General features: G+C 63.2%; 52 protein-coding genes and 1 pseudogene (1 of these 53 running past the window's edge). 41 read left to right on the top strand and 12 right to left on the bottom strand.

The annotated features are described in order from the left end of the window. The 13 genes from hisD to tatC form a co-directional block, all read left to right on the top strand. Positions 1-301, top strand: the 3' end of a protein-coding gene (hisD, locus tag IGS61_RS24730) for a histidinol dehydrogenase (RefSeq protein WP_230542022.1). Its footprint begins 1,025 nt before the window's first position; 301 of the gene's 1,326 nt are visible here — the last part of the coding sequence; its start codon lies beyond the left edge, outside the window; its stop codon occupies positions 299-301. Beyond that, a complete protein-coding gene (locus tag IGS61_RS24725; protein WP_442908100.1) occupies positions 298-1,266 on the top strand; it encodes a DNA-methyltransferase in 969 nt (322 codons plus the stop codon). The genes hisD and IGS61_RS24725 overlap by 4 nt, the downstream gene beginning before the upstream one ends. Positions 1,267-1,299: 33 nt before the next feature. Continuing rightward, complete coding sequence (gene hisC / locus IGS61_RS24720; protein ID WP_230542021.1) at positions 1,300-2,394, top strand: histidinol-phosphate transaminase; 1,095 nt, start codon at positions 1,300-1,302, stop codon at positions 2,392-2,394. A gap of 19 nt (positions 2,395-2,413) precedes the next feature. After that, positions 2,414-3,004: an imidazoleglycerol-phosphate dehydratase HisB gene (hisB, locus tag IGS61_RS24715; protein WP_010402123.1), complete on the top strand. Its 591-nt coding sequence runs from the start codon at positions 2,414-2,416 to the stop codon at positions 3,002-3,004. Between the two features lie 38 nt (positions 3,005-3,042). Further along, the gene (gene hisH, locus IGS61_RS24710; RefSeq protein WP_230542020.1) at positions 3,043-3,681 is read left to right on the top strand and encodes an imidazole glycerol phosphate synthase subunit HisH; all 639 of its coding nucleotides are present in this window, start codon (positions 3,043-3,045) and stop codon (positions 3,679-3,681) included. 55 nt (positions 3,682-3,736) lie between these two features. Next, positions 3,737-4,510 carry a 1-(5-phosphoribosyl)-5-[(5-phosphoribosylamino)methylideneamino]imidazole-4-carboxamide isomerase gene (gene hisA, locus IGS61_RS24705; protein ID WP_230542019.1) on the top strand — a complete coding sequence of 258 codons (774 nt, stop codon included), beginning with the start codon at positions 3,737-3,739 and terminating at the stop codon, positions 4,508-4,510. Positions 4,511-4,570: 60 nt separating this feature from the next. Next, positions 4,571-5,332: an imidazole glycerol phosphate synthase subunit HisF gene (gene hisF / locus IGS61_RS24700; RefSeq protein WP_070290307.1), complete on the top strand. Its 762-nt coding sequence runs from the start codon at positions 4,571-4,573 to the stop codon at positions 5,330-5,332. 26 nt (positions 5,333-5,358) lie between these two features. After that, positions 5,359-5,796, top strand: a complete 438-nt coding sequence (gene hisI, locus IGS61_RS24695) for a phosphoribosyl-AMP cyclohydrolase (RefSeq protein WP_166448584.1) — start codon at positions 5,359-5,361, stop codon at positions 5,794-5,796. After that, the gene (locus IGS61_RS24690; RefSeq protein ID WP_230542018.1) at positions 5,793-6,164 is read left to right on the top strand and encodes a phosphoribosyl-ATP diphosphatase; all 372 of its coding nucleotides are present in this window, start codon (positions 5,793-5,795) and stop codon (positions 6,162-6,164) included. Before hisI ends, IGS61_RS24690 begins: the two co-directional genes overlap by 4 nt. A 15-nt stretch (positions 6,165-6,179) precedes the next feature. Beyond that, the gene (locus IGS61_RS24685) at positions 6,180-6,551 is read left to right on the top strand and encodes a histidine triad nucleotide-binding protein (protein ID WP_230542017.1); all 372 of its coding nucleotides are present in this window, start codon (positions 6,180-6,182) and stop codon (positions 6,549-6,551) included. 80 nt (positions 6,552-6,631) lie between these two features. Further along, positions 6,632-6,868: a Sec-independent protein translocase subunit TatA gene (gene tatA, locus IGS61_RS24680; RefSeq protein ID WP_230542016.1), complete on the top strand. Its 237-nt coding sequence runs from the start codon at positions 6,632-6,634 to the stop codon at positions 6,866-6,868. A gap of 48 nt (positions 6,869-6,916) precedes the next feature. After that, positions 6,917-7,450: a Sec-independent protein translocase protein TatB gene (gene tatB, locus IGS61_RS24675; protein ID WP_230542015.1), complete on the top strand. Its 534-nt coding sequence runs from the start codon at positions 6,917-6,919 to the stop codon at positions 7,448-7,450. Next, positions 7,447-8,205 (top strand): twin-arginine translocase subunit TatC, encoded by a 759-nt coding sequence (gene tatC, locus IGS61_RS24670; protein WP_230542014.1) that lies wholly within the window; start codon positions 7,447-7,449, stop codon positions 8,203-8,205. Before tatB ends, tatC begins: the two co-directional genes overlap by 4 nt. Positions 8,206-8,288: 83 nt before the next feature. Here tatC and IGS61_RS24665 read toward each other — a convergent pair whose 3' ends face one another. The 5 genes from IGS61_RS24665 to IGS61_RS24645 all read right to left on the bottom strand — a co-directional run bounded on the left by IGS61_RS24665 (position 8,289) and on the right by IGS61_RS24645 (position 17,565). Beyond that, positions 8,289-8,690 (bottom strand): hypothetical protein, encoded by a 402-nt coding sequence (locus tag IGS61_RS24665; protein ID WP_230542013.1) that lies wholly within the window; start codon positions 8,688-8,690, stop codon positions 8,289-8,291. A gap of 171 nt (positions 8,691-8,861) precedes the next feature. Next, entirely contained in the window at positions 8,862-10,721 is a 1,860-nt protein-coding gene (locus IGS61_RS24660; protein WP_230542059.1) for a DUF885 domain-containing protein, read from the bottom strand. Positions 10,722-10,888: 167 nt separating this feature from the next. Further along, positions 10,889-11,377 (bottom strand): hypothetical protein, encoded by a 489-nt coding sequence (locus IGS61_RS24655; RefSeq protein WP_230542012.1) that lies wholly within the window; start codon positions 11,375-11,377, stop codon positions 10,889-10,891. Positions 11,378-11,443: 66 nt separating this feature from the next. Next, the gene (locus tag IGS61_RS24650) at positions 11,444-15,625 is read right to left on the bottom strand and encodes a DEAD/DEAH box helicase (protein ID WP_230542011.1); all 4,182 of its coding nucleotides are present in this window, start codon (positions 15,623-15,625) and stop codon (positions 11,444-11,446) included. Further along, positions 15,622-17,565, bottom strand: a complete 1,944-nt coding sequence (locus IGS61_RS24645; protein WP_230542010.1) for a dipeptidyl-peptidase 5 — start codon at positions 17,563-17,565, stop codon at positions 15,622-15,624. Before IGS61_RS24645 ends, IGS61_RS24650 begins: the two co-directional genes overlap by 4 nt. Before the next feature lie 201 nt (positions 17,566-17,766). Between IGS61_RS24645 and hemE the strand changes: the two genes are divergently transcribed. From hemE to IGS61_RS24630, 3 genes are all read left to right on the top strand, one after another. Next, positions 17,767-18,852 carry a uroporphyrinogen decarboxylase gene (gene hemE / locus IGS61_RS24640; RefSeq protein WP_072457493.1) on the top strand — a complete coding sequence of 362 codons (1,086 nt, stop codon included), beginning with the start codon at positions 17,767-17,769 and terminating at the stop codon, positions 18,850-18,852. Between the two features lie 372 nt (positions 18,853-19,224). Beyond that, positions 19,225-19,506, top strand: coding sequence for a hypothetical protein (locus IGS61_RS24635; protein ID WP_230542009.1), 282 nt, complete (start codon positions 19,225-19,227; stop codon positions 19,504-19,506). A gap of 188 nt (positions 19,507-19,694) precedes the next feature. Further along, positions 19,695-21,749 (top strand): primosomal protein N', encoded by a 2,055-nt coding sequence (locus IGS61_RS24630; RefSeq protein WP_230542008.1) that lies wholly within the window; start codon positions 19,695-19,697, stop codon positions 21,747-21,749. Here the strand turns inward: IGS61_RS24630 and IGS61_RS24625 are convergent. Then, the gene (locus tag IGS61_RS24625) at positions 21,746-22,636 is read right to left on the bottom strand and encodes an ArgP/LysG family DNA-binding transcriptional regulator (protein ID WP_230542007.1); all 891 of its coding nucleotides are present in this window, start codon (positions 22,634-22,636) and stop codon (positions 21,746-21,748) included. The genes IGS61_RS24630 and IGS61_RS24625 overlap by 4 nt on opposite strands. A 129-nt stretch (positions 22,637-22,765) precedes the next feature. On the opposite strand from IGS61_RS24625, the gene IGS61_RS24620 reads away from it, so the two are divergent. Beyond that, positions 22,766-24,214, top strand: a complete 1,449-nt coding sequence (locus IGS61_RS24620) for a dihydrolipoyl dehydrogenase (RefSeq protein WP_230542006.1) — start codon at positions 22,766-22,768, stop codon at positions 24,212-24,214. 164 nt (positions 24,215-24,378) lie between these two features. After that, complete coding sequence (locus tag IGS61_RS24615) at positions 24,379-25,500, top strand: HD-GYP domain-containing protein (RefSeq protein ID WP_230542005.1); 1,122 nt, start codon at positions 24,379-24,381, stop codon at positions 25,498-25,500. Between the two features lie 9 nt (positions 25,501-25,509). Here IGS61_RS24615 and IGS61_RS24610 read toward each other — a convergent pair whose 3' ends face one another. Beyond that, positions 25,510-25,995: an SRPBCC family protein gene (locus tag IGS61_RS24610; RefSeq protein WP_230542004.1), complete on the bottom strand. Its 486-nt coding sequence runs from the start codon at positions 25,993-25,995 to the stop codon at positions 25,510-25,512. Positions 25,996-26,204: 209 nt separating this feature from the next. Between IGS61_RS24610 and IGS61_RS24605 the strand changes: the two genes are divergently transcribed. Continuing rightward, positions 26,205-28,265, top strand: a complete 2,061-nt coding sequence (locus IGS61_RS24605; protein WP_086137636.1) for a UvrD-helicase domain-containing protein — start codon at positions 26,205-26,207, stop codon at positions 28,263-28,265. Positions 28,266-28,272: 7 nt separating this feature from the next. On the opposite strand, the gene IGS61_RS24600 is transcribed toward IGS61_RS24605, so the two are convergent. Both IGS61_RS24600 and IGS61_RS24595 read right to left on the bottom strand, forming a co-directional pair. Next, a complete protein-coding gene (locus IGS61_RS24600; RefSeq protein WP_219312054.1) occupies positions 28,273-28,629 on the bottom strand; it encodes an addiction module antidote protein in 357 nt (118 codons plus the stop codon). Next, complete coding sequence (locus IGS61_RS24595) at positions 28,626-29,006, bottom strand: type II toxin-antitoxin system RelE/ParE family toxin (protein ID WP_230542003.1); 381 nt, start codon at positions 29,004-29,006, stop codon at positions 28,626-28,628. Before IGS61_RS24595 ends, IGS61_RS24600 begins: the two co-directional genes overlap by 4 nt. A gap of 159 nt (positions 29,007-29,165) precedes the next feature. Here IGS61_RS24595 and IGS61_RS24590 point away from each other — a divergent pair, with 159 nt between their 5' ends. From IGS61_RS24590 to ahpF, 22 genes and pseudogenes are all read left to right on the top strand, one after another. After that, on the top strand, positions 29,166-29,384 hold the full coding sequence (locus IGS61_RS24590) for a SlyX family protein (protein WP_070290273.1): 219 nt from the start codon (positions 29,166-29,168) through the stop codon (positions 29,382-29,384). A gap of 120 nt (positions 29,385-29,504) precedes the next feature. Then, complete coding sequence (locus IGS61_RS24585; protein WP_230542002.1) at positions 29,505-31,640, top strand: M3 family metallopeptidase; 2,136 nt, start codon at positions 29,505-29,507, stop codon at positions 31,638-31,640. A gap of 226 nt (positions 31,641-31,866) precedes the next feature. Continuing rightward, complete coding sequence (locus tag IGS61_RS24580; RefSeq protein WP_230542001.1) at positions 31,867-34,020, top strand: M3 family metallopeptidase; 2,154 nt, start codon at positions 31,867-31,869, stop codon at positions 34,018-34,020. Positions 34,021-34,138: 118 nt separating this feature from the next. Then, complete coding sequence (locus IGS61_RS24575) at positions 34,139-34,351, top strand: VF530 family DNA-binding protein (protein ID WP_070219603.1); 213 nt, start codon at positions 34,139-34,141, stop codon at positions 34,349-34,351. Positions 34,352-34,362: 11 nt separating this feature from the next. Further along, on the top strand, positions 34,363-34,641 hold the full coding sequence (locus IGS61_RS24570) for a DUF4404 family protein (RefSeq protein ID WP_070219601.1): 279 nt from the start codon (positions 34,363-34,365) through the stop codon (positions 34,639-34,641). A 226-nt stretch (positions 34,642-34,867) separates the two neighbouring features. Beyond that, positions 34,868-37,129 carry a YgiQ family radical SAM protein gene (locus IGS61_RS24565; protein ID WP_442908101.1) on the top strand — a complete coding sequence of 754 codons (2,262 nt, stop codon included), beginning with the start codon at positions 34,868-34,870 and terminating at the stop codon, positions 37,127-37,129. A gap of 280 nt (positions 37,130-37,409) precedes the next feature. Continuing rightward, positions 37,410-37,517 (top strand): annotated as a pseudogene (locus tag IGS61_RS28030) (zinc-ribbon domain-containing protein); the annotation flags it as partial. A 156-nt stretch (positions 37,518-37,673) separates the two neighbouring features. Next, positions 37,674-38,396, top strand: a complete 723-nt coding sequence (locus IGS61_RS24555; protein ID WP_230542062.1) for a hypothetical protein — start codon at positions 37,674-37,676, stop codon at positions 38,394-38,396. 47 nt (positions 38,397-38,443) lie between these two features. Continuing rightward, complete coding sequence (locus IGS61_RS24550) at positions 38,444-39,166, top strand: hypothetical protein (RefSeq protein ID WP_268994046.1); 723 nt, start codon at positions 38,444-38,446, stop codon at positions 39,164-39,166. A gap of 67 nt (positions 39,167-39,233) precedes the next feature. Next, positions 39,234-40,346, top strand: coding sequence for a zinc ribbon domain-containing protein (locus tag IGS61_RS24545; RefSeq protein ID WP_230541998.1), 1,113 nt, complete (start codon positions 39,234-39,236; stop codon positions 40,344-40,346). Between the two features lie 8 nt (positions 40,347-40,354). Then, positions 40,355-41,443, top strand: coding sequence for a zinc ribbon domain-containing protein (locus IGS61_RS24540; protein WP_230541997.1), 1,089 nt, complete (start codon positions 40,355-40,357; stop codon positions 41,441-41,443). Positions 41,444-41,603: 160 nt separating this feature from the next. Further along, the gene (locus IGS61_RS24535; protein WP_230541996.1) at positions 41,604-42,473 is read left to right on the top strand and encodes an EamA family transporter; all 870 of its coding nucleotides are present in this window, start codon (positions 41,604-41,606) and stop codon (positions 42,471-42,473) included. 208 nt (positions 42,474-42,681) lie between these two features. Then, positions 42,682-43,641: a sugar ABC transporter substrate-binding protein gene (locus IGS61_RS24530; RefSeq protein WP_442908099.1), complete on the top strand. Its 960-nt coding sequence runs from the start codon at positions 42,682-42,684 to the stop codon at positions 43,639-43,641. An 86-nt stretch (positions 43,642-43,727) separates the two neighbouring features. After that, positions 43,728-45,281: a sugar ABC transporter ATP-binding protein gene (locus tag IGS61_RS24525; RefSeq protein WP_230541995.1), complete on the top strand. Its 1,554-nt coding sequence runs from the start codon at positions 43,728-43,730 to the stop codon at positions 45,279-45,281. Between the two features lie 18 nt (positions 45,282-45,299). Continuing rightward, entirely contained in the window at positions 45,300-46,271 is a 972-nt protein-coding gene (locus IGS61_RS24520; protein WP_070312235.1) for an ABC transporter permease, read from the top strand. 9 nt (positions 46,272-46,280) lie between these two features. Beyond that, positions 46,281-47,339 (top strand): LacI family DNA-binding transcriptional regulator, encoded by a 1,059-nt coding sequence (locus IGS61_RS24515; RefSeq protein WP_230541994.1) that lies wholly within the window; start codon positions 46,281-46,283, stop codon positions 47,337-47,339. Continuing rightward, positions 47,336-48,244, top strand: coding sequence for a ribokinase (gene rbsK, locus IGS61_RS24510; RefSeq protein WP_230541993.1), 909 nt, complete (start codon positions 47,336-47,338; stop codon positions 48,242-48,244). The genes IGS61_RS24515 and rbsK overlap by 4 nt, the downstream gene beginning before the upstream one ends. 4 nt (positions 48,245-48,248) lie before the next feature. Further along, positions 48,249-48,641 (top strand): D-ribose pyranase, encoded by a 393-nt coding sequence (rbsD, locus tag IGS61_RS24505; protein WP_034753900.1) that lies wholly within the window; start codon positions 48,249-48,251, stop codon positions 48,639-48,641. Between the two features lie 134 nt (positions 48,642-48,775). Beyond that, entirely contained in the window at positions 48,776-51,619 is a 2,844-nt protein-coding gene (locus IGS61_RS24500) for an EAL domain-containing protein (RefSeq protein WP_230541992.1), read from the top strand. Between the two features lie 178 nt (positions 51,620-51,797). Next, entirely contained in the window at positions 51,798-52,190 is a 393-nt protein-coding gene (locus tag IGS61_RS24495) for a DUF3597 domain-containing protein (RefSeq protein ID WP_099666109.1), read from the top strand. Between the two features lie 188 nt (positions 52,191-52,378). Next, on the top strand, positions 52,379-52,942 hold the full coding sequence (gene ahpC, locus IGS61_RS24490; protein ID WP_071326099.1) for an alkyl hydroperoxide reductase subunit C: 564 nt from the start codon (positions 52,379-52,381) through the stop codon (positions 52,940-52,942). A gap of 98 nt (positions 52,943-53,040) precedes the next feature. Continuing rightward, positions 53,041-54,636 (top strand): alkyl hydroperoxide reductase subunit F, encoded by a 1,596-nt coding sequence (gene ahpF / locus IGS61_RS24485; protein WP_230541991.1) that lies wholly within the window; start codon positions 53,041-53,043, stop codon positions 54,634-54,636. Between the two features lie 72 nt (positions 54,637-54,708). Here ahpF and IGS61_RS24480 read toward each other — a convergent pair whose 3' ends face one another. From IGS61_RS24480 to IGS61_RS24470, 3 genes are all read right to left on the bottom strand, one after another. Next, entirely contained in the window at positions 54,709-55,056 is a 348-nt protein-coding gene (locus tag IGS61_RS24480; RefSeq protein ID WP_230541990.1) for a CzcE family metal-binding protein, read from the bottom strand. Between the two features lie 135 nt (positions 55,057-55,191). Beyond that, entirely contained in the window at positions 55,192-55,818 is a 627-nt protein-coding gene (locus IGS61_RS24475) for an ABC transporter ATP-binding protein (RefSeq protein WP_230541989.1), read from the bottom strand. Continuing rightward, complete coding sequence (locus tag IGS61_RS24470) at positions 55,809-56,912, bottom strand: hypothetical protein (protein ID WP_230542056.1); 1,104 nt, start codon at positions 56,910-56,912, stop codon at positions 55,809-55,811. The genes IGS61_RS24475 and IGS61_RS24470 overlap by 10 nt, the downstream gene beginning before the upstream one ends. Between the last annotated feature and the right edge of the window lie 129 nt (positions 56,913-57,041).

Genomic DNA, 57,041 nt, shown 5'->3' with positions numbered 1-57,041 from the left:
GGACAACCCGCAGCAGTGGGCCGAGCAGATCCGCCACGCGGGCGCCATGTTCCTGGGCCGTTTTTCGTCCGAATCGCTGGGCGACTATTGCTGCGGTCCCAATCACGTGCTGCCGACCTCGCGCACGGCGCGCTTTTCGTCGCCGCTGGGCGTGTACGACTTCCAGAAGCGCTCGTCCATCATCCACGTCAGCGAAGCGGGCGCGCAAACCCTGGGCCGTGTCGCCGCCACCCTGGCGTATGGCGAAGGCTTGCAGGCGCACGCGCGCAGCGCCGAACTGCGTCTGAAGCCGCAGCCATGACGACGATGGCGGACCAGCCGGACTGGGTCAACCGGGTCTATTGCGAAGATGCGCTGGCAGGCCTGGCGCGCATTCCCGATGGCTCCGTGGACCTGATCCTGACGGACCCGCCGTACAACCTGGGCAAGGATTACGGCAATGCCTCGGACCAGCAGTCGGTGGCCGACTACCTGCGCTGGACCGAGCAGTGGATCGATGCGGCGCTGCCCAAGCTGAAAGCCAACGGCAGCCTGTATATCTTCCTCACCTGGCGCTATTCGCCGGAGATCTTCGTCATGCTGAAACAGCGCATGGCGATGATGAATGAAATCATCTGGGATCGCCGCGTGCCGTCCATGGGCGGCAGCGTGCGCAGCTTTTCATCGGTGCACGACACCATCGGCTTCTTCGTCAAGCGCAAGGATTACTACTTCGACCTTGACGCGGTGCGCATCGCCTACGACGCGGCCACCAAGAAAGCCCGTTCGCGCTCGATCTTCATCGGCGCGAAATGGCTGGAAGTGGGCTACAACCCGAAAGACTTGTGGAGCGTGTCGCGCCTGCACAAGGAACACCCGGAACGGGCCGACCACCCGACGCAAAAGCCGCTGGAAATCATCGAGCGCATGCTCAAGGCCTCGTGCCCGCCCGGCGGCGTGGTGCTCGACCTGTTCATGGGCAGCGGCACCACGGCCCTGGCGGCCAAGCGCTGCGGGCGCGATTTCGTCGGCTTCGAACTGAACCCCGACTACTGCGCCATCATCGAACAGCGATTGGCGGCATTGGCCCAGGAGCTGGCCGCGCCGGCCGCGCCGCAGCCTGAGAAAAAGGCGCCGGCCAAGCGCCGTGCCGCAGCGACAGGCGCCGCGGCGAAACCCGCCAAGGCGGTGAAAAAGCCGGCGGCGGTCAAAAAACCGGCTGCCGTGAAAAAAGCACCGTCCCGCAAGGCGCGCAGCGCCAGCGTGCCGGAAGACGTCGTCGTTTAGTCTCCCTTTAATTCCATCAGGAGTGTTTGCAGCATGTCTTTCCTCGATCAGTTAATCAGCAACACCGTGCGCGCCGATGTGCGCGCCGTCAAAAGCTACCAGGTCGCCGATGCCAGCGGTTACATCAAGCTCGATGCGATGGAAAACCCGTATCCGCTGCCGCAGCAGCTGCGCGAGGAACTGGGCGCGCGCCTGGCCGGCGTGGCGCTGAACCGCTATCCGCCGTCGTACGCCAGCCTGCAACAAGCCATTTGCGCCAATCTGGGCGTGCCCGCCGGCTTCGACGTCATGCTGGGTAACGGCTCCGATGAGCTCATTTCCATCCTGGCCATGGCGTGCGCGCGCCAGGAGCCGGGCCAGCGCGCCGTGCTGCTGGCGCCCGTGCCCGCCTTCGTCATGTATGCCCGTTCGGCGCAGTTTGCCGGCATGGATTTCGTCGGCGTGCCGTTGAACCCGGACTTCAGCCTGGACATGCCGGCCATGCTGGCGGCCATCGAAGCGCACCGCCCGGCGCTGGTCTTCCTCGCGTACCCGAACAACCCGACGGGCAACCTGTTTGCCACTGCCGACATCGAACGCATCCTCGCCGCCCTCGGCGACACGGGCATCGCTGTCGTCGACGAAGCGTATGAGCCGTTCGCGCAGCACAGTTTCATGGGCCGCCTGCCCGAATTCGAGAACCTGGTGGTGATGCGCACCGTGTCGAAGCTGGGCCTGGCCGGCATCCGCCTCGGCTACATGTCGGCCGCGCCGGCCCTGCTGGCGCAATTCGAGAAAGTGCGCCCGCCGTATAACGTGAATGTGCTGACGCAGGCGGCGGCCGAATTCGCGCTCGAGCACCTCGACGTGCTCAACGCGCAGGCGGACTTGCTCAACAGCGCGCGCGATGCGCTGGCTCGACGCCTGGCAGAGCTGCCCGGCGTGACCGTGTTCCCTTCGAAGGCAAATTTTCTTCTGATTCGTGTGGCAGATTCCGACGATGTTTGCGCAAAACTGCTTGCCCGCAGGGTTTTAATTAAAAATATGAGTAAAATGCATGCTGCGCTGGCCAATTGCCTGCGCATCAGCGTCAGCACCCCGGAAGAAAATTCCCTTTTTTACGATGCCTTCAAGGCATCCCTCGTTTAGCTAATCGCCAGAGCCTCCCATGAACCGCACCGCAGAAATCACGCGCAACACCAATGAGACGCAAGTTCGCGTCGCCCTCAACCTGGACGGCACGGGCCAGCAAAAGCTCAATACCGGCGTGCCCTTCCTCGACCATATGCTGGACCAGATCGCCCGCCACGGCTTGATCGACCTCGATATCGAAGCGACGGGCGACGTGCATATCGACAACCACCATACGGTGGAAGACGTGGGCATCACCCTGGGCATGGCCGTGGCCAAGGCCATCGGCGACAAGAAGGGCATCCGCCGCTACGGCCATGCGTACGTGCCGCTGGACGAGGCGCTGTCGCGCGTGGTGCTCGATTTCTCGGGCCGCCCTGGCATCGAATACCACATCCCGTTTACGCGCGCCATGATCGCCGGCTTCGACGTCGACCTGACCCTGGAATTTTTCCGCGGCTTCGTCAACCATGCGGGCGTGACATTGCATATCGACAACCTGCGCGGCACGAATGCCCACCACCAATGCGAAACCGTGTTCAAGGCCTTTGGCCGCGCGCTGCGCATGGCTGCCGAGCTCGACGAGCGCGCGGCCGGCATCATTCCATCGACCAAGGGCAGCCTGTGAGCGCCGCTCTCGCTATATTGTAGATTCCGGGATCAAACATGAATAAAATTGTGGTGGTGGATTACGGCATGGGCAATTTGCGCTCGGTGGCGCAGGCGCTGCGTGCCGTGGCGCCGGAAGCCGACGTGCGCATTTCCGGTGTCGCTGCCGACATCGACAGCGCCGACCGCATCGTCTTGCCGGGCCAGGGCGCCATGCCCGACTGCATGCGCAGCCTGCGCGAATCGGGCGTATTGGAGGCGCTGCTGCGCGCCGCCGACAGCAAGCCCGTGCTGGGCGTGTGCATCGGCGAGCAAATGCTGTTCGACGGCAGCGAAGAGGGCGATGCGGCCGGTTTGGGCTTGCTTCCAGGCAAAGTCGTGCGCTTCCAGCTCGACGGCCAGGTGCAGGAAGACGGCTCGCGCTTCAAGGTGCCGCAAATGGGCTGGAACCAAGTGCGGCAAACGGCGTCCCATGTCATGTGGGATGGCATTGCCGACAACGCCTATTTTTACTTTGTGCACAGCTATTTTGCTCAACCTCAAGAAGCGGCGCACACGGTGGGCGAGACTATCTATGGCGCGCCGTTCGCTTGCGCCGTCGCCCGTGATAATATTTTCGCGACACAGTTTCACCCTGAAAAAAGTGCTGCCGCTGGCTTGCAGCTGTACAAGAACTTCGTTCACTGGCAACCTTAACGTTGGCTCTCCGGCTTTTTTTCCGCCTCTCACTCACTTTTAAATCACACTGACCATGCTGCTTATTCCCGCCATCGACCTGAAAGACGGTCACTGCGTACGCCTGAAACAAGGCGATATGGAACTTGCCACCGTATTTTCCGAAGACCCGGCCGAGATGGCCCGCCATTGGCTGATGCAAGGCGCGCGCCGGCTGCACCTGGTCGACCTGAACGGCGCCTTTGCCGGCAAGCCGAAGAACGAGGGCGCCGTGAAAGCCATCCTGAAGGCGGTGCAGGATTTCGCCGTGGAAAACGACATCGAGGAAATCCCCGTGCAGCTGGGCGGCGGCATCCGCGACCTCGACACCATCGAGCGCTACCTCGACGCCGGCATCACCTACATCATCATCGGCACGGCGGCCGTGAAAAGCCCCGGCTTCCTGCACGACGCCTGCGGCGCCTTCCCGGGCCACATCATCGTCGGCCTCGATGCCAAGGATGGCAAAGTGGCAACGGATGGCTGGAGCAAGATGTCGGGCCACGAAGTGATCGACCTGGCGAAAAAATTCGAAGCCTACGGCGTCGAGTCGATCATCTACACGGACATCGGCCGCGACGGCATGATGGGCGGCATCAATATCGACGCCACCGTCAAGCTGGCGCAAGCCGTCAAGATCCCCGTCATCGCCTCGGGCGGCCTGCACAATATCGGCGACGTGGAAGCGCTGTGCGCGGTCCAGGCCGAAGGCATCGAAGGCGTGATCTGCGGCCGTTCCATCTATGAAGGCACGATCGACCTGGCGCAGGCGCAGGAACGCGCCGACGAACTGACCGACGCCGCCGTTTAAGCCTGCCCGGCCAGGGCGCGCCTGTGCGTGTCCTGGCCTGGCGACAATCTGGAACCCATCATGCTTGCAAAACGTATCATCCCCTGCCTCGACGTGACGAATGGCCGCGTCGTCAAAGGCGTCAATTTCACGGAATTGCGCGACGCGGGCGACCCCGTGGAAATTGCCCGCCGTTATGACGAGCAGGGCGCCGACGAAATCACTTTCCTCGATATTACCGCCTCGAGCGACAACCGCGGCTTGATCTTCGACATCATCGAAGCCGTGGCATCGCAAGTATTCATTCCGCTGACCGTGGGCGGCGGCGTGCGCGTGGTGGAAGATGTGCGCCGCCTGCTCAACGCGGGCGCCGACAAGGTCAGCATCAACACGTCGGCCGTGACGAACCCGCAGCTGGTGTTTGAGGCATCGCAAAAGCACGGCTCGCAATGCATCGTCGTCGCCATCGACGCCAAGCAGGTGTCGCCCGGCAAGTGGGAAGTGTTTACCCATGGCGGACGCACGGCCACGGGCCTGGACGCATTCGAGTGGGCGCGTAAAATGGAAAGCCTGGGCGCCGGAGAAATCTTGCTCACCAGCATGGACCGCGACGGCACCAAGGTGGGCTTCGACCTGGGCCTGACGCGCGGCGTGTCCGATGCCGTCAGCATCCCCGTCATCGCCTCGGGCGGCGTGGGCGGCTTGCAAGACCTGGTCGATGGCATCAAGGTGGGGCGCGCGGATGCCGTGCTGGCCGCCAGCATCTTCCACTATGGCCAGCACACGGTGCAGGAAGCCAAGCAGTTCATGGCGCAGCAGGGCATTCCCATGCGCCTGGCGTAAAGTACATACAAGCAGGATAGAAGAACATGCAAAACGGAACCATCGTAGCAAGCAATGCCAAGTGGCTGAAAAAGGTCAAATGGGACGAGCACGGCCTGGTGCCCGTGATCGCGCAGGAAGCGGGCAGCAATGACGTGCTGATGTTCGCCTGGATGAACCGCGACGCGCTGGCGCGCACGGTGGAGCTGGGCGAAGCCGTGTACTGGAGCCGTTCGCGCAAGAAACTGTGGCACAAGGGCGAAGAGTCGGGCCACACGCAAAAGGTGCTGGAAATCCGCCTCGATTGCGACGAAGACGTGGTCTTGCTGAAAATCGAGCAAGCCGGCGGCATCGCCTGCCATACGGGCCGCCACTCGTGCTTCTTCCAGAAGTTCGAAGGCGACGAAAAAACAGGCGAATGGCAAGTCACCGACCCCGTCCTGAAAGACCCTGAGGCGATTTACGCGGAAAGCAAGAGCAAATGAGCGAAACGTTAAAACGCCTGGCCGCCGTGATTGAATCGCGCAAGCTGTCCAATGGCGGCGACCCCGCCACCTCGTATGTCGCGCGCCTGTTTGCCAAGGGCGATGATGCGATTCTGAAAAAAATCGGCGAGGAAGCGACGGAAACCGTGATGGCCGCCAAGGATGCGCGCCGCGACAACGACCCGTCGAAAGTGCTGTACGAGTGCGCCGACCTGTGGTTTCACAGCCTGGTGATGCTGGCGCAGTTCGACCTGACGCCGCAGCAGGTGCTCGACGAGCTGGCGCGCCGCGAAGGCTTGTCCGGCCTGGAAGAAAAGGCGGCGCGCAAGGATGAATTGCGCGACGCTGGCGAAACAGACAAACACTGACCTACTGGAGCGTGCGTGGATAACTGTATTTTTTGCAAGATTGCTGCGAAACAAATTCCTTCTTCCATCGTGTATGAAGACGACGACTTGCTGGCCTTCAAGGACATCAACCCGGCCGCCCCCGTGCACCTGCTGCTGATCCCGAAGCGCCACGTGGCCAGCCTGTCCGACTGCGACGATAGCCATACGGAAATACTGGGCAAGCTGCTGCGCCTGGCGCCGAAACTCGCTGCCGAGTTCGGCTGCGCCGTCAGCTATGACGCCGATGGGGTGCCGTCCGGCGGCTTCAAGACCATGATCAACAGCGGCCCGAACGGCGGGCAAGAGGTGTATCACCTGCACATGCATGTGTACGGCGGTCCCCGTCCCTGGCGCGGCCAGCACTGATTTCGCCGTGCGCCGGGTTCGCGTGTATACTACCGGCATTGGTTGACGCTATTCGGGCACCGTCCCGCAAGGAGAATGTGATGGGTTCATTGAGTATTTGGCACTGGGTGATCGTTCTGGTTATCGTGATGCTGGTCTTCGGCACCAAGAAACTGGGCAATATCGGCGGTGATATCGGCAAGGCCGTCAAAGGCTTCAAGGATGGCGTCAAGGGCGACGATGACGCTCCGGCAGCCAGCACCCCTCCTGCTGCGCCATCGCAAGTGGCCGACAAAAGCACCATCGACGTCGAAACGAAAGAGAAAAGCAAGTCCTGATAGCGTGGCGGGGCCCTTGCCTCGTCCGGTAACAGCCCTTGTCCGCTTATGATCGATCTCGGTCTCTCTAAAATCGCCATCATCGGCGTGGTTGCGTTGATAGTCATCGGCCCTGAAAAGTTGCCGAGAGTGGCGCGCATGGCCGGCACCCTGTACGGCCGCGCGCAACGCTATCTGAATCAGGTGAAATCCGAAGTTTCGCGCGAAATCGAAATGGAAGAGCTGAAAAACCTGCAGAAGGAAGTGCAGGAGGCAGGCCATTCCGTCAAGCAAAGCGTGGAGAAATCCATGCATGGCGTGGAAAACTCGATCTCCGGCAACCTGGCCGAGGTGGAAAACGCCTGGCGCGGTGATTCCAGTGCATATGATGGGCATCACGATGCCCATGAAGCCATGCTGCGCGCCACCAACGATGACCTGGCCCGCAAGGCGCGCGAATTTCGCCGCAAGAAGCTGGTGCGCAATTCCGCCGTTCCTGGCTGGTACAAGCAGCGCCATGGCGGCAAGCAGCACGTGCAGTCGGCGGCCGCCCGCGTGGCGCGTTTCCGTCCGCGCGCCAGTTCCTCCTCCTTTTACTCATGAGTAGCAAATCCCCCGTGGAAGAAACCTTTATCTCGCATCTGGTCGAGCTGCGCAACCGCCTGGTCAAGGCCTCGATCGGCATTGCCGTGGTGTGCGCGTTGCTGTTCTGGTGGCCTGGCCCGGATAAAGTCTACGACATCATCGCCCAGCCGATGCTCAGTTCGCTGACCGGCAAAGATTCCAAAATGATTGCCACCGGCGTCATTTCGCCGTTCCTGATACCGATGAAGGTGACCCTGCTGGTGGCCTTTGTCATCTCCTTGCCCTGGGTGCTGTACCAGCTGTGGGCGTTTATCGCACCAGGCCTGTACGCGCATGAAAAACGCCTGATCGCGCCACTGGTGATTTCCTCATCATTATTGTTCATGAGTGGAGTTGCCTTCTGTTATTTCTTTGTCTTTGGCAGGGTATTTCACTTCATCAACCAGTTCTCGCCCGACAGCATCACCCTCATGCCCGATATCGAAAATTATCTCGAATTCGTCATGTCGATGTGCCTGGCCTTTGGCGCCACCTTCGAAGTGCCGGTGGTGGTGGTGATCCTCGTGCGCATGGGACTGGTTTCCATCGCGAAACTCAAGGAAGTGCGTCCCTACATCATCGTCGGCGCCTTCGTGATTGCCGCCATCGTCACGCCGCCGGACGTCGTCAGCCAGTTCTCGCTGGCCATCCCGATGTGCCTGCTGTTCGAGCTGGGCTTGCTGGTGGCGCCCATCTTCGTCAAGGCCACGCAGGCGCCGGAAGAAGCGTCCTAGACGTAAGCAAGACGCACAGGCAAAAGCCGCTGAGCTCCCCCGGGAGCAGCGGCTTTTTTGTTGCTAGGAAAGTTAGTGTGCGCTTACTGCAGCATCAGTTTACTGAGGATGCCCAGGTTGAGCAGGATCAAAGTGCTCATCATCCAGTACACGTGTTTCATGTCTGCGCCATGGCGCAAGTCCAGGCGTTCCAGGCGGGCGTCGAATTTGTGCTCCAGGGCGTCTATTTTGGTGTCGAGCCTGAGTTCCAGCGCATCGATCTTCAACTCCAGGGCGCCCAGCTTGGTATCGACCTGTTGCGACACCAGCTTGATTTCCCCCAGTACATTGCGCTCCAGCGCCGCCAGTTCGCCATGCACGACGACGGCCGAGCCCAGCACTTCGCCCAGCGCCATCGCATGGGCCTCCGCCTGCTGTGTGGGCACGCCGGCCGAGGCGAGGCGTTTGGCGTAATCGAGGGTGTCGAACTGGATGGGCATATGCATGGACGCTCCTATATCCAGCCTAGCAGGAAAATCGGCAATTGCCAGTGAGGAGTGCGGTGGCGCCTGCCTTCCCATGAGCTTAATGGATCGGCAAGCCGGTGGTTTGCGGCAGCGCAAACGCATGCAAAAAGGGCGCCGCGGCGCCCTTTGCAAGCTGACGGTGAACGTCGCTTAATTCATCAGTTCCTTGATGACTTTCACGGGTGCGCTGCCGTAGCTGAGGAATTGCTCGTGGAAATCCTTCAGCACGAATTTGTTGCCCAGCGCCTGCTTGCGCTGTTCGCGCAAGTCCATGATTTCGCTGTAGCCGCTGAAATAGCTGGTCAGCTGAACCGAGCTCAACTGCACGCGGCGCCATTTTTCCGTGGCTTCGCGCTTGGTCTGGAAAGCCTGGCGCGTCAGCAGGTCGAGCGCTTGCGCTTCCGTCATGCCCAGCACGTGCACGCTGTAGTCGAGGATGGTATTGGTGACGCTGCGCAAGTTCCACTTCGAATACATCAGCCACATTTCCGGCGCGTTGTTGCCATAACCCGATTCGAGCATCATGCGCTCGCCGTACACGGCCCAGCCTTCGATCATGGCGCCGTTGCCGAAGATGGACTTGACCAGCGACGGCGACTTGTTGGCGTACACGAGCTGCGTGTAGTGGCCGGGGATGGCTTCGTGGATGTTCAGGATCTGCAAGATCCAGTGGTTGTACTCGCGCAAGCTGCTTTCCGCCTGTTCCGGCGTTTCGCCGTCGAGCGGCGTCACGTTGTAATACGTGCGGTCCTGCGGGCGGTAGGGGCCGGGCGCCTCGATGCTGGCGCCGGCCACGCCGCGCTGGTAGGCGGGCGTTTCACGCACGACCAGGGGCTTTTTCGGGTCCATGGTCAGCAGGTTGTGGCTGGTCACCCATTCCTGCAATTCCGGGATCTGGCGGCGGATTTCCGGCACGAAATTGGCGGGCGCCACGTGGTTGCTCGACAGCTTGTCGATCACCATGCCGATCTTCGCCGTGCGGTCCGCCGGCTTGGCCGTGTTGCCCATGGTTTTGCTCCACAGCTCGTCGGACAGGCTGTCCATGTGCTCAAGCAGCTTTTCGCGCGCGGCCAGGGCTTTCTGGTACATCTGCTCGGCGCTGACGCTGGCCTGGATATCGTAGGCGAATTTCTGTTCATATAAATCCTTGCCGATGCGGAAGGAGCGCGCATTGCCGTTCTGCGCCAGCGCGGCATCCTGCTCCGTCAGCCAGGCCGCATAGCCTTGCACGGCCGTGCGGGCGGCGGCGATGCGGGCGTTGTACAGCTGCTTTTCCACTGGTGTCAGGATGGAGCCCTGTGCCGTCTTGTTCAGGTCATCGAGCACGCTGAGCACGCCGGCGCTCTGGGCGATGGCCAGCTGCGTGTGTTCGCGCGTGGGGTTGACGATGCTGGCGCGGGCGGCCGCGTAGTATTGCGGCACGCTGGCGATGCGCTTGAGCAAGGTGCGCAGGCGCTGCGGCTGCGAGGCGTACTCCGTGTTCAGGATGAAATCGATGGAGCCGGCCACGTTGTACTGGGCGGGGTTCCATTCGAATTCGCGGAAGGTGGTCAGATACCAGCGGTCCGATTGCAGCTTGTTCGTCAGCAAGGCCAGGTCGGTGCGTTGCTTGTCCGACATTTTGCTGGCATTCAGCTTGCCGAACTTGCCAAGCCATTCCTCGATGAAGGCCAGCTGTTTCTGGCGGCTGGCCGCGTCGGGAATGCTCAGGTTGGCGGCGCCATCATACTTGCCGACGGAAATCGCGCTTTCCGGGTCCAGGCGCCACAGGGCCGTGAGGAACTGGCCGCTGAGGTTATTCATGGAGCGGTCGCTGCTGTTCTCGCTGGCGACGGCGGCGACCGTGGCTGCCGTGGCCGCCGTGACGACGGCCGCCTTTTTTGCGACGGTTTTTTTCTTGCTGCTGCTGGTGCCGGCCTTGCCGCTTTTTTGCGGTTTCTTGGCGGCGCTGGCCGGCGTCAGGGTAAATGCCATCATCAATGCGGCGAGCGCAATTTTGTTTCTTGTCAGCATAGTTAATCTCTTGAATATCTGGCTGTTTGTTAAAATCACTAAATAATAAACTGATAATGTAAGTAACAAACAACTATTGAAAGGTTGGCCTTGCTTGCCTGGGCGGCCCAAAGATTAGCATTAATTGCCGCGCTTGCGCAGTTTTTTGCCGCCCGTCCGCCGGGCTAGACGACGATGGCGCTGCCGTGCAGCTGTTCCTGGTGGCGCGTATTGATGGCCGCCACGGCATCCTTGCCGCGCGCCATGCCGGTGGCGTGGATTTCCGTTTCCTGCGTGTAGCGCTGGCTGACGCGCACCGTGTAGGACTGGAACAGCCAGCTCCAGAAGTTCGTTTCATAGACGGCTTCATCCATGTCGCGCCATTTCACGCCCGTCAGTTTCTTTTTCCACGGCAAGATGCCGGATGCCAGCCACACGCCTGCCTCGTCGCAATATAGCTGGTAGCTGCGGATGGTCAGCAGGCGGTAGCCGACGATCAGGGCCGAGCCGAGCAGCACCACGAAGGCGGCCCGCGTGTTGTACTTGAAGGCCAGCGGCAGGGCGGCAAAGAACAGCAGCACGGCGATGAGGAAGGTGCTGACGTAAGCCGTCCAGGATTTGCCGCACAAAAAGGTGGCGCGCTGGCCTGCGCTGGTGGCGATGAAGTCGGTCATGAGCAAGGAGGGCGAAGAAACAGGAATAATCGCATGGAACGGGGCTAGCTGTTCATTTTTTCAAACTCATCGCTTCAACCCCTCTTGCAGCATGTCCAGCATGTCGCCCGCCGACATGCGCGCCGCCGCGTCGCTGCCTTCCAGCAGACTGTCGGCCAGGTCGCGCTTGTGCTGGTGCAATTCGACGATGCCTTCCTCGATCGTGTGCTTCGCCACCAGCCGGTAAATGGTGACGGGGCGCAGTTGCCCCATGCGGTGGGCGCGGTCCGAGGCCTGGTCTTCCACGGCCGGATTCCACCATGGGTCCATGTGGATCACGTAATCGGCCGCCGTCAGGTTGATGCCCATGCCGCCCGCCTTCAGGCTGATCAGGAAAACATCGCCCTCTCCCGCCTGGAAGGCATCCACGCGGCGCTTGCGCTCCTGCATGGGCGTGCTGCCATCGAGATATTGATAGGCCACGCCATGCTGTTCCAGGTGCTTGCGGATGAGGGTCAAATGGTCGACGAACTGGCTGAAGACGAGCACCTTGTGGCGGTTTTCCAGCAAGCCCGACAGCAGTTCGGCGAAGGCCGCCAGCTTGCTGCTGGCCAAGCCCAGCTCGGGCGCCACCAACTGCGGATTGCAGCAGGCGCGGCGCAGTTTCATGATTTCTGCCAGGATCTGGATGGCTTTCTTTGACGCCGGCCCTTCCACCATGGCCAGCTTTTCCAGCGCTTCGCGGCGCAGGGATTCGTACAGCGCCGTTTCCTGCGGCGACAGTTCCACCTCCAGCACGATTTCCGTGCGCGACGGTAATTCCGACAGCACTTGCGTCTTCGTCCGGCGCAAGATGAATGGCGCGATCAGGCGGCGCAGGCGCAAGCGCGCGCCGGCCGCCGCCCGCTTGTCCTGATCTTTCTCAATGGGGCCGGCAAAGCGCAAATTAAACTGGTCGAGGGTACCCAGCAAACCCGGGTTGATGAAGCGGAACAGATTCCACAATTCGCCCAGATGGTTTTCCAGCGGCGTACCGCTGGCCACCATGCGGAAATCGCCTTGCAAGGCCATCACGGCTTGCGAGCGCTTGGTGGCGCCATTCTTGATCGCCTGCGCTTCGTCGAGCACGATCGTATGCCAGCGCACGCCGGCAAACATGGTGGCTTCCTGCTGCAGCAAGCCATAGCTGGCCACCACCACGTCGAACGGCTGCAAGGTGTCGAGCATGTCGGCGCGGTCGCCGCTGCCGAACAGTTTGATGTTCAACGTCGGCGCGAAGCGCTGCGCCTCGCTGATCCAGTTCATGCACACGGAGGTGGGCGCGACGACGAGGGTGGGACCGTTCGGCGCGCGCGCCAGGATCAGGGCCAGCGCCTGCAAGGTCTTGCCGAGTCCCATGTCGTCGGCCAGGCAGGCGCCCACGCCCCAGTGCGCCAATCGTGCCAGCCATTCGTAGCCGGCCAGCTGGTAGTCGCGCAGGTCGGCCTGCAGGGTGCTGGGCAGCTGCGGCTGATAGTCGTCGAGGGCGCGCAGGCGCAGCAAGTGTTCGCGCCATAGTTTGTCGGCCTTCACGCCGCCCGCATCGTTGGCGAGCTCTTCCAGCGCAAACGCGGCCAGCGGGTGGATGTGCACGCCATCGGCATGCGCTTCGCCATACGCGGCCAACTCGGACAGGCGGCGGTGCAGCTCGTCGCTGAGCGCGAGGAACTGGTTATCGCCCAGGGCCACGAAGCGGCTTTTATTGTTTTGCATCAAATCGAGCAGGGCGCGCAAATCCATCACCTTGTCTTCGTCGATCTGCACTTCGCCGCTGGCGGCAAACCAGTCTTTTTCGCTCTTGATATTCAGGCGCATCTGGCCGCTGTCGATGCGCTTCGACACGCGCATGGTTTCGCCTTCCGGCCACGCCAATACCATGCCGGCGGGATCGAGCGCCTGCAATTCCACCAGCAGTTGCAAGCCCAGCGCAGGCTGGCCCAGCAGCCACTCGCCATGCTCTTCTTCCGCCTCTTCCAGCACCAGGCATTTTCCAATGAGCTGGCGCTGCGCTTCGCGTTCCGCGTTCAGGTCGCGCCGCGCTTGCACGGCCCGGCCCGCCACATCGGCAAACACGCTTTCGGCGCCGCTGCCCGGCGCGTAATAGGCGCCGTTGTCGAGCAGCGGCCGGACCAGAATCTGCATTTTCAAGCCCTGCTGGTAGGGCAGCAGGTGTACGTGCAGGCGGTGGTCGGCCGTGATCGCTTCCGCGTCGCCCGCGCCGCCGCCGATGTCGGACTGCACGGTGACCATGGACGAGATGGCGCCGATGGCCTGCATCACCTGTTTTTCCGCATGCAGCGGCACGGACAGGCCCAGGCCCACGATGGCGCCGATGCGCCGGTGCTCGTCGAGGATGTGCACCACGCGCAGGCGCGTCGGCGTCTCCCTCTGCACCACGACGTTGCCGCCGTTGTCGGGCAAGGGCGGCTGCATGCCCAGCCACAGCTGCCCCTCGTGCGACTTGATCAGGAGCTCGGGCGCGCCGGCGATCAGTTCCACGCGCGTCTCGGGCGCATCCAGCCAGAAGACGAGCGGGTGGCCCACCAGCAGCACGGCGGCCTTGTCCAGTTCGACTTCATAGCGCGGCGCCGACGAATAATATTGTTTAAAAGGCGCGATGCTGCCCGCCGCGCGGGCGTCCTGCGGCGTGAGGAAATCGATGTCGCCCGCCTCTTCGGCCAGGCGTTTCAATCCCATGGCGCGGCCCTTGCTCCAGCCGCCGCGCGCGTCGCGCTTCTGCTCGCGCACTTCCACGGCCGTCAAGCCGAAGCGCGGGTCGAACGCCACCAGCCACACGAGGCGCGAGACGCCGCCCAGCGCTTCGGCGGGCGCGTTCTGCTGCAGGTTGATCAGCGCGCTCAGCTGGCGCTGCCACGCTTCCTGGCGCTCGAACCACGGCGCCATGTCCGTCAGGCCATGCTGCGCCCGTTTTGAGGTGGCATAGCGCTCCTGCTGCGGCTCGCCCAGCAAGCCCAGCAAGCCGGCCGCCTGCGCGGCGATCAGGTCGTAGCCGGCCGCGTCCGCTTGCTGCACCAGCGATCGCAGCTGGTCCTTGCGTTCGCTCAATTGCGGTAGCGCCAGCCAGTAGTACAGCAAGGCCTGGAACAGCTGCGCCTGCAGTGCCGTTTCCCAGTTGCGCGTAGGGATGCTTTCCGCCTGCTGCACGCCGGCGCGCACCAGGCGCAAGGTATTCAATTGCTGGTAGACGATGCTGTCGTGATTCGGCTGCGCGTGCAGGGCGATATCGAGATAGGTTTCCGCGCTCTTCAGCAGCTTGGCGTCGTTGCCGCGCAGCAGGGCCAGCACGTACAGGTGGCCGCCGATGCCCGTAAAGCAGAGCTTGCGCTTGCCCGTTTCCTTGCGCAAGCCCTTCAAGGCCGTTTCGAAGCCCGCCACGGCGTGCGCATGTTCGCCGCGCAACAGGGCGATGCTGCTGTCGACAAACAGCGCCTGCGGCCCCTGCTGGCCCGCCAGGTAGCGCGCGGCCGTGTCGAGTTCGCCGCACAGCAGCGCGTCCTCGGCCAGGGCCAGCGGCAGGGCGGCGCCGATGTGGTCGCCGGCGGCCGCCTGGCGCGCGTGATGCGCGCGCGCGTACGCGCGGATGGCGTGCGCCGTGGCCGGCTCGCGCGGGGCGTTGCCCAGCAGCACGGCGAGGATGTCATCCTGCAATTGCGGCATGACGAAAGACAACATTTCCGGCTCGAACGGGCGGCCGAAGATCTCGATCAGCGGATGCAGCTGCTGCGCTTCATAGCAGGCCATGCAGGCGGCCAGGATGGCGGCCACCTGGCGCACTTCGTCATTGCGCAACAGGGCGATGCGCAGGCGCGCCACGCCCTGGCGGTAGCTGCGCAATTCCACATAGCCATCCCAGTTGCGGCGCACGGGGTTGATCAGCTCGATGGCCTGGCACAGGTCGCGGAACACCAGGTGCTCGATGGCGGCGCGCATGGCGGGCCAGCGCAGCCTGGCTTCGCAGGCATAGCCCCGTCCCACCACCTCGCTGGCCAGCGCCAGACGCGTCAGCCGTTGCAACATGTTGGTCACTACCAACAGGGAAAACGGCGTGCCGTCCGGCTCGACGACGTTGGCGCGCTGCAAGTGTTCGTACACGGCATGCTTGCCCACCGGTTCGCCCGCGATGGCCAGCAAGGCCAGGATCATCTGTTCGTGCTGTTCCAGGGCGGCGAATTCGTCCAGCAAGCGCTGGTCTGCATGCGGATCGGTCATGCGGGCAAGTTGGCGATATGCACGGGCGGTTCGCCGGCCGCCACGGGCAGGCCGAATACGCGCTGGTAGAAATACAGTTCCGCGTCCAGCGTGCGCACGATGTTTTCCGCCTTGCGGAAGCCGTGTCCCTCGCCTTCGAGCGGCACGTAGGCGACGGGCACGCCGCGCGCCTGCAGGGCGTCGACCATCAGCTGCGACTGCTGCGGCGGCACCACCTTGTCATCGAGGCCCTGGAAGAAGATCATCGGGCGCGACAGTTTATCCGTGTGGTGGATGGGCGAGCGCTCAAGGTACAGCGCCTCGGCTTGCGGCTGCGGGGCGATCAGGTAGTCGGTGTAGCGCGATTCGAACTTGTGCGAATCGTCGTCCAGGCCCTTCAGGTCGGACACGCCATAGTAGCTGGCGCCGGCCTTGAAGACGTCGTGGAACGTCAATGCGCACAGGGTCGTCAGGCCGCCCGCGCTGCCGCCGCGCACGATCAGGCGCTCGGGGTCGGCCAGGCCGTTGGCGGCCAGGTAGCGGGCGCCGGCGATGCAGTCTTCCACGTCGACGATGCCCCATTGTCCGCGCAGCGCGTCGCGGTATTCGCGGCCGAAGCCGCTGCTGCCGCCATAATTGACGTCGAGCACGCCGATGCCGCGGCTGGTCCAGTACTGCGTCGCCAGTTTCAAGGTATTGCTGGCCATGCTGGTGGGGCCGCCATGGCTGATGACGATGACGGGCGGCAAGGTTCCCGCCGGCGCCTGCACGTCGCCATTGGTGGGCGCATAAAAGAAGGCGTGCGCCGTGCGGCCATTGCTGCTGGTAAAACTCAAGCTGCGCGGCACGGACAGGTAGTCGAGCGCGGGCAAGGCCGTGATCGACTGCGCCAGCACTTCCAGCTCATGGTTAGCCAAATCGATGCGCGCCAGTTCCAGCGCGATGGTGGGGCTGCCGCCGAGCAGCGCGACGAAGCCGGGGCCCACGCGCAGTTCGCGGATTTCCTGGTACGGGTGGGGGATCGGTTCCAGCTTGGCCGCCGCCACGCTCAGCTGCGCCAGGTAGCTGACGCCGGCCTGGATGTACGTGCAGACGATCTCGTCGTCGGACAGGAAACCGTACATGCTGCCGCCGAAAGTCCAGTGCGGCGTGGCAAATTCCGCTTCCATCGGGCACAGCGCCTCGATATCGGCGCCGTGCAGGCGGTACAAATTCCACCAGCCGCTGCTGTCGGAAACGAAGTGCAGCAAGCCGTTCGGCGACCATTCCGGCTGGCAAATCGATTCGCGCGCGCCGCCGGCGATCAGGCGCGGAGAGCCCAGCGTGCCGTCCGCGTGCACGTCGGCCAGCCACAGTTCCGTGCCTTGCCACGGCAGGCGCGGGTGGTCCCAGCTGATCCAGGCCAGCTGGCTGCCGTCCGGCGACAGGCGCGGCGCCGCATAAAAATCGTGGCCCCGTGCCAGCACCGTTTCGCGCCCGTCGAAGCCGACGGCGGCCAGGCAGTTTTCCGGCTGCGCGTGGCCTTGCTCCGGGTGCTGTTCGCGCACGGCGATCAGGCGGGCACGGGCCGCATCGACGACGAAGTCCGCGTGGCGCGTGTTGCCGCCCGTGGTGAAGGCTTCGGGCGCGCCGTCGCCGCTCACGCGGTACAGGCAATTGTCGGCGAAATGCGAGAAATACACGCTATCGCCGGCCACGGCATAGGCGCCGCCGCCGTATTCATGCACGCGGCTGCGCACATTGAACGGTGCCGGCGTCAGTTCATCGACACGCGCGCCGCGCTGGCGCAGCAGGGTGTTGCGGCCCGCCTCGCTGGCGCGTCCGGCCAGCCAGTACACATCGCTGCCATCCGCGTCGCCCAGGGCCAGCTGCGTCAGCGGCGAGGCGCCGGCGGCGACGAGGGCCGCGCTGATCGGCGATGGCCAGATGCCATAAGGGGTGCTGGATGCGGTCGAGGTCATGCGGGCTCCGTGTCGTGGTGGAAAGAGGGGGCCTCCAGGCGGCGTCAGGCAGCGCGGCGGCGTTCATCATCATAATGGAAGGGCAGGCACAACGAAAGTCATCGCTGTGCGTGGCAAATGCTGCAAAGCGGCACCGGAATCAATGAAATGGCGGCGATTGGATGCGATAATACCGCTTCTCCAAGCTATTGATTGCCTTCCATGCCACAATTTGCTCCGCTCCAGAACGACACTTTCCTGCGCGCCCTGCTGCGCCAGCCGACCGAGCACACCCCTGTCTGGCTGATGCGCCAGGCGGGCCGCTACCTGCCCGAATACCGCGCCACGCGCGAGCGGGCCGGCTCCTTCCTGGGCCTGGCAAAGAATCCCGATTACGCCACCGAAGTGACCTTGCAGCCCCTGGAGCGCTTCCCGCTCGACGCGGCGATTTTGTTTTCCGACATCCTGACGGTGCCTGACGCGATGGGCCTGGGCCTGTATTTCGCCGATGGCGAAGGCCCGAAGTTCGAGCGTCCGCTGCGCACGGAACAGGATGTGAAGGCGTTGCAAGTGCCGGACCTGGAATCGCTCGACTACGTCTTCAAGGCCGTCACGCAGATCCGCACGGAACTCAATGGCCGCGTGCCGCTGATCGGTTTTTCCGGCAGCCCGTGGACCCTGGCGTGCTACATGGTGGAAGGCGGCGGCTCGAAAGAGTTCCACACCATCAAGAAGATGCTGTACAACCGCCCCGACCTGATGCACCACATCCTGGCGATTAACGCCACTTCCGTGGCGCAGTACCTGAATGCGCAGATCGATGCCGGCGCGCAAGCCGTGATGATTTTCGATTCCTGGGGCGGTGCGCTGGCCGATGGCGCCTACCAGGAATTCTCGCTGGCCTACATGCAGCAAGTGGTGGCGCAGCTGAAACGCGACAAGGATGGCGTGAAGATTCCCGCCATCGTGTTTACCAAGGGCGGCGGCCAGTGGATCGAGCAGATCGCCGACATCGGCGCCGATGCCGTGGGCCTGGACTGGACCGTCAACCTGACGCGCGCGCGCCAGCTGGTGGGGCATAAAGTGGGCTTGCAGGGCAATCTCGACCCCGCCATCCTGTTCGCCAGCCCCGAGCAGATCCGCGCCGAAGTGGCGAAAGTGCTCAACGCCTTTGGCGCGCCATCGGCCGGCACGGGCCACGTGTTCAACCTGGGCCATGGCATTTCCCAGTTCACGCCGCCGGAATCGGTCGAAGCGATGGTGGAAGCCGTGCACAGCATGAGCCGCGCCATGCGCAGCGGCCAGTAAGTATTCGTTTTCCCCTGGCGCAGGGGTAGATAAGGCAGGCTTTCCAGCGGAAGCCTGCCTTTTTCTTTGCTGCGCCTTAGCAAGAAATACCGACTTATGCACAATTTTTTTTGCTGCGGAAATAAGAGGCAGTGTCAAAGCCATGCCCGGGGGCGCTTTGCAAGTGCTTGATTATTAAGAAATAAAAAATGCCTTGTTTGGCGGACTTTGTTGCAATTGATAAGGTTATTCTTTCGTCCGCTCGCCTTATTCCTTCATTGTCCACAAAGTTATCAACAGATTCTGTGGATAAAATTGAAAAGTAATTTGTTAACCGATACTTAGCGCCGATGTTCAGGTTTCACCTGAAGTGCATGTTGCAGTGCATGATAATTGAACAATGTTTCGCCGCCCGTCAGGCAAAAGCGAACGCTTGCCCGGCAATTGTCAATTTTGCCGCGTGCCGCCCGTGTTTTTCCGAATCTGGCGCATCAAAATGGTGCGGATTTCTGTATAAATAAATTACAAATGGTTCAGTTATGCACAGCGGCGGAAATGTGCTGTGGATTTCTAGCCTCCCGGGCATCAATTTTTAAGCCATTGATTTTAAATGCTTTATTTTTCTTGCGTGCCGCTCTTGACGGCGAACGAAATTTTCTATCCACATTTTTCTGAAAGTTAATTTTGCTTTGTCCACAAAGTTATCCACAGAATTTTCTTCTGGCACGAGGACAGGCCGTGCTGTCTGCCGTTAGGCGTTTGACGGACGAAACAAGTATCATGGCCCGCTGGCTTGACGCCTGACATCCCGCCGCGCCATCGACCCTGCGGCGCGCTTTTTTATTGAGATAGGCCATACCCCCATGCCGCAGTGCCTTTTGACGCCGTGCATCCTGAAAATCGCGCTCGACACGCCCCTGAACGCCCTGTTCGACTACCGCTGGAACGGGGCGGCGGCGGACGGCGTCGCGGACGCGCCGCTGCCGCAAGTGGGGCAGCTGGCGCTGGTGCCGTTCGGCCGGCGCGAAGTGATGGGGCTGATCGTCGGCGTGTCCGACAGCACCGACGTGCCTGCCGCGAAATTGAAGGACGTGCTGGCCGTGCGCAGCCAGCTGGCGCCCCTGTCGGAGCAGTGGCTGGCGCTGGCCGCCTTCGCCGCCGATTACTACCAGCGCCCGCTCGGTGAGGTGGCCTTGCCGGGCTTGCCGAAGAATTTGCGCGTGCTGACCACCGTGGCGCTCGACCGCGCCATCAAGAAGCTGGCCAAGCTGGCCGACGCGCACGACGGCACGCCGCTGAACATGCCGGCCCTGAATGCCGCGCAGCAAGAGGCGGCGGACGCCATCGGCGGCGCCCAGGGTTTCAAGCCGACCCTGCTGTACGGCGTGACGGGCAGCGGCAAGACGGAAGTGTATCTGCAAGCCTGCGCCCAGGTGCTGGCGCGCGAGGACGATGCGCAAATCCTGATCCTGGTGCCGGAAATCAATTTGACGCCCCAGCTGGAAGGCAATATCCGCGCGCGTTTTCCCGGCGTCATGCTGGCGACCCTGCACAGCAGCCTGTCCGAAGGCGAGCGCATGCTGCACTGGCTGGCCGCGCACCAGGGCCAGGCGCGCATCGTGCTCGGCACGCGCTTGGCCATCCTGGCGTCCTTGCCGAAATTGAAACTGATCGTCATCGACGAGGAGCACGATCCTTCCTACAAGCAGCAGGAAGGCTTGCGCTATTCGGCGCGCGACCTGGCCGTGTGGCGCGCTTGGCAATTGCAGATCCCCATCGTGCTCGGTTCGGCCACACCGTCGCTGGAAAGCTGGCACCACGCGCAGACGGGGCGCTACCGCAAGCTGGAATTGCGCGAACGGGCCGTCAAGAATGCGGTGTTGCCGCGCGTCAAGATCCTCGACATGGAGCGCGACAAGCCGAAGGATGGCTTGACGTCGCACCTGGTGGCGGCATTAAAACTGCGCATGGAGCGCGGCGAGCAGTCGCTGCTGTTCTTGAACCGGCGCGGCTATTCGCCCGTCATCTGCTGCGAATCGTGCGGCTGGATCAGCAATTGCACGCGCTGCACCTCGTTCATGGTGCTGCACAAGCCCGAGCACCGGCTGCGCTGCCACCATTGCAGCCTGGAACTGCGCATTCCCCGCCATTGCCCCACGTGCGGCAACGTCGACCTGCAGCCGCTGGGACGTGGCACGCAGCGCGTGGAAGAGGGCTTGCAGCAATTGTTTCCCGAGGCGCGCATCTTGCGCATCGATGCCGATTCCACGCGCAAGAAGGGCAGCGCGCAGGAAGCGTTCGATACCGTGCACCGGGGCGAAGTGGATATTCTGATCGGCACGCAGATGGTGGCCAAGGGCCACGATTTCAAAAAACTGACCCTGGTCGGCATTTTGAATCCGGACACGGCCCTGTTTTCGCAGGATTACCGGGCCAGCGAACGCCTGTTCGCGCAATTGATGCAGGTGGCGGGCCGGGCCGGGCGGGCTGCGCAGACGCAAGGCGGCAGCGTCAGTGAAGTGCTGATCCAGACGCGCTATGCGCGCCATCCGCTGTACGACGCCGTCGTCAACCACGATTACGACCATTTCGCCACCACCTTGCTGGAAGAGCGGGCCCAGGCGGCGCTGCCGCCCTACCTGTTCCAGGCCCTGCTGCGCGCCGAAGCCCCGGAGCTGGCGACGGCCATCGAATTCCTGCAGGCGGCGAAAGAGTGCATGGAACACCCGCAAGTGACCATCAATGACCCGATTCCCATGAGCATGACGCGCGTCTACAACGTGGACCGCGCCCAGCTGCTGCTGGAATCGCCCTCGCGGCCCGCCCTGCAGGCGTTCCTGAAGGAATGGCTGATGGAATTGCGCGCCATGAAGACGCGCGTGAAATGGTCGCTGGAAGTGGATCCGCTCGATATTTAAGCCAGGTAGTCGCGCCCGGCTTTGACGATCTGTTCCGACAACAGCTTGGTAAACGGCGTGTCCAGGGTCCACGCATGCCAGCTCAGCGGTACGTCCAGGGTGCTGCCCGGCATCAGATCGACGAGACGGTCCGTCGCCAGCGCCTGCGCGGCCAGGCGCTGCGGCATCAGGCCGTAGGCCAGGCCATCCTGGACGCAGGCGCGGCGCGCCGCTTCCACGGGCAAGGTGTGGTGCGGAAACGGTTCGCGCATGCTCAATTGTTCCGCGAGGAAACGCGCCAGCAAGCCGTGCTGGCCCACCACGGCCGGCGCCAGTTGTACCGCCTCGGCAATAAAACCATCGCCGAACCAGTGCCCGGCAAACACGGGCGTGGCCACGCAGACATAGCGCAAGGTGCCCAGCGGCGTGACGCTGGTGGCGGCCGCCGCGTCGATCGCCGTGCCGGACTCTGCCGCCACGCAGCCGAACACGGAGCCGTCGCGCACCATCTGCAAGGCGCTGTCGCTGTCGGCCAGGCGCACGTCGAGCTGGCAGCGGGGCGGCGCCAGCAGGGCGGACAAGGTGTCGGGAAACCACGTGGCCAGGCTGTCGGCATCGATGGCGATGGCGATTTCCGGCATGCTGACGCTGTTGCCCAGGTCGATGTCGAGCGACGCTTCCATCAGCTTGACGTTGCGGTGATGCACGATCAATCGCTGGCCCAGGCCCGTCGGCACGGCCGGCTGGCCACGGATGATCAGCAAGCGTCCGCTGGCGTCTTCCAGCGCCTTGATGCGCTGCGAGACGGCCGACTGGGTGATGCCCAGCGCCAGGGCGGCCTTGTCGAAACTGCCATGGCTGGCGACGGCGTCCAGCACGGCCAGCGCGCGATAATCGAGTGATCCCATTAGCTCAGCTTATAAATTTTGAAAACGATTAGTTATACTAATGCATATATTGCTGCAAAGTAAAACCTTATTTTCGGCAAACGGGTAGTATCGAACACTGTGAGCAACCTCAGTGGGATGGACAGCACCATGAAGACGATACAAGTGGATGTGGCCGTGATCGGCGGCGGCACGGCCGGCATGACGGCGCGCAAGGCTGCGAGCATGCAGGGCAAGCGCGTGCTGATGATCGAAAGCGGGCCGTACGGCACGACCTGCGCCAGGGTCGGCTGCATGCCCAGCAAACTCTTGATCGCGGCGGCCGAGGCGGCCCATGCGGTGGCCGCCGCGCCCGCTTTTGGCGTGCATCCCGGTCCCGTGCGCATCGACGGCCGGCAAGTGATGGCCAGGGTGCGCAGCGAGCGCGACCGCTTTGTCGGCTTCGTGCTCGACGGCGTCAACGCCATACCCGACGAAGAAAAGCTGCGCGGCCACGCGCGGTTTATTTCCCCCGGAAAATTGCAGGTCGATGAACACACGATTGTCGAAGCCGCCAGCGTCGTCATCGCCACCGGTTCCACGCCCATCGTGCCGCCCGAGTGGCAATCGGCGGGCCAGCGCGTCATCACCAGCGACGCCGTGTTCGAATGGACGGACTTGCCGCAATCGGTCGCCGTGGTCGGCAGCGGCGTCATCGGCCTGGAACTGGGACAGGCGCTGGCGCGGCTGGGCGTGCGCGTGACGGTGTTTGCGCGCGGCAATAAAGTCGCCCAGCTGACGGATCCGCTGGTGCTGCGGGAGGCCGACGCCGTGCTGGCGCGCGAACTCGATATCCGTTTCATGACCCAGGTCGCGCACATGGCAACAACGCCGGACGGCGGCGGCATCCTGCTGACCAGCCGCGACGACGCGGGCGCGGAAAAAACCGAGCAGTTCGAGTATGTGCTGGCCGCCATCGGCCGCCGTCCGAACGTAGATCACATCGGCCTGGAAACGGCGCAAATCGAGCTCGACCGTCACGGCATCCCCCTGCATGACCCGCACACCATGCAGTGCGGCAAGAGCGCCATCTTCATCGCGGGCGATGCCGACAACGCCTTGCCGCTGCTGCCCGAAGCGGCCGACGAGGGCCGCATCGCGGGCGACAACGCGGCGCGCTTTCCTGACGTCAAGCCTGGCTTGCGCCGCACGCCGCTGGCGATCGCCTTCACGGAGCCGCAGATCGCCACCGTGGGCGCCACCTACCAGCAGCTGTGCGTGAGCCACGCGGGCCGCTTCGCCGTCGGCGCCGTGTCGTTCGGCAACCAGGGCCGCAGCCGCGTGATGCTGCAAAACCAGGGCTTGCTGCGCGTGTATGCGGAATTCGGCAGCAAGCGCTTTCTTGGCGCCGAGCTGATCGGCCCGCGGGCGGAACACCTGGGCCATTTGCTGGCGTGGGCATGCCAGGCGCAGCTGACGGTGCCCGCCATGCTCGACATGCCGTTCTACCACCCCGTCATCGAGGAAGGCGTGCGCACGGCCTTGCGCGAACTGGCCCTGCACCTGGAAAAAGACCCGGAACACGCGCCCGGCTGCGCCGACTGCTCGCCTGGCGTCTGATGCAATTTTGATATTTACACAATTTTGTAGACAAGCGCACATGATTGCGCGATCATCGCTGCCACATTGAAATATTGATTAAAAGCAAAAAACATTTCAATTGGTACATGCCGCTGATGCCACGATGGTAAAAACAAGCGGGTGCAGGCGATGATGGAGACGATGTGAAAATTCGGCGCATTTACGCGGGAGAACTCGCGCTGGGCGTGGCCCTGCCCTGGGACGTGCACAGTGAAACGGGCGGCTTGCTGGCCAGGCTGGGCCATGTCATCAGCAGCGAGAACCAGATCGCATTGCTGCTGGCGCGCGGCGTCATCGCCGATACCAGCGCCGACGTGCCGCGCACGGCCACGGAAGCGCCGTCGGCCCTGCGCATGCTGAACCTCGTCACGGCGGGCCTGGCCCTCGTCTTGCCATCCATCGCGGCCGGGCAAGCGGGCAGCCACGCACCGCTGGCCGCGCTGGCGCAGCTGGTGGAAGAGGCCGTTGTTCTGGACGCCGACGTGGCGCTGGCCTGCATCCTGCACAACCAGGGCGCGGGCGACTTTGCCGTGCGGCACAGCGTCGATACGGCCGTCATCGCGGCCCTGCTGGCGCGCGCCCTGAAACTCGGTGACGATGTGATCCGCAGCGTGGTGCTGGCCGCGCTGAGCATGAATGTGGGCATGCTGGAACGCCATGCGGATTTCCAGCACAAGGCGGGCCCGCTGGATGCGCAGGAACGCGCCTATTTGCGCGCCCATCCGCAAGCGGGTGTCGACTTGCTGCGTGCGGCGGGCGTGACGGACGCCGTCTGGCTGCAAGCCGTGCTGCAGCATCATGAAAATATCGATGGCAGCGGCTATCCGCTGGGCACGCAAGGCGAGGCGATCGGCATCGGCGCCCGCCTGATCATGCTGGCCGACCGCTATTGCGCGCGCGTCTCGAAGCGCAGCTACCGCCAGCCTTTGCTGCCGAACGTGGCCCTGCGCGAAATGTTGATGGCCGACAAGGCCACGCTGGATGCGCCGCTGGCATCCTTGCTGGTACGCGAGCTGGGCATCTACCCCGTCGGCACCTTCGTCAAGCTGTTGAATGGCGAAATCGGCGTCGTCACGCGCAAGGGCTTGAATGCCACCACGCCGCACGTGCAATCGCTGATCGGCCCCCGCGGCGCGCGCCTGGACGTGCCGCTGCGGCGCGACACGCGCGTGGACTTGCACGCCATCCGCGAAGTGCTCAGCGCGGAGCAGGCGGGACTGCAATTTCGCCCCGACCAGTTATGGGGCCGCAGCGCAAGAATTTAGCGCGGGAGGTTAATTCAGCAGACCCGCATCCAGCCGTCCCTCAAGCGCCAGCTCGCGCATGATGCGCACGGTGTCGATGTCGGACTCCTTGTAGGCGGAGCGGCGGAAGTCGTCGTACAGGGCGTTGGCCGCATCGGTGGCCGCGTCGTGGCCGTCGTCGTACTGGAAGCGCACCCACAGGCTCGCTTCGTCGGGCATCTCGATGGTCATCACCAGCGAGGAGGCGCTGATGTCTTTCTGCGCCGGCACTTCGTAGCGCACCTGCAGTTGCGGCACCAGCACCACCTTGTCGTTGATGACCAGCTCGCCATAGCGCAGGCTGCGCGCGAAACCGGCATCGCAGCGCTCGCTGATCCGGCATTCATCGAGGTGCGGCACGAACAGCTTGGGCGACTCGGCGCGCAAGACGAGGCCGCGCCAGACCTGTTCCAGGGTCAGGGTGTCGATCAGCGGGTTCAAAGGATCGTTGATTTCAATCAGGTGTTCAAATTTCATGGGACTGCCATTCGGTAAGTGGGCGCGCGCGGGCGATATAGGCGGAATGGTACTCCAGGCGTGGCCGCGCCGCACGCATTGCAGCGGCCAAGATGGCTGCATATGGCGATATATCAATGCCGTTGCCTGTTTTTCATGCAGATCTCGCCGTGCAAATGGCGGGCGCGACGCTGTTACAATGGGCTGCTGTTCCCTGCGGAAATACCCTGATGTCCAAAGCACCACAGTTCGGTCTGAATGCGCCCCAAAGCGAAGCGGTTACCTACCTCGACGGCCCTTGTCTCGTGCTGGCGGGCGCCGGTTCGGGCAAGACGCGCGTGATCACGCAAAAGATCGCCCATCTGATCGAAGACCGGGGCTACGACCCGCGCACCATCGCCGCGCTGACCTTCACCAACAAGGCGGCGCTGGAAATGCAGGAACGCATCGCCAAGCTCTTGAAGCAGCCGCGCCAGGCCAAGCAGTTGACGGTGTCGACCTTCCACTCGCTGGGCGTGAAAATCCTGCGCCAGGAAGCCAATGGCGTGGGCTTGAAAGACCGCTTTTCCATCATGGATAGCGACGATTGTTTTTCCTTGGTGCAAGACCTCGCCATTACCACCGATAAACAGGTGATCCGCGGCATCCAGAATGCCATGTCGCTGTGGAAAAATGGCCTGATCGACCCGGACATGGCCCTGGCGCAAGCCAAGGATGAAGATGAAGCGAACGCGGCGCGCATCTACCGCAGCTATGTGGCCACGCTGTCCGCCTACCAGGCCGTCGATTTCGACGATCTGATCCGCTTGCCCGTGGAATTGTTCCGCAACAATGGCCCCGTGCGCGACAAGTGGCAGCGGCGTTTGCGCTACCTGCTCGTCGATGAATACCAGGATACGAATACCTGCCAGTACGAACTGGTGAAACTGATGGTGACGGGTATCGGCAAGAAACCGATGTTTACGGCCGTGGGCGACGACGACCAGGCGATCTATGCGTGGCGCGGCGCCACGGTGGAAAATCTGAAAACGCTGGAAACGGATTTCCCCGATTTGCGCGTGATCAAACTGGAGCAGAATTACCGCTCCACCATGCGCGTGCTCAATGCGGCCAATGCCGTCATCGGCAATAATCCGAAATTGTTCGAAAAGTCGCTGTGGTCGGAGCACGGCCTGGGCGAGCCGATCAAGGTGCTGGGCATGCAGACGGACGAGCAGGAGGCGGAGCAGGTCGCCATCATGATCTCGGCCGACCATTTCGAGCGCAAGAACAAATTTTCCGATTACGCGATTCTGTACCGGGGCAACCACCAGGCACGGATCATCGAGCAATGTCTGCGCAAGGAACGCATTCCGTACACGATTTCGGGCGGCCAGAGTTTTTTTGATAAGGCCGAGATCAAGGACATTATCAGCTACCTGCGTTTGCTGGCCAACGAAGACGACGACCCGGCCTTCATTCGCGCCGTGACGACGCCGCGCCGCGGCGTGGGGCAGTCGACCCTGGAAGTGCTGGGCGCGTTTTCGGGGCAGTGGCAGTGCTCGCTGTTCCAGGCCGTCTTTAAAGGCGGCATCGAGGCCAAGCTGACGGACCGCCAGCTGGGACCGCTGCGCGACTTCTGCAACTTCATCAACGACCTCGAATCGCGCGCCAGCCGCCCCGGCGCGGCCGGCAGCGGCGACAACGCGGCCGAAGTGCTGGACGACATGATGAAGGAAATCCACTACGAATCGTATCTGTACGATGCCTTCGAGGAACGGCAAGCGCAAAGCAAGTGGCAGAACGTGCTCGAATTCGTCAACTGGCTCAAGGAGCGGGGCCGGGGCGGCAAGGACCGCGATGGCGAAGAAAAGAACGTGCTGGAACTGACGCAGATGGTGGCCCTGATGACCATGCTGGAAGGCAAGGACGAGGAGCAGGACGCCGTGCGCATGTCCACCCTGCACGCGTCGAAAGGCCTGGAGTTTCCGCACGTGTTCCTGGTCGGCGTGGAAGAGGGGATCTTGCCGCATAAGGGCGACGCGGACGCGCCCGCCGAAACCATCGCCGCGCGCATCCAGGAAGAGCGGCGGCTGATGTATGTGGGCATTACGCGCGCCCAGCGCACCTTGCACGTCACCTGGTGCAAGAAGCGCAAGCGGGCGGGCGAGCAAGTCCATTGCGATCCGTCGCGTTTCATCAAGGAAATGCAACTCGACGTGGGCGACGCCGTGCCGACGGAAGCGGAAGTGATTTCGCCGAAAGAACGTCTGGCGCGCATGAAGGCCTTGCTGGCCGCGCCGAAGGCTTAAGCAGCGTTCACGCTTCCACTGCGCCGTCGGGCGTGGTTTTCGGCACGATGGCCAGCTGCATGCCCAGCGCATCGAGCATCTTTAAAATGGTTTCAAAGCGCGGCTTGCTGCCTTCGCGCAAGGCTTTATATGCGCCTTCGCGCGTGATGTCGGCCCTGGCCGCCACCTTGCCCATGCCGTAGGCGCGCACCACGTCGTTCATGGCGGACTGGAACAGTTCCGCGTTGCCGGTGGCGACGATTTCGCTCATGTAGGCGGCCACGGCGGCCTTGCTGGTCAGATGTTGCGTTGGGTCAAATTTGCTCAGGCCTAATGCTTCCAGGTCGTCGAGGTCGAAGGTGTCGTGGTCGATATGTTGGTTCATTGCTTTCGTGCTCCTGTGGATGCCGCCGCTTTCCGGATGGCCGCCTGCCGGGCTTTCAGCTCGCTGAGGATCGCTTGCGCCTGCTTGATGTCGCGTTGCTGGCTGGATTTGTTGCCACCGAGCAGCAGCAAGATCAGGGTGCCCCGATTCGTTTCATGAAAATACACGCGCCAGCCCGGCCCCGTCTGTAAAAAGCGCAGTTCGCACACGCCTTCGCCCACAGGGCGCCAGTCGCCCTTCTTACCGTGCTGCAAATGCTTGATGCGGGCATCGATGGCGGCGGCCGCCACATCGTGCAAACCATCTTCCCAGCGCCGGTATTCGGCCGTCTTGCGCGTATCGATGAGTACTGGTTCGGGCGGCGTTGGTGTGTTCATTGTAATCGTTTGTTCTCATTCGTCAAGCGGTTTGAGCCCATACAGGAAGAATAAACAGAAATCGCAGCCCGTCCGGCGGGGAATGAAGGGAGTTTGTCCTGGCTCACGCCGCTGCGGCGGTAGAATGCCCCCTTTCAGTCAGGAATCACCGAGAGCACCATGGACAATGCAGAACAGATGGAAACACGTTTCGTCGATATCGAAATCAAGCTGGCGCAGCAGGAAGACCTGGTCGAGTCGCTGAACCAGATGGTGTACCAGCAGGGCAAGCGCATCGATCAATTGGAAGCGATGCTGCACAAGCTGGGCGAGCACGTGCGCGACGGGGCGCAGCAGGCGAATGGCGGGCTGGTCAACGAACGTCCGCCGCATTACTAACGCTGTACGGGCGTATCGCTACCATCGGTAGTTGCGGGTGACGCAAGTGTTTCTGGCTGTTATTATTTCAGGCTGGCCCGCGACACAATCGCGGCTCTCTTGCGTTCCTTGAAAGAAGACATGACCCGTCCAACAATGCTCGTCATCGCCGCCAGCCTGATGCTGGCGCCAGCCGCCGCCGCTTTTGCCGCCACCGCGGCCGCAGCGCTGCCTGCTTCGAACCCGTTTGCGCAGGCCAGCAGCCTGCCCTTCCACTATCCGCCGTTCGACAAGGTGCAGGATGCCGACTACGCGCCCGCCTTTACGGCAGGCATGGCCGCCAACCTGGCGGAAATCGACGCGATTGCGAATAACAAGCAGCCAGCGACCTTCGACAACACCATCGTGGCCATGGAACGCTCGGGCCAGCTGCTGAGCCGCGTGCGCACCGTGTTTTCCGTGATGTCCGGCTCCAACACGAATGAGACGATCCAGGGCCTGGAACGCGAACTGGCGCCGAAAATGGCGGCCCACAGCGACGCCATCATGCTCAACGACAAGCTTTTCAAGCGCATCGACGCCCTGTACGCCAAGCGCGACAAGCTGGGCCTGGATGCCGAATCGAAACGCTTGCTGGAACGCTATCACACCGATTTTGTCCGCGCCGGCGCCAAGCTGTCGGCGGCCGACAAGCAAAAGCTGCGCGCCTACAATGGCCAGCTGGCTGCCCTGTCGACCAAGTTCGCGCAGAACGTGCTGAAGGAATTGAACGCCTCGGCTGTCGTCGTCGATACGCGCGAAGAGCTGGACGGCCTGTCGCCGGCCGCCATCGAAGTGGCCGCCGGCCTGGCCAAGAAGCGCGGCCTGGACGGCAAGTACGTGATCGCCCTCGTCAACACGACGGGCCAGGCGCCGCTGTCGCTGCTGACCAACCGCGCCGTGCGCGAACGCATCATGGCCGCTTCGCAAGCGCGCGGCAGCCGTGGCGGCGAGTTCGACAACACCCAGGAAGTGCTGGAACTGGCCAAGCTGCGCGCCGAACGTGCCGCGCTGATGGGTTACCCGAACTACGCGGCCTACTCGCTGGAAGACCAGACGGCGCACGACACCACCGCCGTGAACGCCCTGCTGGGCGAATTGGCGAAGCCGGCCGTCGTCAATGCGCGCCGTGAAGCGGACGACATCCAGAAGGTCATCGATGCGGGCAAAGGCGGCTTCAAGGTAGGCGCCGCCGACTGGGCCTTCTACAGCGACAAGGTGCGCGCCGAACGCTACAACTTTGACGAAACGCAACTCAAACCGTACTTTGAGATGCACAGCGTATTGACCCGTGGCGTGTTCTTTGCTGCTGGCAAGTTGTATGGCTTGACCTTCAAGCAGCGCACCGACTTGCCCGTCTACAACACCGACATGCTGGTGTACGACGTCTTCAATGAAGACGGCACGCAGCTGGCCATCTTTACGCTCGACCCTTACGCGCGCAGCAACAAGCGCGGCGGCGCCTGGGCGAATGCCTACGTGGGCCAGTCGAGCTTGCTGAACCGCAAGCCGGTGATCGCGAATAACCTGAACATTCCGAAGCCGGAAGCGGGCCAGCCGACCCTGATGACGTTTGACGAAGTCAACACCATGTTCCACGAATTCGGCCATGCGCTGCACGGCATGTTTTCGAACGTGAAGTACCCGCGCTTTGCCGGCACCAGCGTGCCGCGCGACTTCGTCGAATACCCGTCGCAAGTCAATGAAATGTGGGCGCTGTGGCCGGAAGTGCTGCAAAACTACGCCAAGCACTACCAGACGGGCGCGGCCATTCCGGCCGAACTGCTGGCCAAGGTGACGGCGGCCGACAATTTCAACCAGGGCTACAAGACCACGGAATACCTGGCATCGGCCTTGCTGGACCAGCGCTGGCACCAGCTGACCCCGGCACAGATCCCGACCGACGTGCTGGCGTTTGAAAAGGCCGCGTTGACGGACGCGGGCGTCGATTTCGCCCCGGCGCCGCCGCGCTACCGCACCACGTATTTCTCGCACGCGTTCGCGGGCGGCTATTCGGCCGGCTACTACGCCTACCTGTGGTCGGAAAAGCTCGACGCCGACACGGTCGAGTGGTTCAAGGAAAACGGCGGCCTGACGCGCAAGAACGGCGACTGGTTCCGTCAGAAACTGCTGTCGCGCGGCGGCAGCGCCGATGCGCTCGACATCTACCGCAACTTCCGCGGCCGCGATGCGAAGATCGAACCGCTGCTGGAACGCCGTGGCTTGAACGGCAAGTAATTTCTCCCCAGTACCGGCCTCGTCTGTACTGAACATCAATGGCCGCCCGGCAATGGGCGGCCATTTTTATTTGGGGATTTTGACTGTACGCCGTGGTAAACCGCGCATTTGGCGTGCTGCACCACAGGATCGCCCATGTTGGATGACGCCTGTGTGACAGGCTGCTATGATCTGCCACTGGCCCGCGACGCGATCGCGGTTCTTCCCGCGCTTCCTGAAAGATGTCATGATCCGTCCACAACTGCTCGTCATCGCCGCCAGCGTCATGCTGGCCCACGCCGTTCCTTCCGCCATGGCTGCCGCCACCGCAAAATCCGCGCCTGCCGCCGCCGTCAGCGCCCAGAATCCCCTGTTGAAAGTCAGTCCGCTGCCGTTCCAGATGCCGCAATTCGGCCTGATCAAGGATGCGCACTACGCGCCGGCGTTTGCCGAAGGCATGAAACGCCAGCTGGCCGAAGTCAACGCGATCGCCAGCAACCGCCAGCCGGCCACGTTCGAGAACACCATCGTGGCCCTGGAGCGCACGGGACAGCTGCTGCACCGCGTACAAAGCATCTTCAGCAACATGACGTCGACCAACACGAACAGCGTGCTGGAAGCGGTGGAAGTGGACGTGTCGCCGAAACTGGCCGCGCATGGCGATGCCATCACCCTGAACCCGAAATTGTTTACCCGCATCGACACCCTGTATGCCAAGCGCGACAAGCTGGGCCTCGATGCGGAATCCCTGCGCCTGCTCGAGCGCTATCACACGGATTTCGTGCGCGCCGGCGCCAAGCTGTCCGATGCGGACAAGGAAAAACTGAAAGCCTATAACGCCGAGCAGGCGGGCCTGGAAACGGCCTTCGCGCAAAACGTGCTGAAGGAAACGAATGCCAAGAGCATCGTCGTCGACACGCGTCTTGAGCTGGCCGGCATGACGGACAGCGATATCGATACGGCCGCCACGGCAGCCAAGGAACGGGGCTTGACGGGCAAGTTCGTCATTGCCCTGGTGAACACCAGCGGCCAGCCGCCATTGGCCGTATTGACGGATCGCAAGACGCGTCAGCGCCTGATGGATGCGTCGCTGAACCGCGGCAGCCAGGGCGGCGAGTTCGACAACCGCGCCATCGTGCTGAAGCTGGCCAAACTGCGCGCCGAACGGGCGACTTTGCTCGGTTACGCCAACTACGCCGCGTATTCGCTGGAAGACCAGACGGCCAAGACCACCACGGCCGTCAACACCCTGCTGTCGGAACTGGCGAAACCGGCCGTCGCCAACGCGCGCCGCGAAGCGGCCGACCTGCAGCAAGTGGTCGATGCGGAAAAAGGCGGTTTCCAGGTAGCGGCGGCCGACTGGGCCATCTACACGGACAAGCTGCGCAAGCAGCGTTTCAATTTCGATGAAAACGAGCTGAAACCGTATTTGGAACTGAATAGTGTGCTGAACAACGGCGTCTTCTTTGCCGCCAATAAACTGTATGGCATCAGCTTCAAGGAACGGAAGGACTTGCCGGTGTACAACCCGGACGTGCGCGTCTACGACGTTCTGGATGCCAACGGCAAGCCGCTGGCCCTGTTCATTGCCGATTTCTATGCGCGCGGCAACAAGCATGGCGGCGCGTGGATGAATGAATATGTGTCGCAATCATCGCTGATGGGCACGCATCCCGTCGTCGCCAACCAATTGAACATTCCGAAGCCGCCCGCCGGCCAGCCGACCTTGCTGACGTTCGATGAAGTGACGACCATGTTCCACGAATTCGGCCATGCACTGCACGGCATGTTTTCGAACGTGAAATATCCGCGCTTTGCCGGCACCAGCGTGCCGAGCGACTTCGTCGAGTATCCATCGCAAGTCAATGAAATGTGGGCCGTCTGGCCGGAAGTGCTGCAAAACTATGCCAAGCACTACCAGAGCGGTGCGGCCATGCCGCAGGAATTGCTCGACAAGGTCACGGCGGCGAAGAAATTCAACCAGGGCTTCATGACGACGGAATACCTGTCGGCGGCCCTGCTGGACCAGCGCTGGCACCAGCTGGCGCCGAGCCAGATTCCGACGGACGTGCTGGCCTTTGAAGCGGCATCGCTGAAAGATGCGGGCGTCGATTACGCGCCCGTGCCGCCGCGCTACCGCACCACGTATTTCTCGCACAGCTTCTCGGGCGGCTACTCGGCGGCGTATTACGCCTACCTGTGGTCGGAAAAGCTGGACGCGGAATCGGTCAACTGGTTCAAGGAAAACGGCGGCCTGACGCGCAAGAATGGCGACTGGTTCCGCAGCAAATTGCTGTCGCGCGGCGGCAGCGTCGATGCGCTGCAGCTGTTCCGCGACTTCCGCGGCCGCGATGCCACCGTGGAACCGCTGCTGGAACGCCGCGGCTTGAACGCGAAGTAAGCCGTTCTCATCAGAAGCTTGCGTTGCGTTGACCTGGCGCACGCAAGCTTTCTGTGCCGGCGGCGTAGAATTGAGTAAGATGTAAATGAAGACGTAACCAAGGCAGTCGAAAGAGTATATGAGTCAGCAAGATTTGAATGGCATTACCCTGGAAGGTATCGTGACGCGCCTGCACGCCCACTACGGCTGGGACGGCCTGGCCAAGCACATCGATATCAATTGCTTCATCAGCGATCCCAGCATCAAGTCGAGCCTGAAGTTTTTGCGCAAGACCCCGTGGGCCAGGAGCAAGGTGGAACAATTGTTCCTGGACACGCAATTTACTGACTGACAGGAAAAAACATGGATAGCAAACTCAAGGAATCGCTGCAACAGCTGCATTCGACCCTCGCAAGCAGCGGCCCCGTCGATGAAGAACTGCATGGTTTGCTGCAAAAACTCGATGTCGACATCAAGTTGCTGATGGAAAAGCGCGCCGCGCAGGAACAGGAAGAAGAGTCGACCACGTATGGACTGGCCGAGCGCAGCCAGGAATTGTCGGCCAAGTTTGCCGTCAAGCATCCGAAACTGGAGCCAGCTTTGCGGGAACTGGGTGAGATTCTAGCCAATATGGGCATTTAAGCAAGTTGTGGGAAATGCTGGGCCTGGCCCTGCCGGGACGGGCCTTCTTTCCCCAAGTGTTTGAAAATTAAACGTTTTTTGTACTGAAATCCAACAGTAAAAAGCAGGCCGTCAGGTTGGAAATGGCCAATTCCGGTACAATCCGTACCCTATGAGCTCCCCTACCAATTTATTTGCGACCGTTCCCAAGCGGTCTGCCCGCGCTGCCGTGGCGCCTTTCCTGCCGATGTCGCGTGCCGAGATGGACGCGCTGGGCTGGGACCAGTGCGACGTCATCCTCGTCACGGGCGACGCCTACATCGACCATCCGAGCTTCGGCATGGCCCTGGTCGGCCGCCTGCTCGAAGCGCAAGGTTACCGCGTCGGCATCATCAGCCAGCCCGACTGGCTGTCGGCCGACGCCTTCCGCATCCTCGGCAAGCCGCGTTTGTACTACGGCATTACCGCCGGCAACATGGATTCCATGGTCAACCAGTACACGGCCGACCGCAAGATCCGCTCCGACGATGCCTACACGGCCAATGCCGAACCAAATAAACGCCCGGACCGCGCCGTCACCGTGTACGCCCAGCGCGCGCGCGAAGCGTATTCCGACGTGCCCATCGTCATCGGCAGCATCGAGGCGTCCCTGCGCCGCATCGCCCATTACGATTACTGGTCGGACAAGGTCCGCCGTTCCGTCTTGCCCGATTCCAAGGCCGATTTGTTGATTTTCGGCAATGCCGAGCGCGCGCTGGTCGACCTGACCCACCGTCTGGCCGCCGGCGAAAACATCAAGGATATCCGCGACTTGCGCGGCACGGCCTTCATGGTGCCGGCCGGCTGGCTGCCCGGTGACGACTGGGGCGTGCACAATTCCACCCGCGTCGACGTGCCCGGCAAGATCGATCCGCACTACAGCCCCTACGAAATGGTGCAGGAAGACAAGACCGCCTGCGCCACGGAAAATGCGTCGAAATCGGCCGAAGTCATCAAGCCGATCCGCATCATGAGCCGCGAAGAGCGCCTGGCCATGGCCAAGGAAAAGCACGACAAGACGGTGGTGCGCCTGCCCGCCTACGACGTCGTCAAGGATGACCCCGTCATGTATGCACACGCTTCGCGCGTGTTCCACCTGGAATCGAATCCCGGCAATGCGCGCGCCATGGTGCAGGCGCACGGCGAACGCGATGTGTGGCTCAATCCGCCGCCGCTGCCGCTGGCCATGGACGAGATGGATGGCGTGTACGACATGAACTACGCGCGCGCCCCGCATCCGAGCTATGGCAAGGCGCATATCCCCGCGTGGGAAATGATCCGCTTTTCCGTCAACATCATGCGCGGCTGCTTCGGCGGCTGCACCTTCTGCTCGATCACGGAGCATGAAGGACGCATCATCCAGAGCCGTTCGGAACCGTCGATCCTGCGCGAAATCGAGCATATCCGCGATAAAACCAAAGGCTTTACGGGCACCATTTCCGATATGGGCGGTCCGACGGCGAATATGTACCGCCTGGCCTGCAAGGAAAAAGAGATCGAAGTGTCGTGCCGCCGCCTGTCGTGCGTGTACCCGTCCATCTGCGTGAACCTGGGCACGGACCACAGCAAGCTTATTTCCCTGTACCGCAAGGCGCGCGCCATTCCCGGCATCAAGAAAGTCTTGATCAGCTCGGGCTTGCGCTACGACCTGGCCGTGCGGTCCCCCGAGTACGTCAAGGAACTGGTGACGCACCACGTGGGTGGCTTGCTGAAAATCGCGCCCGAGCACACGGAAGAGGGGACGTTATCGAAGATGATGAAGCCCGGCATCGGCGCGTATGACGAGTTCAAGGAAATGTTCGACCGTTTCTCGCTGGAAGCGGGCAAGAAGCAATACCTGATCCCGTACTTCATCGCCGCCCATCCGGGCACGACGGACACGGACATGCTGAACCTGGCACTGTGGCTGAAGAAGAACAATTTCAAGCTGGACCAGGTGCAAACCTTCATGCCCACGCCGATGGCGATGGCGACGACCATGTATCACACGCGCAAGAATCCTTTGCGCAAGGTCACGGCAGACTCGGAAGTGGTGGAAACGGCCCGCAGCGGCAAGATCCGCCGCACCCATAAAGCGTTCCTGCGCTACCAGGACCCGGCCAACTGGCCGATTTTGCGCGAAGCGCTGGTCAACATGGGCCGAGGCGACTTGATCGGCAATGGCGACAAGCATTTGATCCCCGCCTGGACGTCATCCGAGTCGGGCGGCCTGGCCGCCGGCGAACGCAGCCGCCAGACGCATGGCGCCGGCACGCCGGACAAGTTCAAGGTCACGCCGGGCAAGAACCGCATCGCCCTGGGCGGCACGGCAGCGGCGCCGAAGGCGACGGCGGTCGAGTCGAAAGTGCGTCCGTCAATCTTGTCGACCATCAAGACCAAGGCTAAGCCGGCCGCCGTGCCGATGGGCCGTGGCGGCAAGCCGCCAGCCAAGGGCGGCCATGCCGCGCCGGCACGGGGCGGACGCAAGTAAACGGTCTTCGGCTCCCGGGCATAGCCTGAAAACCCGGCAACGCAGACAGCGTTGCCGGGTTTTTTGTTATTGGCGCACCAACATGGGGCATGGCCCGCCATGGCGGCATAATTTTTACCAATATTTAAAAATTGAATAGAGCAAAAGGCAATTTTCCCTTGTGGCAACTTGGTGTTTGAAAATATACTCGTCGGATATTTAGCCGTACGGCAACAAAGCTGCCTTTCTGGCAATCGCCAGCGTACGCGACTCCCTGCGTTGATATGAAAAGAGATGCCAATTGAAATGCCTTTCCTGCCAGGCCGAGAATAAGCCGGGCGCCAAATTCTGTTCCTCCTGCGGCACCACGTTTGCTATTGCGCCTGCCGCCGCCCCCCCGGTGCCAGGCAAGACCTGCGGCCAGTGCGGCCATGATTGCAAGCCCGATGCCAGGTTCTGCCCCAAGTGCGCGTTCAGCTTTGCCGTGGTACCCCTTGCCGCAGCGGTGCCGCCGCCGCTGCCGGAGCCGGTTATCGAGCCGATGATTGAGCCTGTCATTGAACCCGTGCCTGAGCCTGTCCCGGCACCGGTGGCGGAACCGGTCGCGCCACCTGCGCCGCCGCCCGTGCTGGAAAAGCGCCGTGCCGATCCCGCACCGGCACCTGCACCGGCGCCAGAACCTGCTCCGGCACCCGCCGGCGTGCCGGAAACGCCATCCGACGGCCCGACCGGTAGCAGCCGCATGAAATTGATCGCCGCGGCCGTCGCGGCAGTAGTGGTAGTGGGTGCGGCAGGGGGATACTATTACCTGTCAGGCAAGCCTGCCGTGCCAGCGCCAGTCTCCGCACCGACGGTTCCTGCCGAGGAGACGGTTGCCGCCGAGCAGCCGCTGGCCATCAGCGACCCTGCGCTCGATGGCGGCACGTCGGCCGACCTGGCCGCGACACCTGCTGCCGAGCCTGAGCCTGAGCCAGTGCCAGCGGCAGCTCCTGCACCTGCGCCGGCACCTGCACCGGCACCGGCACCTGTCGCGGAAAAACCCGCCAAGCCCGTCAAGGCGGCACCGCCGCCACCGGCGCCTGTCAAACAGACTACCGGCCTGGAAAGCGTGATCACGGAGAGCCTGTCGGAAGCGAGCCATTGCATGAGCCAGCGCAAATACGACTGCGCCATCGCCAACGCGAATGCCGTGTTGCGCATGGATACGGGCAACCGCCATGCGCAGGACATCAAGCGCAAGGCGAAGGAAGCGCAAGACAAGGCGCTGTCGCAAATCCAGATCGAGTAAGCCGCGCGGCTGGCCTTCCCCCTATTTTGATCTTCCTGGAGAATAACGTGAAAAAAATGAAACAAATTGCCAAGCCCATGGTGGCGCTGCTGGTCGTGTCCTCGATGCTGGCCGGCTGTGCCGCGCCGGGCGGCCCTGGCGCCACCGGCACCAATACCGCCGGCACGGAAGCGGCCAGCGGCGAATGCAACACGGCCATGCTGGCCGGCATTGGCGCCGTCGTCGGCGGCTTGCTGGGCGGCGGCAACAACACGGTGCGCGGCGCGGCCCTGGGCGCCAGCCTGGGCGCGCTCGCCTGCGTGGCCCTGAATTATCAAAGCCAGCAAGTCAAGACGGCGCAGCAGGTGCAGACCGACTACAAGGTGGCCAACAAGGGCAAGCTGCCCGAGCAGTCGACCCTGGTGAAGTACGAGACGGGCTTTACGCCATCCTCCGTGCGTCCGGGCCAGAAGGCGCAGACCAATTCGTATATCGAAGTGGCGGCCGGCACGCGCGATCCGAACCCGCTGGTGGAAGAGGAATTGAGCCTGTACAAGCCGAATGGCGACTTGATCAAGACGGTGCGCAAGGTGGTCAGCAGCAATAACGGCAGCGGCGCCTACAAAGGCGGCTTCTCGATTCCCATGCCGGAAGGCGTGCCGCAGGGCATTTACCCGGTGCGCACGGCCCTGTACCTGAATAGCAAGCGCGTCGGCGGCCAGGACGTCAAGCTGCAGATCGTCCAGCGCCAGGCGCCCGCGTCCGACCTGCAGCTGGCCCGCGCTTACTGACATTGATTACCACGGGGCGGCCATGCCGGCCGTTCCGTTCCCCGATTTACCCCCATCCAGGCTAGACATGACCATTTCCACTGAAGCAGCAAAACCTCTTCCCTTTTCCTCCGCCGTGGGCTCGCTGATCGAAGCGACCGACGCCATCAGGAACTTCCGCGCGATTGCCCTGCTGGCCCTGACCTTCATCGGCGCCGTGCTCGTCGGCGGCGTGCTGACCGTGCTCGCCGGCAGCATGAAAAGTGTCGTGCTGGTCTTCCTGGGCGGCCTGATGGCTTTCCTCGTGATGTTTTACGGTTCCAACGCCGTGGGCATCATGCTGATGCGCGATGCGCAGGGCCAGCCTGGCATGAGTCTGGTTGATGCCGTGCTCGTTTCGCTGGTCACAAGCCACCGCCTGATCGCGGTGGTCTTCCTTGAATTTTTGATCGTGCTGGCGGCCATGATCGCCATCGCCATTATCTTGTTCGTCTGCAAGATTCCCGTGTTGGGCCCCGTGCTGTACACGGTGGTCTTCCCGCTGTCGGCCATCGTGCTGGGCGTGCTGGTGTTTGCGTTGTTTTACGTGATGCTGCCGCTGGCCGGCCCTGCCGCCTGGTCGGGCGCCACCGTGTTCCAGATCATTGCCCGCCTGAACCAGATCGTGCGCACCAAGCTGGTGTCGGTGATCCTGCTGGAAGTGCTGCTGTTCCTGATCACCGCGTTTGTGACGCTGCTGATCTTTGGCGTCGTCGGCACGGGCGTGTCGCTGACGACGGGCATGTCGGCCACCATACTCGGCCTGGGTAGCCAGCTGAACATGTATTCCCTGGCCTCGGGCCTGGGCGGCGGTTCCGGCTACATCATCGCTGCCGGCCTGGGCGGCGGCTTGCTGATGGCGGCCGCGGCCGTGGTGCCAAGTTTGATCTTTACCAAGGGCGTATGCATCATTTACCTGAACGCCACGCGCAACGTCGATTTCAGCGCGTCGGAAGCGAGCCTGAACGACGGCCTGGCCACGGTCAAGAAGAAAGCCGAAGAAGCGCGCGAACGCGCGCGTGCCCTGGCCGAGCAGGCGGCGGCACCCGCCGCTCCCGCCGCCCCGGCAGCGGCAGCTGAAAATCTGCACTGCCCCAGCTGCAAGGCACCGGTTGCGTCCGATGACGTGTTCTGCGGCGAATGCGCGCATAAACTCAAATAAGGCTGACCATGGCTCACTTCTGCACCCAATGCGGCACCGCCCATACGCCCGACGCGCGCTTCTGCGATGAATGCGGCAAGGCCGTCAACGTGGCACCGGCACCTGTACCGGCATCTGCACCAGCCGCGACGCCGGCGCCGTCCCGCGTGAAGCGGCGCCACGTCATCATCGCCGGCAGCGCGCTGGCGGTGCTCATCGTGGCAGGCGGCGCCCTGGCGTGGCTGCTGGCGCCAGAGGCGGCCTCGGCCAGCAGTTTCAGCCGCGCCATCGATGCCCACCTGGCGGCCGACGAGGCGGCACGCGACAAGTTGCTCTGCTTGAGCAACTTGCCGTACCAGAAGGAAGAGATCCGCGTGGCCTCGTACGACAGTTCCACTCGGCAATGGCTGGATATCCTCGTGCGTAGCGGACTGTACGCCGCCCCCGTGGAACAAGGCAGCGGCGGTTGGGTTGCGCAATCGCAATTTGTCTACGCGCTGGCCGCGCCGGGCAAGGCGGCCTTGCGCGGCGACAAGCTGTGCGTGGCCACGGGCGTGAAAGTGGCCAAGGTCAGCGGCTATGATCAGGTGCGCGACCTGGGTGCACAGCAAGTGGCGATGGCCAAGGCTACCTTGACGCTGACCGATGAGGCGGCGTGGTTCGCCAAATCGCCGGACCGCGCGCTGATCCTGCAACGCTTGCCGGACGGCGACCTGGAAGTACGGCTGCCGCTGGCGCTGGTCGACAAGCGATGGCAAGTCATCGATCAAGAGCAGATGAGCCTGGGGGGCGTGGCCGCTGCGATGGGCAGATCGCCGGCCGTGCAGGGCGCGGGCCTGCTGGACAAGCTGAAAAGCGTGTTCAGCTTTGGCGGTCACCCGGCGGTGGGGAAATGGCAGGCGGCGATGGGCAATGTCCTGGAATTTACACGCGACAGCGTGATCAATAACGGAACCTCGACCAAGGCCACCTTCACCACCAACGGCAATACCGTGACGATCGCGCCGGAAGGCGCGGGCGAAGCGGCCATGGACATTATCGTCAGCGACGATGGCAGCACGGCGCAGATCAGCATGGGCGGCATGCGGGTGACAACCCTGCGGCGCGTGCGCGATTAGGCGGAGAGCCAGGCGGTGCAACTTGCCGCCTTGCCTCATTCCCGAAGCCCGGCCATGCCGGGTTTTTTTACGCCCGCACGCAGCGGCACGTCCGCCAATTTATCTTGACATCAAGATAGTTCGCGCCCACACTGGAATTATCTTAACGTCGAGATAGTTCATGTCCACCTCCATTCTCCGTCCCGCCTGGGGCGATATCGTGCTCACGGCGCTGGCGCCCCTGATCTGGGGTTCCACCTACATCGTCACGTCCGAACTGCTGCCGCCGCACCGGCCCTACACGGCGGCCCTGATCCGCGTGCTGCCGGCCGGCCTGCTGTTGCTGCTGATCATGCGGCGCCTGCCCGCGCGGCGCGACTGGGGCCGCGTGCTGATTCTTTCCGCGCTGAATATCGGCGTGTTCCAGGCCCTGCTGTTCGTGGCCGCCTACCGTTTGCCGGGCGGCTTGGCGGCCGTAGTGGGCGCCATCCAGCCGCTCTTGGTGATGGGCCTGGCCTGGGGCGTGGAAGGGCGCCGTCCGGCCCGCCTGGCCCTGGGCGCCAGCGTGCTGGGCGTGGCCGGCATGGGCGTGTTGCTGTTGTCGCCGCGCACCGTGTGGGAACCCGTCGGCATCGCGGCCGCGCTGGGCGGCACGGCGTGCATGGCGGCCGGCACCTATCTGACGCGGCGCTGGAAGCCGGACTTGCCCGTGCTGGCGCTGACGGGCTGGCAATTGCTGCTCGGCGGCCTGATGCTGGCGCCCGTCGCCTGGCTGGCCGATGCGCCGTTGCCGCCGCTGTCCCTGCAGCAAGTATTGGCTTACGCCTACCTGTGCCTGGCCGGCGCGCTGCTGGCCTATGCCCTGTGGTTCCGCGGCATCAGCCGCCTGTCGCCCGTGGCCGTCTCCTCGCTGGGCCTGCTCAGTCCCCTGATGGCCGTCGTCCTGGGCTGGGCCTTGCTGGGCCAGGCCATGACGGGCTGGTCGATGCTGGGCTTGCTGCTGGTGCTGGCCAGCGTGCTGGCCGTGCAGTGGGCCGCAACAAAGTCCTGACTTGCGCGTATTTCCCCTCGGCAGGCTGATCATACCGGCCTGCCCGTTTCCCTCTGGGCGTGCCCTTTTTGCTGCACCGCACATACAGTTTTACTTGCACTGATATGGGGCATTGAGGCACTATTCGCTTCGCGCAAACGTTTGCGCGCAACGAATTTCCTAAAAAGCATGCAGTACACGTGCTTGACCAACCACTCTGGAGACGCCCATGACATCCCGTATTCGCCTGAAAATGATTGCCGCCGCTGTCCTCGCGTGTGCCTTGCCCGCCGTGCCGGCGATGGCGCAGACGCCAGCCAAACCAAAGGTGGCATTGGTGATGAAGTCGCTCGCCAATGAATTTTTCCTGACCATGGAAAATGGCGCCAAGGCGCATCAGAAGGCCAATGCCGCCAAGTACGACCTGCTGTCGAACGGCATCAAGGATGAAACGGATACGTCGAGCCAGATCAAGCTGGTCGAGCAAATGATCGTCTCGCGCGTCAACGCGCTGGTGATTGCCCCGGCCGACTCGAAGGCGCTGGTGCCGGTGCTGAAAAAAGCCATCGACGCGGGCATCATCGTCGTCAATATCGACAACAAGCTCGACGATGGCGCCCTGAAAGAGAAGGGCATCACCGTGCCCTTCGTCGGTCCGGACAACCGCAAGGGCGCCAAGGTCGTCGGCGACTTCCTGGCCAAGCAGATCAAGAAGGGCGACCCCGTCGGCATCATCGAAGGCGTGTCCACCACCTACAACGCGCAGCAGCGCACCCTGGGCTTCCAGGACGCCATGAGCGCGGCCGGTGCGAAAGTGGTCAGCGTACAGTCGGGCCAGTGGGAAATCGCCCCCGCCAATACGGTGGCGGCCGCCATGCTGAATGCCAACCCGAATATCAAGGCCTTGCTGTGCGGTAACGACAACATGGCCATCGGCGCCGTGTCCGCCATCAAGGCGGCCGGCAAGACGGGCAAAGTGCTCGTCGTCGGCTACGACAACATCAACGCCATCAAGCCGATGCTGGCCGATGGCCGCGTGCTGGCCACCGCCGACCAGTTCGGTTCGCAGCAAGCCGTGTTCGGCATCGAGACCGTGCTGAAAGCCCTGGCGCAGAAGAAGAAACAGGCCGATCTCGGCGGCGTCATCGAAACCAAGGTCGAACTGGTCGCCAAGGGCGCCAAGTCCTGATCGTCTGATCCCGCCGGGGCCAGCGTCCGCGTCTCTGCCTGAGACTGCGGCGCCGGCCCCGCCGCCTTTTTCCGCGGAGTTTTATCATGCCTACCGACATCCCCCCGGCGCCATCAGCCGCCATCCCTCTATTGACCCTGGACAACATCGGCAAGTCCTATGTCGGCCCCGTGCTGGGCGGCGTGGGCTTGCGCTTCGCCCCTGGCCAGGTGCTGGCGCTGACGGGAGAGAACGGCGCGGGCAAGAGTACCCTGTCGAAGATCATCTGCGGCCTGGAGCAAGCCACCACGGGCACGATGCTGCTTGACGGCAAGCCCTACCAGCCCGCCTCGCGCGGCGCCGCCGAGGCGCTGGGCATCCGCATGGTGATGCAGGAATTGAATTTGATTCCCACCCTGTCGATCGCGGAAAACCTGTATTTGAAAAATTTGCCGCAGCGCTTCGGCTTCATCGACCGCACCCGTCTCGAGCGCGATGCGCGCGAACAGATGGAGAAAGTGGGCCTGGGCGGCCTCGACCCGTGGACCCTGGTCGGCGAACTGGGCATCGGCCACCAGCAAATGATCGAAATCGCGCGCAACCTGATCGGCGCCTGCCGCCTGCTGGTGTTAGATGAGCCGACGGCCATGCTGACGCACCGCGAAGTGGAATTGCTGTTCCTGCAGATCGAACGCCTGAAAGCCGACGGCGTGTGCATCATCTATATTTCCCACCGCCTGGAAGAACTCAAGCGCGTGGCCGACCGCATCGCCGTGCTGCGCGACGGCCAGCTGGTGTGCGACGACGACATCGCGGGCCATTCCGCCGCCGACCTGGTCAGCCTGATGGTGGGCCGTTCGGCCGACGACGCCGTCGACCTGAGCGGGCGGACCATCGGCGCGCCGCTGCTGCGCGTGCGGGGCCTGGCGCGCGGCAAGGTGGTCAATCCGACCTCGTTTGACTTGCGCGCCGGCGAAATCCTCGGCATCGCCGGCCTGATCGGCTCGGGCCGCACGGAATTGCTGCGCCTGATCTTTGGCGCCGACCGCGCCGACGCCGGTGACGTGTTCCTCGGCGACAGCGAAATACCCGCCGCCTTGCACTCGCCGCAGGCGGCCGTGAAAGCGGGCATCGCCATGATCACGGAAGACCGCAAGGGACAAGGTTTGTTGTTGCGCCAGTCCATCGCCGTCAACACGACCCTGGCTTCGCTCGATACCGTCAGTGGCGCCGGCTGGCTCAACGACGCGGCCGAAGCGACGGTGGCCGACGATTACATTCAGCGCCTGGGCATCCGCTCGCGCAACAGCGCGCAAACGGTGGCGGAGTTGTCCGGCGGCAACCAGCAAAAGGTGGTGATCGCCCGCTGGCTGTACCGCGACTGCCCCGTGATGCTGTTCGACGAGCCCACGCGCGGCATCGATATCGGCGCCAAGTTTGATATTTATCAGGTGCTGGCCGAACAGGCGCGCCAGGGCAAGGGCCTCGTCATCGTGTCGAGCGATTTGCGCGAACTGATGCTGATCTGCGACCGCATCGCCGTCATGAGCGCGGGCAGCATCGTCGACACCTTCGAGCGCGGCGCCTGGAGCCAGGACGCGCTGCTGTCGGCCGCCTTCTCCGGCTATTTGACCCCCAACTCCACTCCAGCTGCGGCCTGATCCGCCGGAAAGATTCCCATGACCTCCAACTCCTCTCCTTCGTATCTGCAGCGCAGCCTGGCCGACCTGAAAAACTATGCGGGCCTGATCGGCGCCTTGCTGGCCATGTGCGTGCTGTTCTCGTTTGCCAGCGAAAACTTTTTTACTTTGGCGACCTTGAGTACCCTGTCGAACAACATCCCGACCCTGGTCGTGATGGCCGTCGGCATGACGTTTGTCCTGATCATCGGCGGCATCGATTTGTCCGTCGGCTCCGTGATGGCGCTGGCCGCTTCCGTGCTGTCGCTGGCCGTCGTGCACTGGGGCTGGCCCGTGTGGAGCGCGGCCCTGCTGGGCATGTTCGTCGCCGCCCTGTGCGGCGCCACGACGGGCCTCATTTCCGTCGGCTGGCGCATTCCCTCGTTCATCGTCTCGCTGGGCGTGCTGGAAATGGCGCGCGGCATGGCGTATCAAGTGACGAACTCGCGCACGGAATACATCGGCAGCGCCGTGGACGGCATCAGCTCGCCCATCGCCTTTGGCCTGTCGCCTGCCTTCATCGCCTCGATCGCCATCGTCGTCATCGGCCACCTGGTGCTCACGCGCACGGTGCTGGGACGCCACTGGATCGGCATCGGCACGAATGAAGAAGCCGTGCGTTTGTCCGGCATCAATACAAAACCGTCGAAGGTGCTGGTGTTTGCCTTGATGGGCTTTCTGGCCGGCGTGGGCGCCCTGTTCCAGGTGTCGCGCCTGGAAGCGGCCGACCCGAATGGCGGCGTGGGCATGGAGTTGCAAGTGATCGCTGCCGTCGTGATCGGCGGCACGAGCCTGATGGGCGGGCGCGGTTCCGTCATCAGCACGTTTATCGGCGTGTTGATCATTTCCGTGCTGGAAGCGGGCCTGGCGCAAGTGGGCGTGTCCGAACCCGTGAAACGCATCGTCACGGGCCTGGTGATCGTTGCCGCCGTCGTGCTCGACACCTACCGCCGCCGCGGCGAGCGTTCATAATACTCGCCCATGGCAACCATCAAGCAAGTGGCGCAGGCGGCGGGGGTATCGTTTACCACCGTGTCGCACGTCCTCAACAATACCCGCCCCGTCAGCAACGAGGCGCGCCGCGCCGTGCTGGCGGCGGCGGAGGCACTGCATTACGTGCCCAGCGCGCTGGCGCGTTCCCTGCGCAGCCGCAGCACGGGCACCATCGGCCTGATCATTCCGAACAATACGAACCCGTATTTCTCGGAAGTGGCGCGCGGCATCGAGGACAGCTGCTACGCGGCCGGCTACAGCGTGATTTTGTGCAATTCCGATGACGACCCCGTCAAGCAGCGCGATTACCTGAACGTGCTGCTGACCAAGCGCTGCGACGGCCTGATTTTGTCCGCGCTGGCCGACAGCGACGGCGAACTGCTGCGCAAGATGAAGGTGCCGGCCGTGCTGCTCGACCGCGCGCCCAGCGACCTGGCCATCGATGCGGTGGCCGTCGACAACCGCGCCGGCGGAGCCCTGGCCGCGCGCCATCTGCTGGGACTGGGACGCCGGCGCCTCGCCTGCATCGCCGGTCCCCGCGAAGTGAGCATTTCCAATGAGCGCATCGCCGGCGCGCGCAGCGCCATGGCGGACGCGGGCGTGACCCTGGCCGACGCCCTGTGCGTGCATGGCGATTTTACGAGCGCGGGCGGTTATGCGGCCGCGCTGGACTTGCTGGCGCTGCCCCAGGGCCAGCGTCCGGACGCCTTGTTCTGCTGCAATGATTTGATGGCTTTTGGCGCCCTGCGCGCCGCCGCCGAGCGCGGCATTGCCGTGCCGGCGGAACTGGCCGTCGTCGGCTTCGACGATATCGACCTGGCCAGCTTCGTGCATCCGGCCCTGAGCAGCGTGGCGCAGAATACGCGCGAGCTGGGCCGCATCACGGCCGCCTGCCTGCTGGCGCGCATCGCCGACCCCGCCTTGCCGCGCCAGCAGCGCAGCATTGCCCCCGAGCTGCACGTGCGCGGCTCCAGCGTGGCCGCCACCGTACCTTCTGCTGTACCTACTTCTTCTCCTGCAACTGAACTGATGGGAATGACATCATGATCGTGGTTATCGGCAGTATCAATATGGACCTGGTCTTGCGCGTGCCGCGCATGCCCCTCCCCGGCGAAACCCTGACGGGCGGCGCTTTCCGCACCATTCCTGGCGGCAAGGGCGCCAACCAGGCCGTGGCCTGCGCGCGCCTGAGCGGCAAAGTGGCGGGCGCCCAGCAAGTGGCCATGGTCGGCTGCGTGGGCGACGACGCGTTCGGCGCCACCTTGCGCGCGGCGCTGGTGGGCGACGGCATCATCGACAGCCACATCACCACCTTGCCGGGCGTGGCGTCCGGCATCGCTTCCATCCTCGTCGACGACCATGGCCAGAACAGCATCGTGATCGCCGGCGGCGCCAACGATCTGTTGAGCCCCGCGCACATTGACGCTGCGCAAGGTTTGATCGAGCAGGCCGATATCGTCGTGCTGCAGCTGGAAACGCCGATGGCCACCGTCGTGCACGCCATCAAGCTGGCCCGCTCGCTGGGCAAGACCGTGGTGCTGAACCCGGCGCCGGCCGCCAGCTTGCCGGAAGGCGTGCTGGAACTGGTCGACTACCTGATTCCCAACGAAATCGAGGCGGCCATGCTGGCCGGCGTCAGCCCGGAAGGCGCGGATGCCAAGGCGCTGGCGGCGGCGCTGCAAAAGCTGGGCAGCGACAACGTCATCATCACCCTCGGCTCCAAGGGCGTGCACGCGGCCCTGTATGGCGGCGATTACACGTTTCCGGCCGAAGCGGTGCAAGCGGTCGACACGACGGCCGCCGGCGACACTTTCATCGGCGGTTTTGTGGCGGGCCTGGCGTCCGGCATGGACGAGGCGGAAGCGATAGGTCAAGGCCAGCGCGCGGCTGCCTGGAGCGTCACCAAGCCCGGCGCGCAAACCTCGATCCCCCACTTGCACGAGTTGTTCTGAGACCATGAAAAAATCACCGCTGCTGAATATCGCACTGTCGCAACTGATCGCCTCGCTGGGGCATGGCGACATGCTCGTCATCGGCGACGCGGGCTTGCCGTCGCAGCCGGGCGTGCCTCTGATCGACCTGGCCCTGACGCGCGGCATTCCCGGCTTCATCGATACCGTGAACACGGTACTGAGCGAAATGCAGGTGGAATACCATTTGCTCGCCAGCGAGTTGCCGCAGCACAATCCGGCCATGGCGGCGCAGGTGGCGGCCCTGGCCTTGCCCGATGCGCGCCAGGTGACGCATGATGAGTTCAAGCAATTGAGCAAGGGCGCGCGCGCCATCGTGCGCACGGGCGAGTGCAGTCCGTATGCCAACATCATTTTGGTGGCCGGCGTCGTGTTCTAGCGCAAACAAACGCCAGATTGTTTGCCAAAAACATTAACGCTATTGTCCTCACTGAAATAGTTATCCTTCGGCAAAAGGGGCGGCTACAATAGCCGTATCCCTGCCAGCCCGGCAGCTTCCTGTGGTGTGCCGCCATGCCGATGAAAGCCCGCGACGCTTTCCGCTTTGTCTTGCCGCTCGCCGGCAGGCTGGCGCGCGGCTGGCGCGGCCTGTTCTTCCTGCTGCTGTGCCTGGCCACGCCGGCGCACGCGCTGGAGCCCGTCTCCCTGCAGCTCAATTTCACGCACCAGTTCCAGTTCGCCGGCTATTACGCGGCCATCGAGCAGGGTTATTACCGCGAGGCGGGCCTCGACGTGACGCTGCTCGAAGGCAGCGGCGCGCCGCGCGCCGAGGCGGCCGTGCTGGCGGGTCAGGCCGAGTATGGCGTGGGCAACAGCACCCTGCTGCTCAGTCGCCTGGCCGGCAAACCCCTGGTGGTGCTGGCCGTCGTGTTCCAGCATTCGCCCAGCGTGCTGCTGATGCGCCAGCAAGGCGGCGCGCCCGACGTGCGCAAGCTGGTGGGGGCGCCCGTGATGATAGGCGCGCCCACCGACGTGGCGGCCGCATCCGATGAAGTGTCGCTGTTCCTGCGGAAAATGGGTGTCGCGCCGCAGCAGATGCGCCACTTGCCGCCCAGCTACAGGATCGAGGATTTGATCAATGGCAAGGTCGATGCGATTGCCGCGTATTCCACCAACGAACCCGATTACCTGGACCGGGCGGGATTTCCCTATTACCAGTTTACGCCGCGCACGGCCGGCATCGATTTTTACGGCGACAACCTGTTTACCAGCGAGCACGAACTGCGCCGCCATCCCGAGCGCGTGAAAGCATTCCGCGCGGCCAGCCTGCGCGGCTGGCAATACGCAATGGCGCACCGCGAGGAAATGGCGCAGCTGATCCACGTCAAATACAGCCAGCGCCACGACCATGCCCATCTGCTGTACGAGGCGCAGCAGATGGAGTTGCTGCTGCAGCCCACACTGGTGGAACCGGGCTACATGAATCCCCAGCGCTGGCAGCATATCGCCGATACCTATGCGGCCATGGGCGTGCTGCCGCGCAATGCCACGGACAGCCGCGCCTACCAGGGCTTTTTGTATCGCCCCGTGCCGGGCGCGGATCTCGGCTGGCTGTACCTGTCGCTGGGCGTGGCGGGCAGCCTGCTGGCCGTGTCGGCGGCCTTTCACTTCAGCAATCTGGCGCGCGAGCGCCGCCGCACGGAAGAAACCATCCGCCAGGGAGAATTGCGCTTTCGCACCATGTTCGAGGAAGCGCCCATGGGCATCGCCCTGATCGATACCCTGAGCGGGCGTTTTCTCGATATCAATCCCCGCTACCTGGCCATCAGCGGCCGCAGCCTGGAGCACATGAAGCAATCGAGCTGGATGGAGATCAGCCATCCCGACGACGTGGCGGGCGAGCAGGAACAGGTGGCGCAATTGCTGGCACGCAGCCTGCCCGGCTTTCGCCACTCGAAACGCATCGTGCGGCCCGATGGCGGCGTGGTGTGGGTCGATGCCTCGGTGACGGCCATCGACACGGCGCGCCACCGTGGCCCGCACCACCTGTGCATGCTGGAAGACGTGACGGACAAGCGGCAAACGGAAGCGCTGATCTGGCAGCAAGCCAATTTCGATACCCTGACGCAATTGCCGAACCGCCGCATGTTCCACGAGCGCCTGCGCCTGGCGCTGGCCCAGGGCCGGCGCGATACGAGCCGCGTGGCCATCCTGTTCATCGACCTCGACCATTTCAAGGAAGTCAACGACACCCTGGGCCACCACCAGGGTGATATCCTGCTGATCGAGGCGGCGCGGCGCATCCGCGTGGGCGTGCGCGAAACGGACACGGTGGCGCGCCTGGGCGGCGATGAATTCACGGTAATCCTGTCCGACCTTGATGATCTGCAGCAAGTCGACCGCATCGCGCGGCAGATACTCGACGGCTTGCTGGCGCCGTTCCTGCTGGGCCAGGAGCAGGCCTTCGTCTCCGCCTCGATCGGCATCACCCTGTACCCTGACGACGCGGGCAATATCGAAGACTTGCTCAAGCATGCGGACCAGGCCATGTATGTCTCGAAGGGCGCGGGGCGCAACCGCTACAGTTATTTCACGCCCGCCATGCAGGTGGCGGCCGTCAACCGCATGCGCATGGGGGCGGACTTGCGCACGGCCCTGCGCGAACAGCAGATGCGGCTGCATTACCAGCCCATCGTCGAGCTGCATAGCGGCAATATTGCCAAAGTGGAAGCCTTGCTGCGCTGGCACCATCCGCAGCGGGGCATCATCTGTCCATCCGATTTCCTGGCGCTGGCCGAAAGCAGCGGGCTGATCGTCGACATCGGCGACTGGGTGCTGCGCACGGCGGCCGCGCAATTGCTGCGCTGGCGCGCGCAGGGCCAGGCCATCGGCTTGCCGGGGCTGCAACTGTGCCTGAACCAGTCGCCGCTGGAGCTGCAGCGCGAAGCGGAGGCGCCCGGCACCTGGCTGCGCCAGCTGCTGGCGCTCGATGTGCCGCCTTCGGCCATTGTGCTCGACATGCGCGAAGATGCGCTGCTGGGACCGGCCAGCGGCATGGCGCCCCGCCTGCAGCACCTGCGCGAGGTGGGCTTGCAGATCGCCCTCGACGACTTTGGCAGCGGCCAGGCTTCGCTGACGCAATTGCAGCATTGCGGCATCGATTACCTGAAGCTCGACGGCGTGCTGGTGCGCAAGCTGGCCCCCGGCGCCAGCGAGCTGGCGCTGTGCGAAGCCATCGTCACCATGGCGCACAAGCTGGGTTTGCAGGTGATTGCCGAAGGGGTGGAGACGCCGGAGCAGCGCGTGCTGCTGCAGGACATCGGCTGCGATTTTGCGCAAGGCGATCTGTTTGCGCCGCCGCTGGCCATCGAAGCGTTCGATGCGCTGCTGCATGCCCGGCGGCCCTTGCACCCTTGAAACAGACGTAGCCCGCCACCAGATTTGACGCAAGCCTGCGGGACAGGGCTCCCGGCCCGAACGGGCTTATACTCGATGGGCTGGCGCCTGCGCCCGGCTCCAGCTGTCACCGGTTCGCGTCATGTGAACCGGGCGCGCAGGCAACTCTTCTTCCATTCACTCAACTCGAGGTGACCTCATGGGCATTTTCAGCAATATCTACAACAAGATCTTCCACCATTCGTCCGACGCTGCCCCGGCAGCCACGCCAGCTGCCGCCACCGACGCGCCAGCGGCAGCCGCACCGGCGGCCGCACCTGCCGCTGCCGTGCCGGTGGTGGACGTGGAAGTGGTGCTGGTCGACCTGGCCAGTAAAAACGCGGAAAAACTCAATTGGCGCACGTCCATCGTCGACCTGATGAAATTGCTTCAACTTGACAGCAGCCTGGCGTCGCGCAAGGAACTGGCGCAAGAGCTGCACTTCACGGGCGACACCAATGATTCGGCCAGCATGAATATCTGGCTGCATCGCCAGGTGATGATCAAGCTGGCGGAAAACGGCGGCAAAGTACCGGAAGAACTCAAAAATTAAAGACCCGGCGGCAGGAAGGGAAACCCTTGTTGTCGCTGTTCAATCCCGTGGGAACTGCCTATCATGGAGTTCCCATGGCGTCATGATAGTTAAAACCAATTGAAACTATTGTTACAATCAATTTTGCATATGGGTTAAAACCCCTTACACTAGAGTCTTACTGATTCACCACACGAGAGGAAATGACTATGTCGCTGATCAATACCCAAGTTAAACCATTCAAGGCAACCGCATACCACAATGGCAAATTCGTCGATCTGACGGAAGCGTCGCTGAAAGGCAAGTGGTCGGTATTCGTCTTCTACCCAGCCGACTTCACCTTCGTTTGCCCAACCGAACTGGAAGATCTGGCCGATCACCACGCCGAGTTCCAGAAGCTGGGCGTCGACGTGTACGGTATCTCGACCGATACCCACTTCGCGCACAAAGCATGGCACGACACCTCGGACGCGATCAAGAAAGTGCAATACGCACTGATCGGCGACCCAACGGGCGCCCTGTCGCGCAACTTCGAAGTCATGATCGAAGAAGAAGGCCTGGCACTGCGCGGCACCTTCGTCATCAATCCGGACGGCTTCATCAAAGTGCTGGAAGTGCATGACAACGGCATCGGCCGTGACGCCGCAGAACTGTTGCGCAAAGTCAAAGCCGCCCAGTACGTGGCTTCCCACCCAGGCGAAGTGTGCCCGGCAAAATGGACGGAAGGCGCAGCAACGCTGACCCCATCGCTGGACCTGGTCGGCAAGATCTAAGTCTCGATGCACGATGTAGCAAACAAGTAGTTACCGCGATGCCGGACCGGGCGTCCGGCCCGGCATTCGCCTAAATATTTGTAAAGGAAGAAAAAATCATGTTAGATGCAACCCTCAAAACCCAACTGAAATCCTACCTGGAAAAAGTGGTGTATCCGCTTGAGCTGGTCGCTTCTCTCGATGACAGCGCAAAAGCCCGCGAGATGAAGGAATTGCTCCAGGAGATAGTCCTGTTGAGCGACAAGATCACGCTGGTCGAGCGCCTTGACGCTGGCGTACGGGTTCCGTCGTTCAGCATCAACCGTACCGGCTCCGACATCGGCGTGCGTTTCGCCGGTGTGCCGCTGGGCCACGAATTTACCTCGCTGGTGCTGGCGCTGCTGCAAGTGGGCGGCCACACCATCAAGTTCGACGATGCCGTGATCGAGCAGATCCGCAACCTCGACGGCGATTACGAATTTGAAACGTTTATTTCGCTTTCCTGCCATAACTGCCCGGAAGTGGTGCAGGCCTTGAATGCCATGGCCGTGATCAACCCGCGCATCAAGGTCACCACCATCGATGGCGGCGTGTTCCCGAAGGAAGTGGAAGAACGCCAGATCATGGCCGTGCCCATGATGTTCCTGAATGGCCAGCACTTTGGCCAGGGACGCACGAATGTCGAGGAAATCCTCGCCAAGCTCGACACCAACGCCGGCGCCCGCCAGGCGGCAGCGTTGAACAAGAAAGACGTGTTTGATGTGCTGATCGTCGGCGGCGGCCCGGCCGGCGCGGCAGCGGCCATCTACGCGGCCCGCAAGGGCATCAACACGGGCGTGCTGGCCGAGCGTTTCGGCGGCCAGGTGCTCGATACCCTGGCTATCGAAAACTTTATTTCCGTCAAGGAAACGGACGGTCCGAAGTTCGCCGTGGCGCTGGAACAGCACGTCAAGGAATACGACGTCGACATCATGAACACGCAGCGCGCCGCGAAATTGACGCCAGGCAAGCTGATCGAAATTGAAACGGCGAATGGCGCCGTGCTGAAAGCCAAGACCGTCATCCTGGCCACCGGCGCCCGCTGGCGCGAAATCAACGTGCCGGGCGAGAAGGAATACCGCAACCACGGTGTCGCCTACTGCCCGCACTGCGACGGTCCTTTGTTCAAGGGCAAGCGCGTGGCCGTGATCGGCGGCGGCAACTCGGGGGTGGAAGCGGCGATCGACCTGGCCGGCCTGGTGAAACACGTGACCCTGATCGAGTTCGGCGCGGAACTGCGCGCCGATGCGGTGCTGCAGCGCAAGCTGCACAGCCTGCCCAACGTGACCGTGATCACGTCGGCGCAAACCACCGAGATCCACGGCGACGGCAAGATCGTCAATGGCCTCAGCTACACGGACCGGGTCAGCGGCGAGTCGAAAAAGGTCGAGCTGGAAGGCGTTTTCGTGCAAATCGGCCTGGTGCCGAACACGGAATGGCTGAAAGGCACGGTAGCCCTGTCGCGCCACGGCGAAATCGAAGTGGACGCACGCGGCCAGACCTCGATCCCCGGCGTGTTTGCGGCCGGCGACGTCACCACGGTGCCGTACAAGCAGATCATCATCGCCACCGGCGAAGGCGCCAAGGCAGCCCTGTCCGCCTTTGACCACCTGATCCGCTCGGACGACGAGGAAGTGGTCGACGAGTCCGCAGCGAAAGAAGCGCTGACGGCCTAACTATTGAGCCTTATCAAGAAAAAACCGGAACTGCCGCAAGGTGGTTCCGGTTTTTTTATGCGCGCAGGAAACTTAACTGCCCGCGTACAGGGGATTGGCGGCCACATAGACTTGAATGCCGTCAACGGGCATGTCCTTCGGCGCGATGTCGCTCAGGGCAAAGGCGGTCCTGTTGTTAAAAGTCTGCACGTGCCACGTAAAACGCTGGCCGGCGCGCGCGATGGTGACGGTTTCGCCGCGCGTGACGTTGATGTGGCGGGTATCGGCCTGCAGTTCGATGCTGCGCTGGGCGGCGGCGTGGGGCGCGCTGCTGCCATAGTCGGCGGCCGTGCCCGTGGGACCGGCGGCGAGGGCCGAGGCGGCACAGGTGGTGATAGCGGCGCACAGGATGGCCAGGGCGCTGCGGTGGGTGTTCAACATAGTAATCTCCAAGAATAAGCCTGGCGCGGCGAGTAACCGCGCCATGTTGTCGTCGTGGCTGCACCGGGATCGCCGGTTTTTGCAACACGGCATCGTAAGCTGTCCTTGGCCGATCTGCAAAGCTGTATTTCCTGTCTATATTTCCACCGTCGCCGCCAGCGGCACGTCCGGCGCCAGGTGGCTGGTCAGCACGATGCACTGGCGCGCCAGGCGGGATGGTTCGGCCAGTCGCTGGCGCAAGTACGCCATGGCGGCCGCGTCGAGGCCGTTGAACGGCTCGTCGATCAGCAGCAGGCGCACGGGCAAGGCCAGCGCCAGTGCCAGTTGCAGTTTTTTATGCTGGCCCAGCGAGAGGGCGTTGATGCTTTGTTGTAAGGTCTGCAGCAGGGCAAACGCGCTCAGCTCATCGTTCAGCAGGGCCTGGTCGCTGCCCGGGTACAGGGCCAGGTGCAGGTCGAGAAATTCGTGCACCTGCAGCCAGGGCAGGGCGGGCGCATCGCCGCCGCAATAGAACGTGCGCGCGCGGTAGGCCAGCGGCATGCGAGCGCTGTCGATGTCGTCCAGGCGGATGCTGCCGCGCGCAGGCAGCAGGGCTCCGCCCGCCAGCTTCAGCAGGGTCGTCTTGCCGGCCCCGTTCGCGCCGCGCAGCCAGGTGATGCCGGGACCGAATTGCTGCTTGAACCCCTGGAAGACGCTGTGCGTGGGGAAGTGAAAATCGAGGTGCTCGATGTGCAGGGTGGGAGAACAGGCATTCAATTCCATAATTCGCTTCCGATGGCGCTCAAGGCAAGGATGGACAGGACGACGAGGGCGACCCTGCCGCGTGCCGTCAGGCGGGGCAGGCCGACGATGGCCAGCAGGGCGACGCTGGCCGTGAGGGCGTACACCGTGGTCACGCGCTGCTGCAGGGCGGCGGGATCGGTGGCGTACAGCAAGGCGCCCGCGCCCAGCAGCACGGCAAACGCCGGCAGCAGGCTGGCCGCGCAGGCCAGGCGCGTCAGGGCCGTGCTGGCCAGGGGCCAGGCGTTCAGTACGGGGCGCAGCACGGCGATCTGCTCGCGCACGGCCTTGTCGCCGCGGTCCGTCACGATGACCAGGCTGGCGCTGGCCAGCAAGCCCAGCAGCGGCGCGGGCACGAGGGGCATGCGCAGCAGCCAGGCCAGCATGCTGGCGCCGGCCGTGGCCAGTAGCACGCTTTGCTGCAGGCCGATCACATTCTCGTTGCGCCAGAACGGCAGCCAGAACAGCTGGCGCCACAGGAAGACGCTGCGCCAGCGGGGCTGCTGCGGCACATAGGTACTCATCGTGGCCGGGCGCGCCGTTTGTGCGGGGCGTGGCGCGCGCAGGCGCCGGGCCACGATGAGCGTCGTCAGCAGCCAGGCCAGCAGCCATGCGCCAATGGTGGCAATAGTGCCTGGCGCGGCAACCGGGCGCAGCCAGGGAGGCGACTGCAGCAGCCAGATGGCGGCCGAGACGGCATAGGCAAGGCCCAGCGGCAGCATCAGCAGGCCGGCCACGGCGATATCGGCTTGCCAGCGCAGGCGCGGCGGCAAGGGCAGTTGGCGCAGCCAGGCGGCGGTATGCGCCGGCAGCAATCGCTTGCGCAGCAGCCAGGCGGGCAGGCAAGTGAGCAGGGCTTGCGTGCCGATGATGGCCAGGGCGGCGGGCCAGGGCTTGTTCACGGCGAGAAAGCCGGGCAGGGCGATGACGCTGAGCAGGCCCAGCAGGACGGGACCGGCCAGGAAAAAGAAGATTTCCACGGAACTGGTCACGCTGGCGGCAAATTGCAGCAAAGCATGATGGGCCAGGCGCAAGCGCAGGGCGAGGTAGGGGGAAAAGCTGCAGGGCAGGCGCATCAAGGCGTGGACTGAGTCAGGGTAGCGCTGATTCTAGTGCATTTGCTGCCCGGAAATGGGAAAAGCCCTTCGGTTCCAGGAACCAAAGGGCTTTTCTTTTATTGGCGGAGCGGACGGGACTCGAACCCG

Source organism: Janthinobacterium sp. FW305-129 (assembly GCF_020858115.1).
GTDB lineage: Bacteria > Pseudomonadota > Gammaproteobacteria > Burkholderiales > Burkholderiaceae_D > Janthinobacterium.
The sequence above is the reverse complement of the archived record's forward strand: the minus strand, read 5'-3'. Positions and strand labels throughout refer to the sequence as shown.

Excerpts from the sequence above, each read along its gene's own strand:
- IGS61_RS24535 (WP_230541996.1), top strand. The coding sequence starts at position 41,604 with ATGTCCACCTCCATTCTCCGTCCCGCCTGGGGCGATATCGTGCTCACG.
- hisI (WP_166448584.1), top strand. The coding sequence starts at position 5,359 with ATGCAAAACGGAACCATCGTAGCAAGCAATGCCAAGTGGCTGAAAAAG.
- IGS61_RS24470 (WP_230542056.1), bottom strand. The coding sequence starts at position 56,912 with ATGCGCCTGCCCTGCAGCTTTTCCCCCTACCTCGCCCTGCGCTTGCGC.
- IGS61_RS24520 (WP_070312235.1), top strand. The coding sequence starts at position 45,300 with ATGACCTCCAACTCCTCTCCTTCGTATCTGCAGCGCAGCCTGGCCGAC.
- ahpF (WP_230541991.1), top strand. The coding sequence starts at position 53,041 with ATGTTAGATGCAACCCTCAAAACCCAACTGAAATCCTACCTGGAAAAA.
- IGS61_RS24665 (WP_230542013.1), bottom strand. The coding sequence starts at position 8,690 with ATGCATATGCCCATCCAGTTCGACACCCTCGATTACGCCAAACGCCTC.
- IGS61_RS24525 (WP_230541995.1), top strand. The coding sequence starts at position 43,728 with ATGCCTACCGACATCCCCCCGGCGCCATCAGCCGCCATCCCTCTATTG.
- IGS61_RS24650 (WP_230542011.1), bottom strand. The coding sequence starts at position 15,625 with ATGACCGATCCGCATGCAGACCAGCGCTTGCTGGACGAATTCGCCGCC.
- tatC (WP_230542014.1), top strand. The coding sequence starts at position 7,447 with ATGAGTAGCAAATCCCCCGTGGAAGAAACCTTTATCTCGCATCTGGTC.
- IGS61_RS24500 (WP_230541992.1), top strand. The coding sequence starts at position 48,776 with ATGCCGATGAAAGCCCGCGACGCTTTCCGCTTTGTCTTGCCGCTCGCC.
- hisC (WP_230542021.1), top strand. The coding sequence starts at position 1,300 with ATGTCTTTCCTCGATCAGTTAATCAGCAACACCGTGCGCGCCGATGTG.
- IGS61_RS24600 (WP_219312054.1), bottom strand. The coding sequence starts at position 28,629 with ATGAACCAACATATCGACCACGACACCTTCGACCTCGACGACCTGGAA.
- ahpC (WP_071326099.1), top strand. The coding sequence starts at position 52,379 with ATGTCGCTGATCAATACCCAAGTTAAACCATTCAAGGCAACCGCATAC.
- tatA (WP_230542016.1), top strand. The coding sequence starts at position 6,632 with ATGGGTTCATTGAGTATTTGGCACTGGGTGATCGTTCTGGTTATCGTG.
- IGS61_RS24580 (WP_230542001.1), top strand. The coding sequence starts at position 31,867 with ATGATCCGTCCACAACTGCTCGTCATCGCCGCCAGCGTCATGCTGGCC.
- rbsK (WP_230541993.1), top strand. The coding sequence starts at position 47,336 with ATGATCGTGGTTATCGGCAGTATCAATATGGACCTGGTCTTGCGCGTG.
- IGS61_RS24725 (WP_442908100.1), top strand. The coding sequence starts at position 298 with ATGACGACGATGGCGGACCAGCCGGACTGGGTCAACCGGGTCTATTGC.
- IGS61_RS24595 (WP_230542003.1), bottom strand. The coding sequence starts at position 29,006 with ATGAACACACCAACGCCGCCCGAACCAGTACTCATCGATACGCGCAAG.
- IGS61_RS24565 (WP_442908101.1), top strand. The coding sequence starts at position 34,868 with ATGTCGCGTGCCGAGATGGACGCGCTGGGCTGGGACCAGTGCGACGTC.
- IGS61_RS24610 (WP_230542004.1), bottom strand. The coding sequence starts at position 25,995 with ATGAAATTTGAACACCTGATTGAAATCAACGATCCTTTGAACCCGCTG.
- hisA (WP_230542019.1), top strand. The coding sequence starts at position 3,737 with ATGCTGCTTATTCCCGCCATCGACCTGAAAGACGGTCACTGCGTACGC.
- rbsD (WP_034753900.1), top strand. The coding sequence starts at position 48,249 with ATGAAAAAATCACCGCTGCTGAATATCGCACTGTCGCAACTGATCGCC.
- tatB (WP_230542015.1), top strand. The coding sequence starts at position 6,917 with ATGATCGATCTCGGTCTCTCTAAAATCGCCATCATCGGCGTGGTTGCG.
- IGS61_RS24515 (WP_230541994.1), top strand. The coding sequence starts at position 46,281 with ATGGCAACCATCAAGCAAGTGGCGCAGGCGGCGGGGGTATCGTTTACC.
- IGS61_RS24590 (WP_070290273.1), top strand. The coding sequence starts at position 29,166 with ATGGACAATGCAGAACAGATGGAAACACGTTTCGTCGATATCGAAATC.
- hisB (WP_010402123.1), top strand. The coding sequence starts at position 2,414 with ATGAACCGCACCGCAGAAATCACGCGCAACACCAATGAGACGCAAGTT.
- IGS61_RS24625 (WP_230542007.1), bottom strand. The coding sequence starts at position 22,636 with ATGGGATCACTCGATTATCGCGCGCTGGCCGTGCTGGACGCCGTCGCC.
- IGS61_RS24605 (WP_086137636.1), top strand. The coding sequence starts at position 26,205 with ATGTCCAAAGCACCACAGTTCGGTCTGAATGCGCCCCAAAGCGAAGCG.
- IGS61_RS24545 (WP_230541998.1), top strand. The coding sequence starts at position 39,234 with ATGACCATTTCCACTGAAGCAGCAAAACCTCTTCCCTTTTCCTCCGCC.
- IGS61_RS24630 (WP_230542008.1), top strand. The coding sequence starts at position 19,695 with ATGCCGCAGTGCCTTTTGACGCCGTGCATCCTGAAAATCGCGCTCGAC.
- hisH (WP_230542020.1), top strand. The coding sequence starts at position 3,043 with ATGAATAAAATTGTGGTGGTGGATTACGGCATGGGCAATTTGCGCTCG.
- hisF (WP_070290307.1), top strand. The coding sequence starts at position 4,571 with ATGCTTGCAAAACGTATCATCCCCTGCCTCGACGTGACGAATGGCCGC.
- IGS61_RS24530 (WP_442908099.1), top strand. The coding sequence starts at position 42,682 with ATGACATCCCGTATTCGCCTGAAAATGATTGCCGCCGCTGTCCTCGCG.
- IGS61_RS24690 (WP_230542018.1), top strand. The coding sequence starts at position 5,793 with ATGAGCGAAACGTTAAAACGCCTGGCCGCCGTGATTGAATCGCGCAAG.
- IGS61_RS24570 (WP_070219601.1), top strand. The coding sequence starts at position 34,363 with ATGGATAGCAAACTCAAGGAATCGCTGCAACAGCTGCATTCGACCCTC.
- IGS61_RS24620 (WP_230542006.1), top strand. The coding sequence starts at position 22,766 with ATGAAGACGATACAAGTGGATGTGGCCGTGATCGGCGGCGGCACGGCC.
- IGS61_RS24495 (WP_099666109.1), top strand. The coding sequence starts at position 51,798 with ATGGGCATTTTCAGCAATATCTACAACAAGATCTTCCACCATTCGTCC.
- IGS61_RS24540 (WP_230541997.1), top strand. The coding sequence starts at position 40,355 with ATGGCTCACTTCTGCACCCAATGCGGCACCGCCCATACGCCCGACGCG.
- IGS61_RS24655 (WP_230542012.1), bottom strand. The coding sequence starts at position 11,377 with ATGACCGACTTCATCGCCACCAGCGCAGGCCAGCGCGCCACCTTTTTG.
- IGS61_RS24575 (WP_070219603.1), top strand. The coding sequence starts at position 34,139 with ATGAGTCAGCAAGATTTGAATGGCATTACCCTGGAAGGTATCGTGACG.
- hemE (WP_072457493.1), top strand. The coding sequence starts at position 17,767 with ATGCCACAATTTGCTCCGCTCCAGAACGACACTTTCCTGCGCGCCCTG.
- IGS61_RS24475 (WP_230541989.1), bottom strand. The coding sequence starts at position 55,818 with ATGGAATTGAATGCCTGTTCTCCCACCCTGCACATCGAGCACCTCGAT.
- IGS61_RS24480 (WP_230541990.1), bottom strand. The coding sequence starts at position 55,056 with ATGTTGAACACCCACCGCAGCGCCCTGGCCATCCTGTGCGCCGCTATC.
- IGS61_RS24645 (WP_230542010.1), bottom strand. The coding sequence starts at position 17,565 with ATGACCTCGACCGCATCCAGCACCCCTTATGGCATCTGGCCATCGCCG.
- IGS61_RS24585 (WP_230542002.1), top strand. The coding sequence starts at position 29,505 with ATGACCCGTCCAACAATGCTCGTCATCGCCGCCAGCCTGATGCTGGCG.